Below are 56,086 nucleotides of genomic sequence, written 5' to 3'. Positions count from 1 at the left end.
AGCACGATCGAAGTGAGGATAAGACGGACCAGAGCCAACAGGCTTTCTGGACCGGCGCCACCGAACCATGCTGCCACCGCGCCAGCCGTGCCAAAACCGATGGTCATCGCAAAGGCAAGCGCCGACAAATGGGCGGTGAATTTTCCCAACAGGATTTCTCCGCGCCCGGCGGGATAGGACAAGAGCAGCGATAAGCTGCCCCGATCCACATCGCCTGCGATGGCGTCAAAGGCAATCATCAATGCCAGTAGGGGGGCAAGATAGACCGACAGCGTCGTCATCGAGGCAACCGAGACAGTCAGCATATCAACGCCAAGCGTGCCTGTGGGTGCACTGCCTGCAAAGGTAAGTGCCAGCGCGAATAACACCATGATCAGTGTTGCCATCAGCAGCCAGCGGTTGCGGCGCAGGATCAACATTTCAGTGCGGGTGATGGCGAGGAAGCGGGTCATGGCCTCTTCTCCTGTGCATAGTAGCGATAGAGATCTTCCAGCTTGGGAGGTGTCATTTCCACATCTGCCACCGCATCGCCCAATCTGGCGATCCGGCGCAGGGCCTCCATCTTGTCGTCGACGGTGCAGAGCAACTCAACGGACGCGCCATTGATCCGGCTGCCGCCCAGTTTGGCGGCCAAGGCGTCAGGGTTAGAGCTGGCGCGCACCTTCAGGCGGATTGGCAGACCCGCCAGCGCCGAAAGGTTGTTTAACGTGTCATCGGCCACCATCCGGCCCCCGCGCATGATTGCGATCCGGTCTGTGCGGGCCTCGACCTCAGTCAGGGCATGCGATGCGATCAGGACGGCGGTGCCTTTTGCGGCCAGTTCGTCAATGATGGCGTACAGATCCTGCCGAGAAATCGGGTCCAGTCCGCTCGTCGGCTCGTCCAGCAATGCCACTTTCGGCTGGCCCAGCAGCACTTGCGCCAATCCCAGACGTTGCCGCATCCCCTTGGAGTAGGTCCCGATCCGTCGGTCCAGTGCGTCGCTGAGGCCGACGCGATCCAGCAAACCGGGCACATCGGCCTTGGACCCCGAGAGCTGCGCGAAAAGAGTCAGCTGTTCCCGGCCCGTAAGCGCCGGGTGGAAGGACACCGCCTCGGGCAAGTACGCCGTATCCCGCCGCGCCTGTGCGCTGCCGGGTGTGGCGTCTCCGATTCGAATGGCTCCGCCCTCAATCGGGATCAGGCCAAGGATTGATTTGATCAGTGTCGACTTGCCCGCGCCGTTATGGCCCAGCAGCGCCACGCGCTGACCGGGGGCAAGGGACAGGGTGATATCGTCAAGAACGCGGGTTTTGCCTCGGTCCTTACAGACGTTGTTTATCGTCAGGGCCTTATCCGTCATGAGGCACCTTTTTCATAGCTGAGGGTTCAGGGGCTCGCATCAATGGATTGCTGTCCATCACACCCCCCGGCAATAGTGCCGGGAAGGCTGATTGCGACCAGCGCACCAGCTGCACGGCAGGGGAGCCGAGCAGCAGCTTGGCTGCGGGTTGGGTCCACAGCACATGGTCCATCGAGTCATTGGGGCGATAAGGGGCATCAGCGACGCCGTTGCCATCCACATCATAGGCGGCGAAATCGGACCAGTAATTGCCGCGCCCGTCTTCAGACCACTCGACCCACTTGGTCGAAACGTATTTCACCTGAGTCCGGTTTCCGACAAAGGCGTTGCCGACGATACGGTTACGTTCTGACCCAGCAGTGAAGTGAATGCCGATGCCGCAACCCTCGAACCAGTTGTCGGTGAATTCGTTCTTGTTCGAGTTATACAGGAAGGTGCATTTCTCCTTTGCACCCTTAACGACGTTCCCGGAAATCACGCTCTTGTTGGCGTAGTTCAGCATCACACCATGTTCGCGATCATCAATCGACACATTGCCGGTGACTTTGACATTGGTCGTGAACATCACCGCATAGCCCAGATCATTGCCGATCGAGACGTTATCGCTGACCACCGAGTCGTCGGCATACATGTAGTGCACCGCGAACCGCAGGTCGCGGAACAGGTTTCCAGTAAAGGTGTTCTTCTTGGACGAGTTCACAAAGATCCCATCGCGCCCGTACCGGATATCATTGCCTTCGACCCGCGCACCCGGTGCGTTCCAGACATAGACGCCGTTGCCGCGGTCATTCATCCGCTTGTCCTGACGCCCTTCGATCCGGTTGCCGCGCACGACGCTGTCCTTGGCGCCGTGGATGTCGATGCCATAGAGATTGCCCAGCAACACATTGCCTTCGATCACCGGCGCATGGGCCGTTTTGACCAGCTGAATGCCACTGTCGATCCCATCATGGCTCGAGCCCGAACCAATCACTGTCAGACCGCGTACGGTCACGCCCGGTCCGGTCACGGTGATGACGCTGCCGACGCCTTGTCCGTCAATGGCGGCCTGCCCCTGCCCGTCAATAATGACGGGCCGGTCCAGAACCAATGTCTCAGAGTAGACACCGGGGCTCAGGCGAAGGGTGTCTCCATCCGCCGCCTGCGCCAGTGTTTCATTGATGGCCCCCGCCCGGTTGGGCACATCCCAATCCGCCGCCCAAAGGGGCGAGCCGAGCAGGAGCGGTATGAGCAGGGGCCAACGCATGGGTTATGCTCCCTGCGGCTCGACCAGCATCCGGCCGCGCATTTCCATGTGCAGCGCGTGGCAGAACCACTGGCAATAGAACCAGTGCACGCCCGGACGGTCGGCGGTGAAGGTGACCGAAGCGGTCGCCATCGGTGCCACTTCCATCGCGATGCCGTAGTTGCCCAGGCAGAAGCCGTGGGTCACATCGTCCACGTCATCCAGGTTGGTGATGTAAACCGTCACCTCATCACCCTGTTTGACGGTGAACTTCTCAAGGCTGAAGGTCGGGGCCTGCGAAGTCATGTAGACCCGCACCTTGTTGCCGTCCCGGATTGGTTCTTCGGCGCCGTCTTCCAGATCGATGCCATCGGCCTCAGCCTGTTTGCGGGCGTCCTCCCAGGTGATGTCGTTACGGTCCCAGACGTTGACCGGGTTGACGATGTCAGCGCGCACCATGATCGAGTCATGCGGCTCGGCAAAGGTCGGCCCGTCGTGAACCACCTTCATCTCGTTGGTTGAGATATCGATCAGCTGCTCGTTCTCAGGCTTAAGTGGACCCGTGTTCAAGAACCTGTCTTTCGAGAACTTGTTCATCGAAATCAGCCACTTGCCATCAGCCTCCTTGGTTTCACCCATGGTGGTCGAGTTATGGCCCGGCTGATAATGCACATCGACTTTCGAGATGATCGGGTCAACATCGGCGCCGCCGTAAGCCTCGATTGCCTTGTCGAGGTTCCACTTCACGATCTGACTGTCCAGGAATAGCGTGGTAAACGCGTTGCCCTGGCCGTCATAAGCAGTGTGAAGCGGGCCAAGACCCAGCTGCGGCTCACCCACGATGCAGGACCGTGGATCGGCATCACTTTCGAACAGAGCGTCCAGTTTGGTGACGTCCATGATCGATACGGTCGGCGACAGTTTACCATTGATGCAGACATGCTTGCCGTCAGGCGCAGTGTTGATGCCGTGCGGCGAGTTCGGGATCGGGATGTAACGGGTGTATTTCTTGTTCTGACCCTTACGGCCGTCCAGAACTTTGACGCCTTTCAGTTCCTGATAGTCGCCCGCCTCAATACCCGCTTCGATTTCCGCGAGGTTGAAGACAACAACATGGTCCATCTCGTTCTCGGTCATCTCGGCCAGGTTCATCCCCATTTCCGAGTTGTACGAGGTCGAATAGGCGTATTTGCCCTGATAGTCGCAGTCAGTGTTATCGAGGTTGCCCGACACGATCACCTGCCATGCCACTTCCATGGTGTCGCCGTCCAGCGCGGTGAAGATGTTCACGTATTGCGACGGATCGTCCAGCACAGTGCCGTCATTGACCAATGGAGTTTCATCTTCGCCATTGGCAAAGACATAACCAGTGCGCGGGAATTTCTGCGGACGCAGACCGTGGATCGCCTTGGCGTTCGGGATTTCGGTGATCTTGTCGCATTTCATCACGTCGCAACGTACGCGGGCGACGCGGGTGTTGGCCTTGTCGTTCATGAACAGGTAACGGCCATCATATGTGCCGTCGGTGAACGACATATGCGGGTGGTGCAGGTCACCGTTATCGTAGGTTTTCATGCCGCGCTTGGCGAGGAATTCCTTGGTTTCAGGCAGCAGGCCATCGGTCATGATCTTCAGCGATTCATTGGTCTGACCCCAACCGGTGGCCGAACAGCGGTTGAATACCGGCACCCGCATCAGCTCGCGCATGGACGGGAAGCCCAGAATGCGCAGCTCACCGGTCTGACCCGAGGACCAGAAACCGTAGTATTCGTCCAACTCACCAGGTTCGAGATTGGCATTGGCCGCGGCGCTGGCCTGTTTTGCGGTCATCAGGGTTGATCCCAGACCGGTTCCGGCTAGCACGGCGCCAGTGGCGGTCGCCCCCAGCATACCGCGGCGTGTGACGGTTAGTTTGTTGTCATGTTCCGACATGATCGTTCCTCCTTTTAGGAAACGGTTTTCGGTTTGGCGTTTGGATGGTTCGCCGGTGGTTGTCCGAGTGGGGTCTTGAGATCGACCGACCCTGTCTTGGCCCGCCGTTTCAGTTGGCGGATAACGACGGGACATTTGTCCTCGGACTGGTAGAGCACCTGACAATGCAGGCAGGTGACGCACTCGTTCGGATTGATCTCACCTGTGGGGTGGATCGCCTGAACGGGGCATTCATTGGCACAGGTCTGACAGGGGGTGCCGCAGTCCTTGTAACGGCGTAGCCAGTCGAACATGCGCATGCGGGCCGGGATCGCCAGTGCTCCGCCCAACGGGCAGAGATAGCGGCAGTAGAACCGCTCAACGAACAGGCCGATCCCCAACAGGGTCAGCGCAAAAACCACAAACGGCCAGTCGCGCATGAATTTCAGAATGATCGCGGTCTTGAAAGGCTCGATCTCGGCATACTTCTCGGCCAGCGGGATGGAGACAAAGCTGAGGCCGAAGAGACCCAAGAAGATCATGTATTTCGCGGGCCACAGCCGTTCATTCAGGCCCCAGGGCAGGGTCCATTGCGGCACGCGAAAAGCCCGCGCGATCTTGTTGGTCAGTTCTTGCAGCGCGCCAAACGGGCACAGCCAGCCGCAATAGGCACCGCGTCCCCAGAACAACAGGGCGGCTGCCACGGCGAACCATTGGATGAACACCAGCGGGTCCAGTAGGAAGGCATCCCATGAGAAACCCGTGCGCAAACTGCCCGCCAGCGCCATCAGGTTCACCACGCTCAACTGGGCATTCGCGTACCAGCCGATGAAGAACAGGGTCATTGTCAGATAGCCGATGCGGAACCAGTAAAAGACCCGCGCGTTCATCGTGGCATGGAACTGGAAAAAGAAGGTCGCCGTCAGTATCAGCAGCATGACGCCCAGACCGGCAATCTCGACTGTGCGATCCTTCCAGATACGTTTCCAAAGAGCGGCTTTGGCGGCGGCTTCACCTGTGGCGTCATCCACAACGGTGGGGGCTACGACTGGCAACAGGTACTGCTCAGGCAGTTTGTAGCCCAAATCGAAGGTCAGGAACGTCTTTTCAACCGCACCGACGGCGCGTTGCACCAACAGTTGCAGGCGGAAGGGTTCGGCCGGATCAAACTCTGCCTCAGCGGGGATTTTGAAGATATCCAACTCGGTGAAACTGGGCGCATCGGCGGCCGCAACTCTGCCCAGACGCTCTTGCTGTTTATCAAAGAAGCGTACCGAATTATCACCTTGAATCAGCTGAATACGGTCGAAAATCCCGCCACGTACATAGCCTGACCCCTTGAAGCTATAGGCGCCACGACCCAGCACCAGGATGGCTTGCTCGCCCTCGCCCAGCCACTCGGTCAGGTTTTGATACTCGGCCTCGCCCAGCAGTGACTTGCCGATCGACGGGACCGAAACCAACGCCAGATGCATGTCGATGAAGGTGTCGTCGGGCGCGCCCCGTTCACGGCGCCTGATGGCGCGCTGGTCGCCGGTGGCCTCGAACGCAGCGTTGACCTGACCGACATCCAGTGTCAGGCGTCGGACCGAGCCGTCACCCGAAAGCGTTGTCCAGTCATAAGTGGCGTCTTGTGCCATATCGACTTCGCGCTTTGGCCCGTCGGCCTGCAGCGGTGACAAGCCACCCAACCCCAACGCCCGCGCTACCTTGATGCCGCCACGCACGAGACTGTCGTCGATCACCATGATTGTGACAGTCGCGCCCGAGATAATGTCGAGGTCATGGCCCTCACCGCCTGTTTCAGCCTCAACCCTAAGGTCCAGGCCGGCGTAGCCTTCGGTCAGTTCGACCATGCGTGCGTTCGGAATCCCGATCAGTACGATGGGTTCCGAATGCTTGACCAGCTTAACGCCAGTAAGCACCGCATCATTGTCGATCGCTGCAACGACGTGAATGGGTTTGCCGGAATAGCCTGTGGTGCCCACGAAATCCGAGGTCAGAAAGGCCCAGGCAATCGTTTTGCCCCCTTTCAGGATAGGCGCAACCGGAATGTCTTTTCTGATCGGGCCAAATGCCTTGGCGCCGGGGATCAGGTCCGCGGGCTCAAGTTCTGGCAAAAAGCTGGCAAGGCTGTCGGCATGTGCGCTGATCGCCATCAGGCAGGACAGAAAAAAGGCCAACAGGAAATGGGTTGCGCGACTTACGACCACGGCGCACCTCCGATGATTGGGATGGATGCCATGGACGCGCGCGGGGCGCGTTGGGTTTTAAATTCTGGTGCAGGGGGAGGACCCCGGGTTTCTGGCCACAGCCGGTCAGAGCCATTTAGCTCGAAGGACCTGTTGTTTTGGCAAGATAAGAATTGAACCCTTCCCCGTAGCGTCACTTCCAGCGGCATGGGCAGAGGTGCGGCACCGGTCACGGCGCACAGCGCGCAATCGGCGCATTTGGGGCAAGGTGCGGTCGGGTCTGCATCGCCTTTTTCAAGATCAACCTCGACCCAGACCGCGCCGCCCTCCGAGCAGATCTCAACCCACATGCTTTGCCCGGGACTCGCCAGCGCCGGGCTAAGCAGCTGCAAAAGCAGAAGGATTATACCTGCCACCGCACAAGCTGCGCGGGACGCGCAAACAGCTGAAATGTGCAAAGGATTTTGGGCGGGCATGGAGAATCCAACTCGGTGATCTTTCCCAAGTCCTAAGAGATTCCCGAAAGCAGATACTTGACTTCGGTTAGGCCTTTGGAGAATCCGACCTAGCCGTCTGCTTCGTCCATCAAACTGCGTACCCAGCGCCCTGCAAACCAGCAGGCAGGTACACCCAATGGGATTGACCACAGGATGGCGGTGACAGGCTCAATCACTCCGAATCCGGCGCTGTTGGCGATCAGGCCAGCCAGAAAAAGGTTTATGGCCACGGTCAGCGCAGACGCTGGATACAGCAATATGGCCAGTTTCCACACCGGCCATTTGCCCTCAGTGGCTGGTTCCTTCCGAGAAGGTGATTTTGTTCCAGACATTGTACTTTCCCGAAGGTTTGCGCATCGGCAGACGGCGGACCTCTTCCAGTGTTTTTGCATCATAGATGATCACCGCGCCGTCATCTTCCCAGATCGAAACCAACGCATGGCTTCCGTCCTTGGTGAATTCCACATGGGCCACGGTTTTGCCCGGCGCTGGGCGCAGGGTCCGTACGATCTCAAGGGTTTGCTTGTCGATCACATGCATCACATCCTTGTTGGGCCCAAAGAAAACATCGGCCCAGACATATGGCGAGTTTTCATGGCTGCGCATGAAAAACCCCGGCCCTTCGGTCTTGATCCGCTTGACCGTTTCCCATGTCTCCATGTCGATCACCGAGACGGTGCCATCAGTCAGGTGCGGCGTTGCCATCACAGTTGTATCGCCGCGCCGCCAGGTAATCCCGGAACCCAGATGCGGCATGCCGGGCAGATCCAGGTCAGCCACTTTTTGGCCAATGACCAGATCAATCACCTGACCGCCGTTCCCGTCGCGAGATGCGCCCATGACGTATTCATAAGTCTGGTCGAAAAAGAAATCGTCCAGATAGTCGGGCGTAGTGATCTTGCGTACTGGGAAAGGATTCGGGTTCTTGAACTGCCCTTCGATACGAAAATCGTGTCCCAGCCCGGATTGGGGTGGATTGGCGCCATAGAAGACCTCCCAAATCTCTGGCACATCCTTCAAGGCCAGCACAAAGCTTTCCCGTGGCGGAGCTTGATAAACGGCCGAAACGCGGCTGGGATTACCTTTCCTGCTTTTAATCTCGATCACTTTTGCCACCGAAAGATCCCGGGTGGACAAAAGGGTCAGGCTGTTGGGTAGGTAATTCGCCACCGCCAGCCATTTGCCATCGCCTGACATGGCAATGTTGCGGCTGTTTAGTCCCGCCCGCACGCGACCCACCTGTTGCAACGCCCAGATGTCATATTTCTGGACCCAACCATCGCGGGACATGATGAACACATAACGTCCATCGGGGCTGAACTTTGGGCCGCCATGAACGGCAAAAGGAGTTTCAAATCTGTCCAAAACCTCAAATGTGTCACCGTCCAGAACGCTGACATTGTGGTCTCCGGTTTCCACCACCAACGTGATGTTCATCGGATCACTGGACCAGACGGGCGCATCAATCTCGACATAGTCTGCGTCCAGCGTACGGCTGGCCATGATGTCTGCCTCGGCCCAGTCCGGGGCGGTCTCGAGCGGGGATTTCAGCCAACCTGCCAACTCCTCAATCTGCAGGGCGTTCAGATTATGCGCAAAGGCTGGCATCTGAGTGGCGGTGCGCCCTTCGGCGATCACGGCGGCAACCCGCGGCCCGCGCATGCGTTTTAGCGTTTCGGGTATCAAGGCCGGACCAACACCGCCCAGCCGGGTGTCACCATGGCAGGACGCACAATGTTCGGCATAGTCGGACTGGGCGTCGGCCCATGCGGCGCTGGTCAGCAGAAGCGCGCACAGTGTTCCAAGCGTGCGAGCCCTAAAAGAACTGATGCGCCGGATCATGGCTTTTCCCCCGGAAAGGTGTGACCTGCAGGCGTTTGCCCACTTTATCCACGCCAATTTCATCGTTTGACAGGTAACAGGCCGGGTCCTCGGCCCAGGGATCGCCCGTCAGTTGCAAGGCCCGAATGCGCGTGTTGCCACCGCAAACATCCCTGAGCTGACAAACTCCACAGCGCCCTTTCAGCGGACGTGGGCGAGTGCGCAGCATGGCCAGCATCTTGTCGTCCCCGGTCCACAACTCGGAAAACGGCGTCGTTTTCACATTCCCGACCGTGTAATCTGACCAGTAGGTGTCGGGATGGACCCGACCAAGATTGTCGATATTGGCCACCCCCAACCCGCTGGAGTTCCCGCCCCAGGCCGCCAAATGCGCACGTATATGCGAGGTCTTTTCGGCATCAAAATGCGTCCTGACCCAGTTCAGAAAATATCCGGCGTCGGCATCGTTATTGCCGGTGACGATATCCAGCGGGCGCCCGCCCGAGGCAGCCTCCCACGCACGGTCCAATAACAGATCCAGACCTTTGCGCGTGCGCAGATGCTCGGCATCCTCGCCTCTGTTCTTGTCGCCGCGACCGGCGTAAACCAGATGAGACAGGTAGAATTTGTCGACCCCCTCATCATCACACAACTGCAGGAGATCGGGCAGATGGTGCTGTGTGCCCTCGGTCAAACAGAATCGCAAACCGACCTTGATGCCGCGTTTCTTGCACTCGCGCACGCCGCGCAGGGCATCTGAAAAGGCGCCCTCGACACCTCGGAACCAGTCGTTTGTGGCCCCGATCCCGTCAAGTGATATGCCGACATAGTTAAAGCCGACATCAGCGATCATATCAGCGGTTTCATCGTAAATCCGCGTGCCATTCGTCGACAGCGCCAGCATCGGCACCAACTTGCGCGCCCGGTTGGCGATATCAAAGAAATCGAACCGATCCAGCGGTTCCCCCCCCGAGAGGATCAGGGCCGGGACGCGAAATTGGCCGAGATCCTCAAGGGTTACCATGGCTTGCTCGTGGCTGAGCTCACCCGGGAACGCGACATCCGCCGAAACAGTATAGCAATGGCGGCATTTCAGGTTGCAGCGCCGGGTCAGATTCCAGATGACCACCGGCTTAACCGGGCCGGGGCGGCGCTTGCGCATGGGGGTCGGGGTGACCAGTTGCTGCATGTATTCAGTCAGGCGGAACATGGCGTTTGGCCTTTCGGTTTCAGGCGCAGCCCGGTCTTTTTCAGGATGCGCGTTGAATACAGGATGTCCTTGCCCCGGCAGGCACTGCCCAGAATACCGGCAATCTCGGCCCGTTTTTCTTCGACTTCACCCCTGTCTTTGCCATGGACCATGGCGAACAGGTTGTAAGGCCAGTCGGGCAGGGCACGTGGACGTTCATAGCAATGGGTGACAAAAGGCAGACCGCCAATATGTGCCCCCAAATCAGCGATTTGACTGTCATCGACGTCCCAGACTGTCATGCCGTTCGAAGTCATGCCCAGTTTGTAGTGGTTCGGGGCTGCGGCGATACGACGTATAACGCCGCGCGCCTTAAGTTCTGCGAGGCGATACAGCAGCGCTTGTTCGTCCATCCCAAGGCTTCCAGCAACCCGAGCGTAGGGCGAAGGCACCAGGGGCAATCCGCCCTGCAGAACCTCGATAATCAGTCTGTCTTTTGCGTCGATCATGCCGCCACCCGGAAGCCAATGAAGAATTCCTGCAACTTGGGAAATCTGAGAACTTCGATCCCCGTCTCTTGTTCGATCGCATCGGCGCAGGCCTCAATCCCTTGGGGCGTTTCGGTGGCCAACACGAACCACATGTTCAGCCGGTGCGTACGTTCATAATTATGGGCAACTTCGGGATGCGCATTGACTTTGGTCAGGACGGATTCAAATGCCTCTGTCGGTATGGCCATGGCACATAGGCAAAAAGCCCCGCCCATCGCGGCTGCGTCAAAGAACGGGCCAAAGCGCGTGATGACCCGGTCATCCTTCATCCGTGATAGGCGAACCAACAGATCCTGTTCCGAAATCCCCAGTTCTTGGGCCACCATCGCATAGGGTTGTGAGGTCAGAGGTAAGTCGTCCTGCATTCGGTTCAGGATTGCCCGATCAGTTTCGTCCAGGGTCATGCCGCCGTCTCCTTGGGTTGGATCAGCGCGCCGGTCTGTTTGAAACAGCGCGTCGAAAACAACACCTTGTGCTGCGCGCCAAACAGCTCAGGCAATGCCGCAGCCCCGGCCAGGACGTTTCGCGCTTCGCTGCGCGAGCGGGCGTGGATCATGGAATACAGGCGGTAGGGCCAGATGTTTTCAACGGGTCGACGCTCATAACACAGTGTCACGCCAGGGTATTTTGCCAGCGCAGGCCCGGCACGATCGACCTGATCAGTTGGCATATCCCAGACCACCATCGCATTGGCCGACCAGCCCAGTGCCCGGTGTCTTACGATCACGCCAAGACGCGAGACAATTCCAGCCTCGTGTAAGATCCGGATCCGCGTCATGGCGTCCTCTGGTTTACGGTCCAAAGAGGCGGCCAGTGCTGCGTAAGGTTCGCAAACCAGCGGTAAGCCGGAACTAAGCGCCTGCATCAATGAGCGATCACCCTTTTGCAGAACGGAACAGTCCACCTTGCGCGGTGCCGGTACGTTGCGTTGCTTGCCTGTCATTCGAAAGCCCAAATCAACATTGAACGGCCGAACCAGACGCAAGTCCAAAACCTGCAAACCGGTTTGCAGGCCAATCCGGGCCAGAGTGGCGTCCACATGCGCGCGATCAGGGCCGGTCGCTACAAACCAGAGGTTCCATTTGTCCTCACGTTGATAATTGTGGTTCACACCGGGCTCTGCGTCGATCAGGGCGGCAATGTCCTCCAGATGCTCCTCGGGTGCGGCCACCGCGGCCAGAGTGCTGGCCGTCACCGCGCCCGGAGTGATCGTGGCCCCGACCCGGGTGATCCGGCCGGTCGAACGCATTCGCGCCAGACGGTTCAGCACTTCAGCTTCGTCCAGCCCCAGCGCCTTGGCCACTGGCTGAAACGGGCGGTCGATAATCGGAAATTCGCGCTGAAAATCGTCCAGCAGGCGACGGTCGATCGGGTCAGTGATATGTTGCATGGGTTACAACCCTGTCCTGTGCGCGCGGGCGGTGAAAAAGATACCCGAGGGGCTGTCCGCCGCGATCTCGCGCAGCTTTTCAAAGCTATGCGTGTCGTAGACCACGACCTTGTTGGCGTCGCGGACACTGATCCAGACCTCATGCCCGCGTGCCGTGAACTCCATATGCAGGACGGCAGGGCCCGGAGAGAATTCGTGGATGACCTGTTTGCTGACGCTGTCGATGACCTGAATTGTATCGTTCAATGGATGGGCAAAATTCACCCAGACCTGTCGCCCGTCCGGGCGCGCCATGGCAAAGACCGGCTGACCATGGGTTTGGGTGCGGCCTGTTTCTGTCAAGGTTTCGGCGTCAATCCACAGAACCTCATGGTGGCCGACCGCGGGCAGGACAAATTCGCGATCCGTCAGTGCCCAGCCCTCAAGATGAGGCATCTTGTATACCGGCATCTCTTCCTGTCCGCGCCCATAGCCCGGCAGCACGCGGATCGGTTTTGGATTGTCTGCCCATAGGTCCAGTGCGGTCAGCCCGTCCTCACCAAACAGACCGGTGATATAAGTGCGACCATTGGCGGTGATCAGCGCGTCATAGGGGTTCTTACCCATATCGGTGATCTTTGTGATCTCGGGCGCGCCATTTGCGAAATCAGCAATCCAGGTCTCGCCCGTGTCCCACATGGAAAACACGAACCGACGGCCCGGCGCATCGACAAGACCTATGGTTTTGCTGTCGGTGGGGATGTCGGCAACCAGTTCCAGCGTATCCGCGTCGAACACGCGTACGCCACCCGGCTCATAGTTTGACACCGCAACCAGTTGGCCGTCATCCGAAATCGCGCCGCCAATGGCATTGCCAGCCTGCACGACCCGATTTGCAATCTGACGGGTCACTATATCAACCTTGGTCAGCCCGCCATCGCGGCCAAAAACATAGGCAAAGCGTTCGTCGGGTGAATAGACTAGGGAGGCGTGGGACAGATCGCCCAACCCTTCGATCCGTGCCAATGCGGCCCGGTCCGACTGGTCCACCAATAAGACCGACCCTTTTGCCCGTTCGATCACAAGGCCCAGATCTCCGGTGGCGGTGGGGTCTGCATTGGCAGGTGTCATCATCATTAGGGCAACGATGCCAAGGGCAAGTTGTTTCATTTTGCCTCCTGTTCCAGCAGGTATCGGGCGATCCATTCGGCCTCTTCTTCGCTGATCAGGGGGCGCCAGGGGGGCATAGCCGTGTCGGGGATGCCGTCCAGTATGACCCCCGTCAGGACGTCCGCCTCGTAATGTTCCAGAGTTTCCGGTCGCAGATCAGGACCAAGCCCGCCTTTCAGGGACAATCCGTGGCACGAGCCGCAATCCTGGTGGACCAACCGTTTCAGGGCGGTTGGGTCGATGGCGTCAGCGGCCAGAGCGGAAGTGGCAACCAGAACGACGGCAGTCAGAACAGTATGCGCGGCCCAGCCCGGCTGCTTGCGGTCCATATGCGCCAGGCTACCCATGCGCCCGCTCCAAAATCTCGGTCAGGGCCTGATTGGCATAAAGCGAAACGACCTTTCCGATAATGAATAAGGTAGGAGCCTTCAGATCCGCCTTGCGCGCATCCGCGGCAATCTGGTCCAGTCGGGATACAAGGCGGCGTTCAGAGGCACTGGTGGCCTGCCCAACAGCCAGGACCGGGGTGGATCCGGGTAGGTTCTCGGTCATCAAGCCGATGGCGATCTGGCCGATATTGGCCACGCCCATATAGACGACCAGCGTCGTATCCGGGTCCGCCAGTCGTTTCCAATCCAGATCAAGAACTTTGTCGGACTGCCTGTGCCCGGTGACATATTGAACCGAGGTCGCCAGTCCGCGATGGGTCAGGGGCACGCCGGTCGAACAGGATGCGCCTTGTGCCGCCGTGATGCCCGGTGCGTATTCGACCGTAACACCGTGTGCCATCAGAAAAGCGGCCTCTTCCGAGCCGCGACCAAAGATCATCGGATCCCCGCCTTTCAGCCGGGCCACAACGTGACCTGCGCGTGCGTGTTCCAGCAGGATTTCGTTGATGCGATCCTGAGGAACAGTGTGGCACTTGGGGGCCTTGCCGACGGCGATCAGCCGCGCGCCCTCGGTGTGCATGGCCAGAATTTCATCCGAAACAAGGCGGTCATAGACCACCACGTCCGCCTCCTGCAGCATACGCAGGGCGCGCATGGTGATCAGTTCGGGATCACCAGGGCCGGCACCAATCAGAAAAACCTTACCGCTCATGTGCAAACTCGCTTGTTCTGAATGTCTTCGGAACCCGGTGTTTTGGTCGTTTCCATGCGCGAATATGGGACGTTGCTGGGGGAACCGGGCGTGTCATGGAAACAAGTTGGCGCACAGGTAAACCGACCTCCTTGACTTAAGTTAAGGAGCACGGGAATTGCGCCCGCGCATCTTTCAGCCTGCCGCTTATCAGGGCTCTACGGTGACCATTCCGAACATGTTCTGTGTCTCCCAATGTGGTCCGCACAGGTAATCCTGGGCGCCGGGAACAAGAAATGTCAGATCAACAAATTCCTCGGGGAACAGGCGGTCACTCTCGGCTTTGCTGCCATCTTTCAGCAGGACGCTATGGCTGGTGCGTTTGTCTACGTTCACCCAACGCACTGTGGTCCCCGCTTTGACCGTCAGTTGGGCTGGGCAGAAATTGTATTTGTACATCAGCACAACCTCTGCATCTTCCACATCTGAAGACGGCTGACCGAACAGATCCACGTAGCGGGTTTCTGCCTCAGCGCAGATCTCGGCTATGTCTTCGTCAGCGGCTACTGCAGGTGACGCCAAAGCCAGAAATGCAGGAAGAAGTAGGCGGATCTTCATTGTCCAAGTCTCCATACCTAATACTTTGGGGCCGGTTTACCCGGCCCCATCAGTCATTGCCCGACCACGTTGATATTGGCACTGTCGTCGTCCAACGCGAAGCTTGTGTTCAGCGTTACGTGGTGGAATCGTGCCGCAGCAAAGTCATCGTGGATTGCAAAGCCGACCGTATAGGTCTTGCCCGGTTCCAATGGCACATCACCCGGTGCGCCCGAGTTTAAGGGCCGCGAGAACGTGACGGTCCAAATACCACCCGACAAGTTGGCCGAGGCGGCGATTTCGCCATCATTGACTATGCGCTGTTCCAGAAGATAGCCGTTGCTGGCGCTGCCATCGGCATAGACGCGCATCAGATCCAGATAGGTGCCGTCATCCAGATATTGCGCGATCTGCGCTTCGGCCTGCAATTTGTCCCAGCCACCCAGAGCTTTCCCGCGCCGGCCTTTGACTTCGACCTCGGTGCGGCTTTCGCTGATATATTTGGTCACAGTGTCCTGAGCGGCCAGGCGGCCTGCAACATCGCCATTGGCGACAATCGCATCTGCACCCGGGTCAAACGGCATATAGGTGTTGTCCGCGTGGCACGAGGCCCAGCAGCCCACCTGATCCCCCATTTCGATCCCGGTTCCGGTGATCATCATGGCGACCTTGATCTGGTTGTCCGGGTCCATCTTCCCGCCATCCACAAATGGTGCAGGATTGTGACCTGCATCCGGCCATTGCAGGCGGATATAGAGGTTTTCGGCATCATGGGCCGCCTGAACAGTTGCGTCGATCACACCACGTTTTCCAGGGATCGGGGTTGGTTCCAGCTCGCCGCCTGCGACGATCTTGTTTCCAATCATGTCCAATTCCTTGGCATGACAAGTCGAACATTGGTCGCCACCTTTTGTCAGTGGCCGGGCGCCGCCGTGGAACTTGCCATTCTGAACCCATTCAAACGAAGCCTGACCGGGATAAAACAGCTTCAGATCCGCGCTTGCGATGCTGGTCCAGTCGATATCGCCTCCGATATCGCTGCCACCGCCTGCCGGGGCTGTAGATTCTTCACCGCTTGATTTGGCGCGTTCTTCGGCGACTGCAGCGTCCACAGCGGCTGCGATCTGGGCTTGCACCGCCTCTTGTTGTGCTGTCTTGGCCGATTTTTCGGCTTCGGCCTCAGCCGCCTCCTTGGCTTCTACACGGTCGAGACTGGCCAGGTATTCTGGCGGAATTGCACGGATGAAATCAGGATTCGGGGCTTCAATCTGTTCCAGATATTCATCTGTGGCCCTGTCGCGGATGTTCGAATGCGCAATCCCTTTGTGGCAGTCGATACAGGTCTGGCCTGTCTCCATTGCGTTCAAATGTTGCTGGCGCGCGCGGGGGCGCTGGAACTCGGGCATCATCGATTCAAAGTCGTGGCAGTTGCGGCACTCGCGCGAATCTGTGGCCTTCATCCTTTCCCATTCATTCATCGCCAGATGGATACGCTTAGCTTCGAACTTCTCGGGTGTACTGATCGAGCCAACCACCTTGCCATACAGTTCTTTGGACGCCTTGATCTTGCGGATCATCTTGTGGGTCCAGTCCTTGGGTACGTGACAGTCGGAACAGACCGCCCCGACCCCCGATCGGTTCACATCGTGGATGGTCCCGGTGTATTCTTCATAGACGAAATCGCGCATCTCATGGCACGAGATACAGAACTCTTTGGTGTTGGTTGCTTCCATGGCGGTGTTGAACCCACCCCAAAAGACGATCCCAGCGGCAAAGGCAGCGGCAATACCGGCCACAGGCATTCCCCACAGGAAATACCGACGCCAGATCGGTGGTTTCTTATCTGGATCGGAGGTCATGTCCGGGCTCCGTTTTGGCTGTGTTGACTGGCGCGGCGTGTCAGGCCTGCGCATTCGGCTGATGGATGAAACAAGGACAGGGCGGGCGAGGGGCCCGCCCTGCTCCGAGTTGATCGAAACCCGTCAGGTGACGTGGTTCGACCGGTTGTAGACGTTGAACTTGCCGGTCGGGGCGTACAGTCCTTCGATACGACCGATCTCTTCCAATGTCTTGGCGTCAAAGATCACGATCTGACCGTTGGGTTCTTTTGAATCCGACAGGTTCCACTTGGACACCCAGACCTCGGTTCCATCCGCGTTGAATTCAAAGTGAACAGCGGCGCTGCCTTCGTCTTCGGTGATCTGGATGGTTTTCACGATCTCGCCGGTCTCTTTCGAGATGACCTGCACAGATTGCTGCACTTCCGGTTCCGGGTGTTTGGTCTGGTCAGCCCAGATATAGTCCGATTCCGGATGCGTACGGACGAACAGGCCCGGACCGTCTGTTTCCACTTCGTAGCAGATCTTCCAGGCGTCATCGGGTCGGTTTTCGGGGTCGTTGCCCCAGACCGTCACGGTGCCAACCCCGAGGTGGGTTGTGCCAGCTACCGGTCCGCAATTCGGGTCAATCCAGTTAGCGCCCGGACCGGGATGCGGCAACGCGGCCGTGTCGATCATCGCCTCAAGCTTGTGGGTCTCGGTATCTACAACCACCATCTTGTTCGATGCGTTTGCAGCGATCTGGAAATACCGGCCCGTCGGATCGAAGAACCCGTCATGCAGGAATTTGGCGCTGTCGATCTTGTCGATCCGCAGATTGTCTAGATCAGTATAATCTACTTGCCACAGTTGCCCCAGCTCTTTGACGGCAACGATCCAGGTCGGCTCATTCGGAGTTGTGTAGATAGCGGCCACGCGAGCCTCTTCCACATAGTCCCCGTCCACGTTCACGCCGCGGGTCGATACAACCTTGACCGGCTCCATCGTCTGGGCGTCTACGATTGCAAAGTGCGGCGGCCAATAGCCCCCACCGATGACATATTTACCGTCGCCGGAAACGGCTACGTCGCGCGCGTCATACGCGATCTTGACTTCGGAAACCAACATCTTGTCCGGCGTCTGCCAGAGGTCGATCTTGGTCATCTTGCCGTCGCGGCCCATGGTGTACCAGAAGCGACCGGGCTGTTCCGGCTCTTCCAGCGAATGGTGTTCGGATGCTTTCAGAACGTGCACCGCATAGCCGGTCGGAATATGTGTCAGCACCTCTTTGGTGTCGCCATCGATAACAGCGACTTTGCCGACATCGCGCTCGATAACAACAAAGAAGTTTTCCCAGTTGCGACCATGCATCGGCTCGGTTGGGTAGTCCTCTTCTTCAACATATACCTTGCGGGTCGCCATCATCTGGTCCAGCGACATTTCAGGTGGTTTGGGCGGCTCCATCATGATGTAAGTCGCCATGTCTTTGATTTCCTGCTCGGACATGATGTCCGAGAAGTTGTTCATCCCGCCTTCGGTGCCCCAGGCGATGATCTTCTCAAGCCGCTCTTGCCCAAGCGCAAGTGTGCCGCCTTCGGTCACGGCGCCGTCAGCTGCGGTTTTCTTCCAATGCGGTTCAAGATTCTTGCCAGTGGCGCCTTTACGCAAGACACCGTGGCACCCCGCGCATTGTTCAAAGTAAAGTTGTTTGGACGCTTCAAACGCTTCTTCGTTCAAAGTTGGCTCTTCGGCGAAAGCTGGTGCAGCGACACTGCCCAGCAACATCGCCAAACCGACCCCGAAGACGCGGCCCGTTTTGGTATAGCTGATTCCAAGTGACATGATCACTCTCCATTTGCTGGTGAGGCGGTCCAAGCGTGGGGCATCGCGCAAGGGTGCTCCTTGACGAAAGTCAACACCAGCCGCGCAATTCAGGCGGCGGGCAGGGAAAACGTCAATTTTCCGGCTGGGAAAATCTGTATCTTTGGCACACTTTTTCGACCGGTTTGATTTTTGTTAAGTCGCGCAGCCGGGCGGCTTGCTAGGGCTTGGAAAACACCAAGGAGAGCAGCCATGCCCGCAATCATCACCCGCGTGTTTGGTGAAGGGTTTCGTGTATTCTTTCTGTCCGCCGGCCTCTATGGCCTCTTTGTCGGAGTGGTTTGGGGGCTGTGGCTGACGGTGCCATATGCAGTGCCGGATTATGGCATGGCCCCGCCCATGTGGCACGCGCATGAGATGATCTTCGGCTATGCAACAGCCGCGCTGGGCGGGTTCTTTCTGACCGCAGTGCCAAATTGGACCGGCGCACCAGATGCGCGTGCGCAGTTCATAACGTTGGCCGCCGGATTGTGGTTGGCTGGTCGGATGGCGATGTGGTTTTCGGGGATGCTGCCTGCGGCGCTTGTGGCGGTGGTCGACCTGGCCTTTGTACCGATTCTGGCGGCCAAGATTGCAACCCAGATCATCCGGAGGCCGAAACCTCAGAACATGCTCTTTCTGCTGTTGCTCAGCTTTATCTGGATTGCTGATCTGTTCACGCATCTTGAATGGACCGGGAGGACGGATGACACATTGCATACCGGGCTGCGCACGGGGTTGCTGGCGCTCTGCGCGATGATTGCCATTCTTGGCGGACGGATCACCCCGGCCTTTACCCGAAACGCCATGAGACGCGCGGGCGTTCCCGAGGCGAACTGGCCAATATCTGTGCCAATTCTGGACAAATCAGCGATGGCGGTTGCCCTGACCCTGCCACCAATCGTTCTGGTGCTGGGGTCAGGTGCTGTGGCTGGATCGATGGCGCTGGTTCTAGGGGTGGCGCAGGTTTCGCGCATGGCCCGCTGGCGCGCGGGCTGGGCTGCGCGGAAGCCGATCCTATTGGCACTGTATCTTGGGCTTGCAATGCTGGCGCTGGGACTGATCCTCTGGGGGCTGTCAGTGCTGGGTTTCGGAAACGAGATCGCAGCCCTACACATTCTGGGCATCGGATGCGTCGGCGGCATGACCCTGGCGGTCATGAGCCGCGCCGCGCTTGGCCACAGTGGTCGCGCGCTGGTGGCACCCGGCCCAATGGCGGTGGCCTATGGTCTGATGGCGGTGGCGGCCCTGTCGCGGTGGATTGGGGCAGATCTGAATGCAGGTTACATGGTTGCGATGCTGCTGTCGGACGGGTTGTGGGTCAGCGCCTTTGCGCTTTTCCTGATCGCGATGTGGCCCGCGCTGACGGGTCCCAAAGTGCAACGGTCAGCGTGATTTCATTTCCTTTTGCAAGTCTTGACTTTCGTTAAGGATATACCATGCCCATCCCGTCATTTTGGCCAGACTAGCTAATCTGCGCAAAGGAGAGCGCAATGCGAGAAGTCATGACCAAGAGCATGGCACGCAATATATTCTATGGCGGGTCACTGTTCTTTATCCTCATCTTTCTGGCTCTGTCGGCCCATTCTCACTGGTATATCGTGAACTCTGAGAACGCAGCAAAGCTCGATGAAAGTGTGATCAGGGGCAAGCACGTCTGGGAAAAACACGCCTGCATCAACTGTCATACCATCCTTGGCGAAGGTGCATACTTTGCACCCGAGGTTGGCAATGTGATGACACGTTGGGGCGTGCTGGACGACCCGGAATCGGCCTTTGAAGCCCTCAAAGGCTGGATGGAGGCGCAGCCGACAGACATTCCCGGTCGTCGTCAGATGCCCAATTTCAACCTCAGCGACGAAGACATCCGTGATCTGACCAACTTTTTGATCTGGACGGACAATATCGACGCTCAGGACTGGCCGCCCAACGAGGCGGGCTGAGAAGGGAACGGAGCAATGAAATACGAATCCCAAAAAATCGCCTATGCCTACTTTGCGGTGGCAATGGCCCTATTCGCGATACAGGTTCTGGGCGGCCTTCTGGCCGGCTTTATCTATGTATCACCTAATTTCCTGAGCGAGCTTTTGCCGTTCAACATCGTGCGGATGCTGCACACCAACTCGCTGATCGTGTGGCTGATCCTCGGGTTCTTTGGTGCGGCCTATTTTCTGATCCCGGAAGAGGCCGAGCGTGAGATCCATTCGCCCATGCTGGCCTATCTGCAGCTGATCATTCTGGTGGTCGGTACACTGGGCGTGGTCTTGACCTATACGTTCAACCTGTTTGAAGGCAACTGGCTGCTGGGTAAAGAAGGGCGCGAGTTCCTTGAGCAACCCAAATGGGTCAAGGCCGGCATCGTCGTGGCCGCACTGATCTTCCTGTACAACGTGTCGATGACCGTTCTGAAGGGCAAGAAGACCGCGATCACCAACATCTTGTTGCTGGGTCTTTGGGGTCTGGCGCTGCTGTTCCTGTTTGCCTTCTACAACCCGGGCAACCTGTCCTTGGACAAGCAATACTGGTGGTATGTTGTCCACCTGTGGGTCGAAGGTGTCTGGGAACTGATCATGGCCTCGATCTTGGCCTATCTGATGCTGAAGCTGACCGGGGTAGACCGTGAGGTTGTCGAGAAATGGCTCTATGTCATTGTCGCCGCCGCGTTGTTTTCGGGTATCCTTGGTACAGGTCACCATTACTATTGGATAGGCACACCAGGGTACTGGCAGTGGATCGGCTCGATCTTCTCAAGCCTCGAAGTGATCCCCTTCTTTGCGATGATGGCCTTTGCCTTTGTGATGGTCTGGAAGGGCCGTCGGGACCACCCGAACAAAGCGGCGCTGCTGTGGTCGCTGGGCTGTGCCACATTGGCCTTCTTCGGTGCCGGTGTCTGGGGCTTCCTGCACACGCTGCACGGGGTGAACTACTATACCCACGGTACGCAGATCACTGCGGCTCACGGTCACTTGGCGTTCTATGGTGCGTATGTCTGCCTCAACCTGGCAATCTTCAGCTATGCAATGCCGATCCTGAAGAACCGCGATCCTTATAATCAGGTTCTGAACATGGGCAGCTTCTGGCTGATGTCCAGCGGTATGGTTTTCATGACCTTTGTGCTGACCTTTGCTGGAACAGTGCAGACGCACATGCAGCGGGTGGTCGGAGACTACTTCATGGATGTGCAGGATCAGGTCGCGATCTTCTATTGGATGCGCCTTGGCTCTGGCATCGTCGTGGTCTTGGGTGCGCTGCTGTTCATCTACTCGATCTGGGTTCCCCGGAAAGAGATCATTGAATCCGGCGCGGCCGAAACCCCAGCGGAGTGATGGATATGGATGGCTCCATGAAACTGAGAACGGGGGCGGCTGACGCCCCCTTCTACCTGCCACAGGGTGATGAATGTGACGTGTTCGCTGCTGCCTATACCAACAACCTGCCGGTCCTGCTGAAAGGCCCGACAGGTTGCGGCAAGACCCGGTTTGTGGCGCATATGGCCGCCAGCCTTGGCCGCCCGCTTTACACAGTGGCCTGTCACGATGACCTTGCCGCTGCGGACCTGATCGGGCGCTACCTGCTGAAAGGCGGGGAAACGATCTGGGTCGATGGCCCCCTGACCCGCGCGGTGCGCGAAGGCGCGATCTGCTATCTGGATGAGGTGGTCGAGGCGCGCAAGGACGTGACCGTCGTGCTGCACCCGCTGACTGACGACAGGCGCATCCTGCCGATCGACCGCACCGGTGAGGAGCTTGTGGCCGCGCCTGGTTTCATGCTGGTCGCCTCATATAACCCCGGATATCAGAATATCCTGAAAACCTTGAAACCCTCGACCCGGCAGCGGTTCATCTCACTGGAGTTCGACTTTCCGTCGCCCGAGATGGAGGCAAAGGTCGTCGCTAAAGAAAGCGGGCTGGCGCTGGAACGCTGCAAGCCACTGATCCGCTTGGCAGGTAAACTGCGCGGGCTCAGGGGGCAGGATCTTGAAGAGGGCGTTTCCACCCGTCTGGTCGTCTATGCCGCCACGCTGATCGCGCAGGGCATGTCCACCGACCGCGCGATCCTTGCCGCCATGATAGAACCTCTGACAGATGACGAGGACATCAAACGCGGGCTCCTCGATCTTGTCACGGCTGTCTTTGGGTGAGGCCGGCCGATGGTCAGGATCGATTTTGAGCCATGGGAACCCGAAGAAACGATCGGGAAACTGTGGCACTCCCTTGCCAGCCGTCTCGATGCACCCCAGGTGCATGTTGGAGCCGCGGTCGACCTTTCTGAGGTCGCGGGGCGGCTGGCAGTCCTTTTTCGCGGGCTTGGGGGCAGCCCGGGCGTTGAATTGCGCCCGGTCTCGCCCGAGGTTTCACACCATCGCCTAAGCTGGCGCCGTCGGTTGGGTACCGAAGTTGAACTGATGCCGCGCGCTTCGTTCGATGGCGAAGTGCTGCGCCTCCCGGACCGTCTGGCGGTGTTTCCCGCGCGCGAGGCGAACGGAGCGCTGTATGTTTGGCTGGCCGCCGCAGCGGCCCATGCGGGAACCCGGATCGTCGAAGGTGATCCGTTGCGCGCCGATCTGCACGCGCTGAGCGCTGTACAAACGATGGTTAATGCAACCTTGGACAACGCCCCCGGCTTGCGACCGCTTTACACTGAGCTTTGCAAAGGTGTTCTGCATGACCGCAACAAATTCGGCCTCCCGCCTGTGGAAACAGCGGTTGAAGAACTGATCCGCCATCGGCTGGGCGACCCCGCGCCTTTATCCCCGAAGGCCAGGCAATTCATGTCATTTGACGATGACCTGACTGCCCCACGCGGATATCAACATTTCCGCCCTGTCCCTCTGTGGCCGGAATTACGCGCTGTTGGTTTTTCAGAGCATAACGATGTCGAAAACCCCGATACCGAAGGCCCGCCCGAGGAATCGGGTGAGAAAACCCACCGTGCCCGGCGGCGCAAATCCGACCAGGCTGAACGCAGCGACAGTTTTATCCTTCATAAATTCGAGGCGATCCTCAGCTGGGCCGAGTTTCTGAACATCAACCGTCGCATTGATGACGATGATCCCGACAATGCCAAAAAGGCCGCCGATGATCAGGATGAGATCGGTTTGGGCCAGATTTCCAAGGCGCCACCGACCAAGCTGAAATTGCATCTGGACCTGGCACCCGAGGATGTGAATCGCGAACGTCTGTCGGGCCGTATTCTCTATCCGGAATGGGACGTGCGCACCGGGCAATATCTGCCTGATCACGTCAACGTTCTAACCTCGGACGCCGATAGTCGTGAGGATGCCGCCGAGTTTGGAAAAGACCCCGCCACCGCCCGCCGTATCCGCGCCGTCAAACGCCAGTTCGAAGCGCTGCGCCCGGGCCGCGTGATGACCCGAGGCCATCTGGACGGCGATCAGCTGGATATCGAGGCCGCCGTTCGGGCGCAGGTTGACCGCTGTGCAAACGGTGAAGGTACCGAACGCATCTGGCAACAATCCCGCCCCGAGGCACGCGATCTGGCGGTATCTATCCTGCTGGATGTCAGCCGCTCGACCGAAAGTGCCGTGACTGGCCGCGCCGTGATCGACATCGAACGCGAGGCGCTGGCAGCGCTGGCCTGGGGACTGAACGCCTGTGGTGACGATTTCGCCATTCACGCCTTCAGTTCACTGAAACGACAGCGGGTCTATGTGCAACGCTGCAAACGGTTTGATGAGGTGATGGGCAGCCAGGTTGAACAGCGCATCGCATCGTTACGCCCGGGGCACTATACAAGGCTGGGTGCCGCTATCCGCCATTGCTCGGCCGATCTGGCCACCCAAACGCGTAAGCGCCGGTTGCTACTGGTGATCACCGATGGCAAACCCAATGATCTTGACCACTACGAAGGCCGCCACGGAATCGAAGACACCCACATGGCCGTGCGCGAGGCGCGCCGAGCCGGGCAATCGGTCTTTGGCGTCACCATCGACAAGACAGGTAAAAGCTGGTTCCCGCGGATGTTCGGGCAGGGCGGCTTTGCCGTCATCCCGGACCCGCATCGCCTGACTATGGCGCTGCCGCAAATCTACCGCCAACTGGTTGGCGCATGAGCGAAGCGTCCCTTATCGACGAGTTGCCCGGCGAATTACTGATGTGGGTTCTGATCATTTCGGAACTGCTGGTCTTTGGTGCGGGCCTGATCGCTTTCATGGGCGTGCGCCTGACCGATCCGGCGGGCTTTGCCGAGGCGCAATCGCATCTGCACCGCACCGGAGCCGCGCTGAACACTGCGGTTCTGGTCACCTCTGGCTATCTGGCCGCGCAAGCCTTGCATTGGCGGCAGATTGCGCGTCGGACTGCTGCCCGCCTGGCGCTAATCGCAGCCGCCGCGCTGGGCGTTGTATTCCTGATCATCAAAGGCGTGGAATACGCGGACAAGGCTGCACAAGGAATTACCTACGAGACCCATCCGTTCTTCCTGTTCTACTATCTGCTCACCGGCTTCCACGCGGCACATGTGTTGGCTGGGGTTGTTATCCTGCTGCTGGTCGCCTGGCGGGACAATCCCCGCAACATCGAGGCCGGCGCCCAGTTTTGGCACATGGTCGATCTCGTCTGGATCATGCTGTTCCCCGTGATCTACCTGTTGGGATGACGGGCATGACCCAAACCTCATCGGATCCAAAAAGCTCCCGCTGGATGCTCCCAAACCCGCTCACCCGCGCATGGCTCAGCCTGTTGGTTCTGAGCACCGCTTCGGCCCTGCTGACGATACTCCCCCTGTCCTCACCGGTGTTGAGCGCAGGCATTTTGATCCTGGCCCTGTCCAAAGCCCGCATTATCCTTGCACGATATCTGGACCTGACGCACAGCCCGGCCTGGCTGAGCGGTTTCACCATGGTACTGACCGGATTTGCGATGGTGATCTTCGGCCTCTCACTGTTTTGACATGAAAAAAGCCGCCCTCGTGGGGCGGCAGTTCTCCAAGTGCGGGGACGCCTCAGTTATTGTGCGGCCATCGGCATTCGCGCGATCTGACACCGTTGCCACAGGGCCGATAAGGCACCGACCAGATGGTCGATATCTTCGTTGGTATGAACCGGAGAGGGGGTAATTCTCAGGCGTTCGGTGCCTTTGGGAACGGTCGGATAGTTGATCGGCTGAATATAGATCCCGAATTCTTCCAGCAGCGTATCCGAGATGAATTTGCATTTCACCGGGTCACCTACCATCACCGGGATGATGTGGCTGGGATTGGGCAAATGCGGGATGCCTTCGGTGTCCAGTTTGGCGCGCACCTGCGCAACGCGGGTTTTCTGCAGATCGCGCTCGGTATTGGATTGCTTGAGGTGTCGGATCGAGGCGGCAGCGCCTGCTGCTATTGCGGGTGGCAGGGCGGTGGTAAATATGAACCCGCTGGCAAAGCTGCGGACAAAGTCACACAAGGCAGCGGATGCCGCGATGTAACCGCCAACCACGCCGAAGGCCTTGCCCAGCGTCCCTTCGATGACGGTCAGGCGATCCATCAACCCTTCGCGTTCGGCGATGCCACCACCGCGCGAGCCATAAAGGCCAACGGCGTGGACCTCGTCCAGATAGGTCATCGCACCATATCTATCTGCCAGGTCGCAAATCTCTTTGATCGGAGCGATATCCCCATCCATCGAATAGACAGATTCGAAGGCGATCATCTTGGGCGCATCTGGATCGGCTGCGGCCAGCTTTGCCTCGAGGTCCGCCAGATCATTGTGCTTCCAGATCACTTTTTGTGCCCGCGAATGGCGGATGCCTTCAATCATGGAGGCATGGTTCAAAGCGTCCGAGAATACGATCAGACCTGGGATCTTCGCAGCCAGCGTCCCAAGTGCCGCCCAGTTCGACACATAGCCCGAGGTGAACAGAAGGGCGGCTTCTTTCCCGTGGAGGTCGGCCAGTTCCTGTTCCAGCAAAACGTGGTCATGTGTCGTGCCCGAGATATTGCGTGTGCCCCCTGCGCCCGCGCCGCAACGGTCGAGTGCATCGTGCATTGCCCCGACTACGTCAGGATGCTGGCCCATTCCCAGATAGTCGTTGGAACACCAAATTCGTACGTCGCGCTGTAAAGCGCCGTCCGTCTGGCGTGCATTCGGGAACGCGCCACAGCGGCGCTGTAGATCAATGAAGATGCGGTAGTTGCCTTCGTCGCGCAGATGCTCAAGGCTTTGGCTGAAAAAACGCTCGTAGTCCATCTCGAACACTCCTGGGAATACTGGCTTTCCAGCAAGACTATGTGCCGGGCCCGCTACGCAACATGACAAATGTCAAGCCGCAGAAAGGAAAGGCTGGCTTGGAAGCCGAAGGTTTGGCATAGCCTTAAGAAGACGGACGTACTGATCGGGTACGCAACTAGAAAAGAGGGGAAAGCTTCGTGGCGCATGAGGCACTAAAAGCGATCGCCAAGCAGTCACTATTGCTCAAAAGCTTTCCCGAGCATCATATCGACACGCTGTTAAGCCACGCGATTTGGCGGAAATATGATCGCGGAGAGACGATTTTTCTACAGGAAGAAAAAGCCCAGGCCATTCATGTGGTTCTGTCGGGCTGGGTAAAGCTGTTTCGCATGTCCCCTACCGGTGCCGAAGCAGTTGTCAGCGTTTTCACCCGCGGCGAAAGCTTTGGCGAGGCGGTCGCCTTGCGTAACGTTCCCTATCCGGTTTCGGCCGAGGCAGTTTCGGCCTGTGAGATCATGCACATTCCAAGTCCGGTCCTTTTGTCCCTTATGCGAGAGGACCCGGAAATTGGGGTGTCAATTCTGGCAGCTACCTTTACCCATCTGCATTCTCTGGTCGCCCAGCTTGAGCAGCTTAAGGCCCAGACCGGCGCACAGCGGGTGGCAGAATTTCTTCTGACTCTCTGCGAAGCCGAGATGGGGGACTGTGTTGTCGAGCTGCCCTATGACAAGATGTTGATTGCCGGGCGCCTGGGCATGAAGCCCGAAAGCCTGAGCCGCGCCTTTTCCCGGCTAAAGCCGTTTGGCGTTAAAATTGACCGGACACATGCCCTGCTCTCGGACATTCAAGTACTGCGAGACTATGCAGAAAGTGACCCCTCCGAAAAGTGACCAAATTTATTGGCCGGTGCTTTGCCGGGTGCGCCAAAGAGCCCCGAGAACGTGCTTCTTTATTCAGGCTAGGACATGCGCATCGATCCCGTGAACACGATTCCCTGTTTCCGGATAAGGGCCTTGTGCAACGTCAGGTAATCCAGAACTCCAAAACAAGCTGGTATTGGTGCTTGCTGGGTCCACGCAGCTGAGGTGATATGCCGTCAAGTTCCAGTCGGCATCTTCCGTCTGTTCTTAGGGTCGAAATCGAATGGGAAACTCTAACCTTTAGGGGCTTCTACGATGTCAAAAATCCGTTCAACGACTATCTATTCGGAACCGGCATTCTGACAGCGCTGATTACCGCTTTCCTGCCGATAGTCATTTTTTTTGCGGCTTCGGCTGAGGAAGATTGTCTCAACATCTTTGCCCACATGCGGGATGTTTTGCTTACGGTTCTAGAGTTGACCGAAGCTGAGCGGCTGCCTGAAACCAACACCTTATCCAGCATAGTTTTGGCGGATCCAAATTTGCAGCACGCGATGATAAGCATGTGAGCGCCGAATACGAACAGCATGGTGCAAAGGCTTATATCCAGGGACCCGTGTTTACCACCGGGTCAGCGCATCTTCGTCTTCGTCCTTGGCCGAAACCCACTCCGCACCAGCGGTGGTGATTTCTTTCTTCCAGAAGGGGGCGCGGGATTTTAGGTAGTCCATCAGATATTCGGCCGCCTCGAACGCATCCTTACGATGCGGTGCGGCAGTGGCCACCATCATGATCCGATCCCCCGGAGCGAGCCTGCCATGCCGATGGATCACCAGCACATTGCCCAGCGACCAGCGGTCCATTGCTTCTTGCGCAATCTGGGTCAAGGCCCGTTCCGTCATGCCCGGATAATGCTCAATCTCCATCACGTCCAAATCGCCCGTGGCCAGATCACGCACAACACCGGTAAAGGTCACGATTGCGCCATTTGCAGCATCGCCCGCCGCAAAGTCATTTGCCTCGGTAGCTAGGTCAAACGGGTCTTCCTGCACCACGATGCGCATGACCTCAGCCACCTGTCATTGGTGGGAAAAAGGCAACCTCACGAACGCCCGCCAACGGGGCGTCAAAATCCGACAATTCCTGATCCAGCGCAACACGTAAGGCCGACAGATCCGCAAAGGCCGCTGCATAGCGATCCTCGCGCGCGCTAAGTTCTGCGACCAGATCGGATACGGTGGCCGCCTCGGTTTCAACCCGTTCTTTCGGCAGGCCGATCCGTTCGCGGACCCATGCGAAATACAGCACATCCATCCCTTAGTTCTCCTTCAGGTGTGGCATGGCTTTACGTAGGTAGTCATAGCCGGTGATCAATGTCAGCGCTGCTGCGATCCACAGCAGCCACAGGCCGATCCGACTGGACCAGAACATCCCTTCAAGATGCCAGCGCAGGCCGTTCAGGTCGTCTTCCTGCCCGGTCAGAATCTGGTCGATCAGCGTTGGGTCCATGCCGAAGCTGGCCATCACAAAGTAATGCTCGAAGATGCCCTGTGAAAACAAGACGGCTATCGCCACCATCTGGGCCGTGGTTTTCCATTTGGCAAGTTTGGTAACTTTCAGCGTCCCAGCCGTATCACCCAGATATTCGCGCAGGCCTGACACAAAGACCTCTCGGAACAGGATCACAGTGGCAGGCAGGACCAGCCACGGCGTCCAGTGTTCGGCCGAATACCCGACCAAGATCATCAGCGCGATCACCACCATCGCCTTATCGGCAATCGGGTCCAGCATGGCGCCAATTTTTGTTTCCTGCTTCCACGCTCGTGCCAGATAGCCATCGAACCAGTCGGTTAAGGCGGCTGTCAGAAACAGGATCAACGCGAACCAGTCGGCATAGGGCCGGGTGAAATACAAAAACATCACGGCCAGCCCCGGGGCTGCCAGCAGACGCAGGACGGTCAGAATATTGGGCAGGTTCCACTTCATGCAGCGGACCCTACATCGCTAAAATCCAACAGAAAAGATAGACAGTCAAAAAACCGTACTTGTCCCCTGAACTTGGTCAAAGCGCCGCAGGCAGCGCGTGGTGCGTCCATGCCCCTTGGAGTTTGTTCTATTTGCGGTCAGGTTCACCGCACGTATCCGGGACAGAAGGCACCTCATGACAGCTCATATACAAACCGATGCCCGGTCAAATCTGACCGGCAGCCTGTGGATGATCGCCGCAATGGCGGGGTTTGCGCTGGAAGACGCGCTGTTGAAAGCGGCTTCGGGTGCCGTACCGATCTGGCAGGTGATGGTTCTGTTCGGGGTGGGTGGGGCCCTGGTCTTTGCGGCGGTTGCACTGGCGCGCGGCACGCAACTGTTTCAGCCGGATGTCCTGTCGCGCCCGATGAAAGTGCGCGTGCTCTTCGAGGTATTCGGACGGTTATTCTATGTCTTAGCCATTGTGCTGACGCCTTTGTCCTCAGCTACTGTGATTTTGCAGGCGACTCCGTTGGTCGTGGTCGCTGGCGCTGCGCTGATCTTTGGCGAAACAGTTGGCTGGCGACGGTGGAGCGCGATTCTGATCGGTCTGATTGGCGTTGTAGTCATCCTGCAACCGACCGGAGACAGCTTTTCGGCGCTGTCCATTCTGGCGGTGCTGGGCATGTTGGGCTTTGCCGGTCGCGATCTGGCCAGCCGCGCAGCCCCGGCGACACTGGGGACTGAGGTTTTGGGCTTTTACGGCTTCCTCAGCATCATCGTTGCCGGTTTGGCCTATCGCCTGTGGGAGGACGTGCCAATCGTCCCGCTCGATCTGTACAACGGTCTGTTTCTGACCGGTGCGGTGCTTATGGGTGTGATGGCCTATGCCTCGCTTATGAAGGCGATGCGGATCGGAGAGGTCTCGGCCGTGACGCCGTTCCGCTATACGCGTCTGCTGTTCGGTATCGGTCTGGGCGTGTTCCTGTTCGGCGAGCAACTAGACCAGACCATGTGGATCGGCAGCGCGCTGATTGTGGCCTCGGGGCTGTACATCCTGTGGCGCGGGCGGCGGGCCTAGCCCTTGTCGTGGAAGAAATCATAGACCTTTTGCGCCAAGCCGGCCGAAATCCCTTCGACCGCTTTCAGATCGGCCAGGTTGGCCCGGCCAACTGCTTTGGCGCTGCCGAAATGAGCCAACAGGGCTCGTTTGCGCGCGGCCCCTACGCCGGGGATTTCATCCAGCGGTGTGGCCCCCACGGCCTTGGCACGCTTGGCTCGATGGGTGCCGATGGCAAACCGGTGGGCCTCGTCTCTTAGGCGCTGAATGAAATAGAGCACCGGGTCGTTGCGTTTCAGCGCAAAGGGCCTTTGGCCAGTGCGGTGAAATTCTTCCTTACCATGGTCGCGGTCAACGCCTTTGGCGACACCTATCATGGGAATCTCTTCGACCCCGTGCTGCGCCATAATCTCATGGACGGCGCTCACTTGCCCGGCGCCACCGTCAATCAACAGCAGATCGGGCCACATTCCCTTGTCACGGTCGGGGTCTTCTTTTTGCAGGCGGGTAAAGCGGCGGGTCAGCACCTCTTTCATCATGCCAAAGTCGTCACCGGGGGTCAGGTCATCTCCACGAATGTTGAACTTGCGATAGGCATTTTTCATGAAACCTTCGGGGCCGGCCACGATCATGCCGCCCACGGCATTTGTTCCTTGAATATGGGAGTTGTCGTAGACTTCGATCCGGTTTGGCGGGGCATCCAGATCAAATGCCTCGGCGATCCCGCGCAACAGTTTGGCCTGCGTGGCACTTTCCGACATCCGCCGGGCCAGGGATTCACGCGCGTTGCGTATGGCCCCTCCGACAAGTTCTTGTTTCTCACCACGCTGGGGCACAAGGATTTCTACCTTGCGACCGGCTTTTTCGGTCAGCGCCTCTTGCATCAGATCGGCGTTTTCAATGGCATCTGACAGGATCAACTGACGGGGTGGTTCCTTGTTGTCATAGAACTGACCCAGAAACGCCTCCATCACCTCGGCGGCTGACACATCTGCCCCGACGCGGGGATAGAAGTCCTTGTTGCCCCAGTTCTGGTTGGCGCGGATGAAGAACACCTGAACGCAAGCCTGCCCACCGTCCATATACAGGCCGATCACATCCGCCTCGGCCACACCGCGCGGGTTAATGCCTTGCGAGGTCTGCACCTGCGTCAGCGCCCGGATGCGATCGCGCAGGCCAGCGGCGCGTTCAAACTCCATCGCCTCAGACGCGGCCATCATCTGTTCGGCCAGTTCCTCTTGCACTTTGGTCGACCGGCCTGACAGGAATCGTTCCGCATCCTTGACGCTTTCACGGTAGTCCTGATCCGAGATCAACCCGACACAAGGCCCAGAACACCGCTTGATCTGATAGAGCAGGCAGGGACGGGTGCGGCTTTCGAACATCGAGTCAGAACAGTTGCGCAGCAGGAAGGCCTTTTGCAGCTGGTTCAGGGTTCGGTTCACGGCACCCGCGCTGGCGAAGGGGCCGAAATACGCGCCCTTTTCCTTTTTTGCTCCCCGATGCTTTTTGATCTGTGGAAAGACATGGTCCTTTGCCACCAGAATATTGGGAAAGCTTTTGTCGTCGCGCAGCAGCACGTTGTATTTCGGTTTGAGCTGCTTGATCAGGTTCTGTTCAAGCAGCAGCGCCTCGGTCTCGGTCCGGGTCGTCAGGAACATCATCGAGGCCGTGGCCGCAATCATCCGCTCGATCCGGCCAGAGTGTCCCGGTCTTGTATAGTTCGACACCCGTGCCTTCAGATTGCGCGCCTTGCCGACGTAAAGAACCCGGCTGTCCGCATCCAGCATCCTGTACACGCCAGGTGAACTGTCGAGCGTTTTCGCATATCGCTGGATGCAGGCGTATCCTGTCGACTGGGCCGTCGAATGGGCGTCATTCTGAGAGCTGTTGGTGTCGTCTTGAGAGGTCATGGCCAAAATATGTGATTCTTTGACCATGGCTGCAATCTTGAGCGCTTCAGATCAAGGGAAAACAAATCCACGTATTCTGTGGATAACTGTGCAGATAACTTTTGTGGGGCTTGAATTTTCCCTTGTTTCATTAAGGATTCCTTGATTTGCTTAAAAAATAGGCACATATGTAATCTATTGAATTTAAACAGTAAAAATTTCTACACATGGCAAGTGTATGAAAAAAAAGACATTTTTGTAACGGATTGATAACAGAAATGAGAGCGGTGCAAAACTTCCAGCACCAAACGTTATTCCACGCCCAGAACATCCGGTGTCTGCCACCCCAAATGCTGTCCGCCATCCACGCAGAGAATCTGGCCGGTGACCGCATGAGCATCCAGGAAGTACCCAAGTGCAGCGGTGATGTCAGAGGGGTTTGACCCACGTTCCAGAATGGTGTTGGCGCGCTGTGCTTTGAAGTGATCTTCGGATTGCCTGTGACCCTGCATCGTCGGTCCCGGTCCGATGGCATTGACGCGGATCGCCGGGGTTAGCGCCTGAGCTGCAGTACGGGTCAACGCCCATAGCCCCATTTTGGCGACGGTGTAGGACATGAATTCGGGCGTCAGTTTGCGGACCCGCATGTCGACCATATTTACAATCAGGCCCGTTGCCAGCGGCTCTCCTGCATCATCGGTTTCAGGTTCCAGACCCTGTTCAGCCATCGCCTGAGTCAGAACGAATGGCGCCCGCAGGTTGCTGTTCATGTGGCGATCCCAGCTTTGCCGGGTGGCCGTGTGGATGTTGTCGTATTCAAATATCGAAGCGTTGTTGACCAGGCAGGTAATGGGTCCGCCCAGTGCCTCGGATGCGCGTGGCAGCAGGGCAGCCACGCCTGCTTCTTCTAACAGGTCGGCCTGCAAAGCCACCGCATTGCGGCCCAGGGCCCTGATTTCAGCGACAACCTTAGATGCCTCTTGTTCAGAGGAAGCGTAATGGACCGCCACGTCGTAGCCACGCCCGGCCAGATAAAGGGCCATTGCCCTACCAAGGCGAATTCCGGCACCGGTAACTAGGGCTCGGGTCATGCGGCCTCTCTTTGTGTCACACCAACAAGGAAATAACGTAAACCGCGTAAAGGCTTGTCAACAGAATTCCCCATCCGCGGGTGATATCCCGTTTGAAAAATACAAAGGGGACCAAAAGGAGTGATGCGCCCAGCATGACCCAAAGATCAAATCGCAGGAATTCTGGATCAACAGGAATGCGCCCAAACAGGGTTGCAATGCCGACGATGGCCAACAGATTGAACATGTTGGACCCGATAACATTGCCCAAGGCGACATCGGCTTGTCGGCGCAGTGCTGCCATAATTGTGGTCGCCAGTTCCGGCAGGGAAGTTCCCACCGCTATAAGTGTCAGTCCGATTACAGTCTCGCTGACGCCGTAAGTGCGGGCAATGATTGTAGCGTTGTCGACCAGAAGATGTGCGCCCATAGGCAGGCCTATCAGTCCGAGCACCAGGTAGACTGAAATCTTCCAATAGGGCATGTCTGGATCGGCTTCTTCCAGGCCATCAAAATCGTCATCCTCGGCGCAAGCTTTGCCGCAGGCCTTGCGATGGGCATGGGCTTCTCGGAAGGCGGTCCATAGAACAAAGCTGAGAGCAGCCAGCAAAATCGCGCCGCTGAACAGGTTGAACACGCCGCAGAAGGCAAGGCCGATGAACAGAACGGTTGCCAGCAACATGAACACATAGTTCTTGCGGCTGTCACATTCGCTGGTGTGCAGCGTGGCAAGCAGCGCAGGCAGGCCCAGCACCAGCAGGATATTGGCCGTGTTCGACCCCACAACGTTACCCAGGGCGATGCCCGGTGCGTTTTCCTTAATTGCACTGATTGCAATCAGAAGTTCTGGCGCCGAGGTGCCGAATGCCACGATCGTCAAACTAACGATCAACGCCGGTACTCCAATCCGCAGGCTGAGGTTCACGGCACCGCGTACCAGCGCATCCCCCGCCAGCAACAGGATCAACAAACCGAGACCGGATAACAGCCATGCCGTCATGCGCGGCCTCCTTTTTCGCAGGCACAGGGACCTTTACCGATCCTGAACCGATGACAGCGCGGGCATCTTGCGGATTGCAGTTTTTTCTGCCCCGGGAACCGCAGTTTGCCGAACATTGCCAGGACGCCCATGGCAATCAAAAAGAGGGTCACGATCTTGATAATCACGCTACAAACCGAAACGTGCGTATGCGGCACGCTCCTCAAGTCCGGCAACCGCGTCCTGTGCCAAGGAGGCGCCGAACCGTGACCAGAATGGCTTGCGCAGCCCGTAACGGCGGAATTTTACTTTTTCGCCAAACCGGTCCTGCATTTTGGGTTTGAGATGAGCGATGCCGTCGATCAGGCCAAGTTCATGCGCGCGGCGTGCCAGCCAGACTTCGCCAGTGAACAGATCAGCACCCGTTTCAAGCTTTGCCCCGCGTCGTGCTTTGACATGAGCAGTGAAGTTCTCGTGGATATCGCGTAGCAGGCCTTCAAGCCTTGCGACATCTTCAGGTTTTTCCGGGGCAAAGGGATCCAACATGGATTTCGAATGGCCCGCCGTGTGCACTCGCCGTTCGAAACCCTGCCTCTCAAGGAAAAGATGTGCGCCGAACCCCGAAGAGATCACGCCAATCGAACCCAGTACCGAACTGTCATCGGCGTAAATCTCATCAGCTGCCGCTGCCAACCAATAGCCACCCGAAGCTGCCACATCCTCGACAAATGCGAAGACGGGAACATCCAGTTCTTTCGACAGACGCTGAATGCGCGCACCGATCAATGAACTTTGGACCGGGGATCCGCCGGGCGAGTTGACCTCAAGCGCGACGGCGGCAGGTTTGCCTTTGCGAAATGCTTTTTCGAGAACCGGCGCCAGAGTTGTGTCAGACATCGACCCGCGCCCGGACATGCCGATTGCACCCGATAAGCGCACGACCGAAACGGTTGGCTGTTTTTTGAGAAACGGCAGGCTGACCTTCATGGGTGCCGATGTAGAGTGCGCCCACGCGGTAAACAAGGGAGCGGCTGACCGTTATCGGTCGCGTGGACGTATTTACTGAAGGTGATGGGCAAAAATGCAACGCCGTCCACGGCCTAACTCCGGATGCGCCAGCCAGTTTTGAAGATCCATCCGATGATGCCCAGACACACGCCGGTAAACGCCAGTATGGCCAAAAGGCTGAACATGATCGGCACATCGGCCAGACCGTAAAACGACCAGCGAAAGCCCGAGATCAGATAGACGACCGGGTTGAACAGGGTGATGGTCTGCCACAGCGGGGGCAGCATCGAAATCGAATAAAAGGTACCGCCCAGAAAGATCAGCGGTGTCACCACGAGTTGCGGAACCAAAGACATCTGCTCGAAATTGCTGGCCCAGATGCCGATGATGAAGCCCAGCAAGGAAAAGCTGAGGCAGGTCAGGACTAGAAATGTCACCATGGCAAGCGGGTGTTCAATACGCAAATCCACAAAGAATGCAGAGGTCACAAGGATCACGACACCCACAAACAGCGACTTTGTCGCCGCCGCTCCGACATAGCCGATGACGATCTCGATGAAATTCACCGGCGCCGAAAGAAGCTCATATATCGTTCCCAGAAACTTTGGGAAATAGATCCCGAATGAGGCGTTCGAGATCGACAGCGTCACAACAGATAACATGACCAGCCCCGGTACGATGAATGCGCCATAGGATACGCCTTCGACCTCTTGTATGCGGCTGCCAATCGCCGTGCCAAAGACAACGAAATACAGCGATGTCGACAGGACCGGAGATATGAAGCTTTGCGCAAGGGTGCGGAAGAACCGGGCCATTTCGAACCGGTAGATGGCAGTAATGGCGGACCAGTTCATGTGGCTTCTCCCGACACCATATTGACAAAGATCTCTTCAAGGCTGGACTGACGCGTTTGTACATCGCGTAAAATCAGCCCGGCCTCGGCCACATCGTTCAACAGGGTGGTGATGCCAGTGCGGTCGGCATTTGTGTCGTAGGTATAAACCAGCGCGTCACCCTTGCCATTCAGTTTGAGATTGTGTGCGGCCAGACTGTCGGGGACGGTTTGAATGGGCTGGGTCAGCATGACTTCGATCTGCTTCTTTCCCATCTGCGCCATCAAAGTGTCTTTGTCCTGAACCAGTAGCAGTTCACCCTTGTCGATGACGCCGACACGGTCGGCAATGGCCTCGGCCTCTTCGATATAGTGGGTGGTTAGAATGATGGTGACACCGGCCTGCTTCAACTCGGCCACGATTTCCCACATGTCTTTGCGCAGTTCGACATCAACACCTGCGGTCGGCTCGTCCAGAAACAGAACACGCGGCTCGTGTGCCAGCGCTTTTGCGATCAGAACCCGACGTTTCATACCGCCCGATAGTTCTTTGATCGCGTTTTTGCGTTTTTCCCACAAAGACAATTTGCGCAGAATTTCTTCGATACGTGCGTTGTTCTGCCCAAGCCCGAACAGCCCGCGCGACAATCGCACAGTGTTCCAGACCTTTTCAAAGGGTTCGAGCGCGATCTCCTGCGGAACCAAACCGATCATCCGGCGTGCTGCGCGAAAATCAGTCTGGATATCGTGGCCGCCGACGGTCACGCTTCCTGAGGTTGGCGTCGTTATTCCACACACCGTCGAAATCAGCGTGGTCTTGCCTGCACCGTTGGGACCCAGCAGAGCCAGGATTTCTCCCTGCTCGATGTCCAGAGACACGCCCTTTAGCGCCTCAAAACCTCCGGCATAGGACTTTCGCAAATCCCTGATGGACAGAATTGTTGTCATGCGCCTCCCCCGTTCTGGCGGCGACACTACCCTGCGAGTTAGCCACAGAACAGGCCCAATTCACACATTTTGCTCAGCTTTCCAATTGGCCTTTCCAGTCCGGGCTTGCATTTCCTGGCTGGCCCCGAAACCCTGCGCGGGCAGGAGGACTGGTATGTTAAGTGGAATTCGGATCATCGAAATCGAGGGCTTGGGCCCCGGTCCCTTTGCCGCCATGCTGTTGGCCGATCTCGGTGCAGATGTGATCACCGTCCACCGCACGGGGCAGGCCGCGACTCCGGGCATGCCCGAACAGTCAGTTCTGGATCGGGGTAAGCGCTCGATCAGCCTGAACCTCAAAGACCCGGCCGATCTGGATGTGGCCCGGCGCCTGATCGCCACGGCTGATGCACTGATCGAAGGGTTTCGACCCGGTGTGATGGAAAAGCTGGGCCTTGGCCCTGATATCTGTCGCGATCTGAACCCAAAGCTGATTTATGGCCGTATGACGGGTTGGGGACAGGACGGCCCCTTGTCCAAGAATGCCGGGCACGATCTGAACTATATCGCACTGTCCGGGGCGCTTTGGTATGCGTCGCAACCGGACCAACCGCCGCAAACCCCGGCCACTTTGGTGGGTGATATCGGTGGCGGTGCCATGTATCTGGTCGCGGGCATTCTGGCCGGATTGCTGAATGCGGCACGCACAGGAAAGGGCACGGTCGTGGACGCCGCTATTTATGACGGCTCGGCCCATATGATGAACCTGCTGATGAGCCTGCGCCAAACCGGAAACCTGTCAGATACTCGCGGACACAGCCTTCTGGACGGTCCCCATTGGAGCCGAACCTATGCCTGCTCTGATGGTGGATTTGTGGCGGTGCAGTGCCTGGAGCCGAAATTCTATGCCGAGTTCCTGCAGATATTGGACCTGTCTGGCGATCCCGAATTTCGGCAGCAATATGATGCTTCCACCTGGCCCGCGCTGACCCGGCGGCTGGCTGAAATCTTTGCTGGCAAACCACGTGATCATTGGGCGGCGCTGTTTGCAGCAAGTGACGCCTGTGTTGCACCGGTGCTCAACCCGTCCGAAGCGCAGAACCATGCCATGAACACAGCACGCCAGATCTGGCTTGCCCCCGACGGTATGCTACAGGCCGCCGCCGCGCCGCGGTTTTCCGAGCGGGAGTGGAAGCCCAGACCCAGCCCGCGCCGCGGAGATCATACACAAGACATACTGGCCGAGCTGGACGCCCGACCCAAAGCCTAGCGGTTGCGCACTGCGTCGATCATACGCTGAACGTTGTCGGGATCGGCATCGGGCGTGATGCCATGACCCAGATTGAAGATATGCGGCCCTTTGGAGAATGCATCGACAATCCGCCGGGTCTCGTCCACCAGCGCTTGACCGCCGGTCACCATATGCGACGACGCCAGATTGCCCTGTACGCAACCATCCACCTGGACATGCTCGGCGCCCCATTCCGGCGAGACCGAATTGTCCAGCGCGACGCAATCAACCCCCGTGGTTTTGGCGAACCCGATATAGCCATCTCCGGCCTCTCGCGGGAATCCGATCACCGGGATGCCGGGGTGACGTTCCTTGATGGCCTGGGTGATTACGCGGCACGGCTCGACCGCATATTTGCGGAACGCCTCACCCTTCAGCGATCCGGCCCAGCTGTCGAATATCTTGACTACCTCGGCGCCTGCCTCGATCTGGGCTGAAAGATATTCGATCGTGGCCAGCGTGATCCGGTCCAGCAGCGCTTCGAACAGCGCAGTATTCCCCTCGCGCAGCGCATGGGCGGGGCCTTGATCCGGGGTGCCGCGTCCGGCGATCATGTAGGTCGCCACTGTCCACGGCGCGCCAGCAAAACCGATCAAGGTTGTCTCGGACGGCAACTCCTGTGACAGGATGCGCACTGTCTCATAGACTGGCGAGAGTGTTTCGTGGATATCCTCGACCGATTTCAGCGCATCAAACTCGGATTGCTGCGTGATGGTCGACAAACGCGGGCCTTCACCGGTGACAAACCAAAGGTCCGCACCCAGCGCCTGTGGTACCAGCAGGATATCCGCAAACAGGATAGCTGCATCGAACCCATAGCGACGGATCGGCTGCAATGTGACCTCGGCCGCAAGCTCGGGATTGTAGCACAGAGACAGGAAATCCCCGGCCTGCGCGCGCGTTGCACGATATTCTGGCAGATACCGTCCGGCCTGGCGCATCATCCAGATCGGAGGCACATCCTGCACCTGTCCTGCCAATGCCCGCAGCAGTTTCTTTGTTTCGGCCATCTGTGCCCCCAATCGTCTGGTTTGTGGCAACGGGTCTTCCTTCGGCGGCAATTTGTCAAGCTCTGCCCCCATTGTCAGGGCAATGTGACGCGACTAAAGCTGTGTCCATGACATTGACCCTGCCTTCACCCGCCTCACCGCTGAAAATCGGCACCCGTGGTTCGCCCCTGGCGCTGGCGCAAGCCTATGAAACCCGGCAGCGGTTAGGCACAGCCTTTGATCTGCCCGAAGATGCATTCGAAATCGTGGTGATCAAGACCACCGGCGACAATCGCGCGATGATCGACGCTGACCGCCCGCTGAAAGAGATCGGCAACAAAGGCCTGTTCACCAAGGAAATCGAAGAAGCGATGCTGCGAGGTGATATCGACATCGCTGTGCATTCGACCAAGGACATGCCGGTCGAACAGCCCGCGGGTCTTGTGTTGGACACGTTCCTGCCGCGCGAAGATGTGCGCGACGCTTTTATTTCGCCCAGCCTGAACTCTATTCATGACCTGCCCAATGGCGCGGTGGTTGGCACCTCGTCTTTGCGCCGCCGGGCTCAGCTGTTGAACCGGCGCCCTGACCTGAATGTGGTCGAGTTCCGTGGCAACGTGCAAACGCGCCTGAAGAAACTGACCGATGGTGTAGCGGATTGCACGTTTCTGGCGATGGCAGGTATCCGGCGCCTGAATATGGACGACGTTCCCGCAACTGCTATCTCGCCCGAGGATATGCTGCCCGCTATTGCACAAGGTACAATCGGTATCGAACGCCGCAGTGACGATCCCCGTGCTGCAGGGATGTTGGAGGCAATTCATCATAGCGAAACCGGGTATCGACTTTTGGCCGAGCGCGCCTTGCTGGCCGCGCTTGACGGGTCCTGCGAGACTCCGATTGCCGGGCTGGCTGATATCAGCGGTGGCATTCTGCGCCTGCGCGGAGAAGTCCTGCGCCCGGACGGGTCTGATTCTATCGCCGAAGACGCCACTGGCGTGATTGGTGATGGTGCAGAAATGGCGCGCGCAATGGCCGAAAAACTACTGACAAAGGCCGGCCCCGGGTTCTTTGATTGGAAGAATTGAAGATAAATTTATTTAATGTGAACTAGTTCACTGTCGCGCTCTCAAAGATCAGGCATTAAGGATGCACACCGATTGAGAAATCGGGTTGGTCTCGAAGAAGTCGAAAGTTTTTGTTAGTCTGTCCATTTTTAAGTGGTTTTCGAGGGGGCGAGACCAAACCCCGACATTCAGTCAGTAAGGGCCGCTGTCTCATTAAGACGGCGGCCCGTTTACTTTTGGGTGTCTCAAATAGCCGCGACGTCTTGAACCGCTTGCACAATCGCAGCCCGCTGGTGAAGCGATGTCAGTACATATAATTGCCTGTCTTCAAGACTGGATGCGCGGGGCAGTGGAATGATCCTCGTGCCAAAGGGCTAGAAAATCCGTCGCATTTTCTTATCCGGTGTAAAGTGCAAGCGTTGATAGTACCTGTAAGAGGCGTAGAGTGCTTCAGCGCACCGCTTCATTGTGACGATTACCGGAGACCAAGATGGCCGAGACTTTCGACGAAGATCTGTTCCTCAGAGGGCTGGAGCAACGCAAAAGCACCCTGGGCGCGGAATATGTTGAGAAAAACCTGGCCGCCGCCGACGATTTTACCCGGCCGTTTCAAGAGGCAATGACCGCTTGGTGCTGGGGTTTCGGCTGGGGCGACGATGTGATCGACGCCAAGACCCGGTCAATGATGAACCTGTCCATGATCGGCGCCCTGGGCAAGATGCACGAATGGGAACTCCACTGTCGCGGCGCCATCAGCAACGGCGTCAGCAAAGAAGAAATCCGGGCCATTATTCACGTGATCGGCATCTATTGTGGCGTGCCGCAGGCGCTGGAATGCTTTCGTGTCGCGCGCAAGGTTCTGGACGAGGCAGAGACAACCTCTGAGACATGATCATGAATTGAGCTGTGCCCAAGCTGCATCAAGCTGAGTGGATTTTCGGGCTCGGTTTGGCAGGTGGCTGAAACACACAACGGCGCCCCATATTTGCGGGTGTCGCAAGTTGCCGATTCCTCTGGTTCTCTTAGTCCGCGTTGTTTATCCGGCCGCGTAATTCTTCGGCCTCCTGCCGCGCGGCGCGCAACCCGTCCATGGCAGCGCCCAGTTCCGCCTCGGTCTGGGTGAGCTGATTGGTTAGCTCGGCCTCGCGCTGTTGCAGATAGGTGATGGCCTGATCGCGGGTTTCTTCGGCCTCATGCAATTCCTGGCTCATGCGATCCAGATCGGCGACGTCGCTTTGGCGAACACGAGACAGACGATGGGCCAGCCAGTTGGCGAACCAACCCATGCAGAAGGCTGCGAACAGGATGATGGCGGTGGCAATGATGAATTCGATTCTGTTCACTTACTGATCCCCTGCGCCGGTATCTGCGGCGTCTTCTGACGTCTCTGTCTCGGCCTCCAGCGCCTCAAGCCCAGTCTCGGAATTGGCAATGGGTTCAGGCCGGATCAGGCGAAATTCAATGCGACGGTTTTCTTCTCGGCCTGCCTCGGTATCGTTGTCTGCGATCGGTTGCGTTTCACCATATCCCACGGCCGAGTAGCTTGACGTTGGGATGCGGCGTCCGCGCAACTCATTCAGGATCGACTGAGCCCGCGCCTGGCTGAGTTGCTGGTTCATCTCTTCGCGGCCCTGACTATCTGTATGGCCCTGAATTTCAATCCGGATGGGGCCGCATTCGCGCAGAATCTCGGCGATCTGATTGACGGTATCGCGTGAATCCGCGGCAACCGTGGCCGATCCCGGTTCGAATGCGATTTTGCTGCTGGCCTGAACCTCAGCAAGCTGGTCTTCGCACAGCTCTGGGTCGGGCAGGCTGTCTGCGGGTTTCGGCGGCTCTTGATAGGTGATCGAAAGGGTGAAACCTTTGGCATCCCCAAGCTTTTCCGACAGCAATCCGGCGATACGGGCTTTGGCGTCCGGGTCGTAGCTGACCCCGCTGAGAGAAACGTCGTCAGGGGTAACAGTCAGAGCGCCGTTATGCAGCAGAGACAACGCTTCCAGCCCCGCCAGAACACGCACCGGCCAGTCTGCGGGTAAGTCGGAGGCGATGCGGGTGGCGGTATAAACCTGTTCCGATCCAAATGCCGCGCGGGCAAAACTGTCGGCCATGTCGCGCGATGTCTCATTGCTCAGACGACCGCGCATTTGGACCAGCCCTTCGGGGCTGCGCGTGGTCGAGAACTCGGGGGGGCCGGTGGATTCGGCGGTTTCGGGTTCGGGCAGGACGGCGTGCAGGGCGAAAACCTCGGGCAGCGCATTTTCCAGCTCGCCCACCACACGGTCAAAGACCTCAGCCTCTGTTCCTTGCGCCGCCACCAGCGTGATATCCGCATCCGAAATCGTGACCGAACCCTGACCAATCTTGGACAGGGCGCGAATGCTGAGCGTTGCCGCTTCGGGCCAACGGGGTGAGGGCACGCCCAAACCGATTGTACAGTTAAACGGACCAGCAAGGCCTGCTTCTTTGGCAGCAGCGACGATGGCATCCCGCGCTTTTTCATTCTGGGCCGAGCAGGCATCGAACTGGCCGCCGTTGGCATCAATCAGGTAGCGCAGTGTAAAGGGGGTGATTACGGGGCGCGGAGCCGAGATCGACAACCCGATTCGCAAACTGGGAGGTGCAGCGCGGGTCAGGCTCTGTTCCAGTCGTTCTTTTTCCCGCAGGCTGTCTGCAATGGCGGTGATTTTCACCAAACCGGGGCTGGCCGATATTTTGGCACGCGGCAGGCGGGTCAACGCTTCGAGCGCATAGTTCAACGCGTCGTCCCAGCCTTCGGGTATAGGGTAATCCGCCGTTTCCATCAGGTCCGAAACGGTGTCGCCGTCCATCCGGCGCAACCTTTCGATCAGCTCGCTGCGGTCTTGGCTTGCGGGTATCAGACCAATAATCGAAATACCGCTGTCGTTTCGCAAAATTTCAGCGGAAAAGCGCGGTGCTGCCAGTTGCCGGGTGGGGGCGACCTGCATGTCGTCAATAACGCGTGAGGTATCAACCTCGGTCCCGGCTGCGGTCAGCGCATTGAACCGCGTTGCTTCGTCAATGGCTATGCCGGTCAGGACAACGCGCAGGCCATCGGATTCGACTTCGGCCCAGTCATGCCCTTTTAGGTCAAGCGCACGCCGCACGGCGAGTTCCGACGCTTCTTCAACTTTGGTTACCGCATATCCTGCGGCCACAAGCGATAGGCTGGCCGAAACGAGGAATATCAGGGAGGCAGCTAGGAAATAGGGCAGGCGCATGTGCGGGCAGACGACTCCTGAAGTTATTGAGCAGGACTCTTACAGAGGCCCGCGCCGAGGTGCAATCAGAGCAACCCAGCAATGCAAAGGAAGATCAGCGGAATAAGGCCGGTATCCCGGTTGGCCCGGAAAAGCTGCAGCAATTTGGCGTTGTCTTCGGTGTCCAGCCCGCGCAGTTGCCACGTCATATGCCACCCCATTGCCCAAGGTCCCGCCAGTGCAACGAACATGGCTGTAATCGGCTCCTGCCCTGTCATGGCGTCGATAATGGCCAGCGCCATCAGGGATACGGTTGCGGCCAGAAAATACTTCAACCACCGCGCGGTATCTGCGCCGAACAGGCGGGCGGTGGATTTGATACCGATCAGCTCGTCATCTTCGGCGTCCTGATGCGCATAGATCGTATCATAGAACAGCGTCCAGGCGATGCCACCCAGGTACAGAGTGATCGCCGGCCCGCCGACCGTTCCGGTATGCGCGGCCCAGGTCAGCAGGATGCCCCAGTTGAAGGCCAGTCCCAGAAATACCTGTGGCCACCAGGTGAACCTTTTGGCGAAGGGGTAGACAGCGACGGGCAACAGGGACAGCACGCCCATGGCGATGGCGGCCTGGTTGAAACTCAGCAGAACCAACAATGCCAGCAGGCTTTGCAGCACCATCCAGATCGCGGCCTGCCGAACACTGACCTGCCCAGAAGGGATCGGGCGCGACCGGGTCCGTTCCACTTTTGCATCAAAGTCGCGGTCCGAAATGTCATTCCAAGTGCAGCCCGCGCCGCGCATCAAAAAGGCACCGATGGCACAACCGATGGCGATCCAGAGGTCCTCCCACCGCGGGGTGCCGTCGCTGAGGATGGCCAGCGTCAGTCCCCACCAGCAGGGGATCAGCAGCAGCCATGTGCCGATAGGCCGATCAGCCCGGCTCAGCCGCAGGTAAGGGCGCGAGAATTCCGGCGCATAGGTGTCGACCCAGTTGCCGCTGACCGCATCAGCGACCTGACCGTCTGGTGTTGGCGCATTGCCTTGCATATGTAAGGTCTCATGAGTGCAAAGATCAGACTGTATGTAGAGCACCCTTTGGGTCCGGGGCAATCGGTAGAATTGACGCGCGAGCAGGCACATTACCTGTTCGGTGTCATGCGCCTGGCTGTGGGGGGGCAGGTTGCCTTGTTTAACGGACAGGACGGAGAATGGCAGGCCGAAGTGGCCGAAGCGGGAAAGCGTGGCGGTGTACTGACCTGTGTCGAACAGACCAAACCGCTGCAACGGCCACCTGACCTGTGGTTCCTGTTCGCCCCGATCAAAAAGGCACGCACCGATTTCATCGTTGAAAAGGCGGCGGAAATGGGTGCGGCGCGGATCATGCCGGTGCAGACAGAATTCACCAATTCCGAACGTATCCGTCAGGACCGCTTGCAAGCCCACGCGGTCGAGGCCGCCGAGCAATGCGGCGGTACCTTCGTGCCCGAGGTCGCCGATCTGCAGCGGCTGGACCGAGTTCTGGATGGCTGGCCCGAGGGGCGTCAACTGATGTTTTGTAACGAGGCCGAGGTCGGCTCGGCCCTGCGCCTGGCGGCGCATGAAAAGGGGTTGCCATGGGCGATCCTTATCGGACCCGAGGGCGGCTTTTCCCAACGTGAACGTGCCCGGCTGACCGCCTTACCCTATGCCCATGTCGTCAGTCTTGGCCCGCGTATCCTGCGCGCGGATACTGCAGCCGTTGCGGCTCTGACCATGTGGCAGCAGGCGCTGGGGGACTGGTCATGATTTGGCGTCTCGCGCAGGAGGCGGATGTACCGAAGATCGACCAGTTTCTAATGCGCCACATTCAGACGTCGATGTTCCCCTTGGCCAATCTGCGTGATTTTGGATTGCGGGGCACGGACCGACGTGCCGTTAATATCTGGGTGTTGGGCGACGATCCCCGTGCGGCGTTCTCCATCACGAATGAGGGCATGGTTTTACCGCAATGTCCCGATTGCACAGATGAAGAACTGGCCGCTGCGATTGATCTGATCCGGGGGCGTGCCTTGTTCGGAATGGCGGCTGAGGCAACACAGGCCCGCCGGATCATGCGTCTTGCGGGGTGGGAGGATCGGCCGGCAACGCTGAACAGCGATGAACCGGGTTTCACGCTGGATTTGGAACAGCTTACTATTCCGGATGTTACAAGCGCAGAATTGGTGCCTTTGGGTGCGTTTGATCGTGAAATCGTCGAAAGGTGGCGCTCTGACTACCTGATCGAAGCAATGGAATTCAATTCGTCACGAGCGCAAAAACAGGCTGGCTTGGATTGCGACGCCTATACCGCACGTGATTCTCATCGTGTGTTGCTGGTCGACGATCAGCCTGTCGCCATGACTGGTTTTAACGCGCGCTTGCAAGAAGTCGTGCAGATTGGTGGGGTCTTTACACCTCGTGAAATGCGCGGCCGTGGATATGCGCGTCTGGCCGTCGCGCTGCATCTGGAGGAGGCGCGCCGTACGGGTGCGAAACGCGCGGTTTTGTTTGCGGCTTCCGATTCCGCTGCGCGTGCTTATATCGGTATCGGTTTTCAATCCGCGGGGCAGTACTCGCTCATCCTGTTCATAAACCCAGAGGATACCGCATGAGTTTCATCCGACCCGAAGCGAAACTGGCCCTGTGGCGCTGGCGCGAAGTGCTGGTTGCCGGTGTCATTCTGTTGGTTGGCCTCAGCTGGATCAGCGGCCCGGGTGGGTTGCTGGGCTGGTTGGGCTGGGTTTTGGTGGCGGTGTCGGTTGCACTGGCCGTGATCGGGGTTCAGCGCGCCAGGTTTCGCACCGGCGTCGGTGGCCCCGGAGTTGTGACCATCGACGAAGGCCAGATATGCTATTTTGGCCCGCTGGACGGTGGCATGGTAGCGACGCGGGAAATCGAACGGTTGGCGTTGGATCCATCCTCGAATCCGGCGCATTGGGTGTTGGAACAGCCTGGCCAGCCGACGCTTCACATTCCTGTGAATGCCGAAGGGGCCGAAGCGCTGTTTGACGTGTTCTCGGCGCTGCCGGGGTTGAAAACAGAACATATGTTGTCGGAATTGAACGGTGGGGCCGTACATCCCGTAGTAATTTGGGAGCGTCAGTCGATGCGCCCTGCGCATATGCGGTTGCATTGACACCGCCCTCGTTTGCGACCACGACTGACCAACAAGACAGACACATCAGGATCGGAGCACGGTTCATGTCCATCCCCCAGTCCGGCGGCGGACCGATCGAACGCCACGAGCAACTTGCCGAATATCTGGAAGCGGGCTGCAAGCCCAAAGCCGATTGGCGTATCGGAACCGAACATGAAAAGTTCGGCTATTGTAAAGACTCACTGAAACCGCTGCCATTCGAAGGCACGCGGTCGATTGTGGCGGTGCTTGAAGGGCTGCGCGACCGGCACGGCTGGGCCGAGGTGCGCGAAGCGGGCCACCTGATCGGCCTGGAAAAAGACGGCGCCAATGTCAGCCTTGAACCGGGCGGTGCACTAGAGCTGTCGGGCGCGCCGTTGGAGACGATCCACGAGACCTGCGACGAGGTGAACACCCACCTGCGCGAGGTTAAGGATATCGCTGATGAAATCGGCGTGGGCTTTATAGGTCTGGGCGCGGCCCCGATCTGGACCCATGAGCAGATGCCTCTGATGCCCAAAGGCCGTTATCGGCTGATGAACGATTACATGGAAAAAGTAGGCTCCATGGGCCGCGCCATGATGCGGCGCACTTGCACGGTTCAGGTCAATATCGACTTTGGGTCCGAGGCAGACATGGTGCAGAAACTGCGCGTGGCGCTGGCTTTGCAGCCTGTGGCGACTGCGCTGTTCGCCAATTCGCCCTTCTTTGAGGGCAAGCCCAACGGCCAGAAAAGCTGGCGCAGCCATATCTGGCGGCACCTGGACGATGCGCGCACCGGCATGCTGCCCTTCGTGTTCGAAGAGGGCTTTGGGTTCGAGCGCTACGTGCAATACGCGTTGGATGTGCCGATGTACTTTGTCTATCGCGATGGCCAGTATATCAACGCGCTGGGCATGTCCTTCCGCGATTTCCTGCAGGGCAAACTGCCCGCGCTGCCGGGTGAAACACCTACCCTGTCCGATTGGGCCGATCACCTGACCACCGCCTTCCCCGAGGCGCGGATCAAGAAATTCATGGAGATGCGCGGCGCAGATGGTGGCCCGTGGCGGCGTCTGTGTGCGCTGCCTGCCTTCTGGGTTGGCCTGACCTATGATCAGGGCGCGCTGGATGCGGCCTGGGATCTGGTCAAGGGCTGGGATGCTGAAACGCGCGAGGAACTGCGCGTTCAGGCAGCCGTCAATGGCCTGCAGGCGCGGGTTGGCGACATCAACATGCATGATCTTGCCCGCGAAGTGGTTGCGATCTCGGAAAGTGGTCTCAAGGCCCGGGCCTATCCCGGCGCAGGCGGTCTGGTTCCCGATGAGACGCATTTCCTGAACGCGCTGAAGGAAAGCCTCGATACCGGCAAGGTTCCGGCGGATGAGTTGCTGGAACACTACAATGGTGACTGGAACGGCGATCTGACCCGAATTTATCCCGAATACAGCTATTGACCCACCGGGTCCCGCTTGCATTCGCGGGGCGGGGCCGATAGCAGGTTGGCGACCAAATTCAGAGGGCGTCATGGACGATCTTAAGGCAAAATATCTGGGGCAGATCGCCGAGGCGGGCGATGAGAACGCGCTTGAGGCGATCCGCGTCGCCGCCGTGGGCAAAAAAGGTGAAGTTGCGCTGAAGATGCGCGAGCTGGGCAAGATGACCCCCGAGGAACGTCAGGTCGCAGGCCCCGCGCTGAACGCCCTGAAGGATGAGATCAACTCGGCCCTAGCCGCCAAGAAAGCCGGTCTTGCCGATGCCGCGCTGGACGAACGTCTACGGACCGAATGGCTGGACGTTACCCTGCCGACCCGCGCGCGCCGCCAAGGCTCGATCCACCCGGTCAGCCAGGCGACCGAGGAGCTGACCGCGATCTTTGCCGAACTGGGTTTCTCGGTGGCCGAAGGGCCGCGGATTGAGACCGATTGGCACAATTTCGACGCGCTAAACATCCCCGGCCACCACCCCGCGCGGGCCGAGATGGACACGTTCTATATGCACCGTGCCGAGGGCGACGAGCGCCCGCCGCATGTGCTGCGCACCCATACTTCGCCGGTCCAGATCCGCTCAATGGAGCTGCAGGGTGCGCCGATCCGCATCATTTGTCCGGGCGGCGTTTATCGCGCTGACTATGATCAGACCCACACGCCGATGTTCCATCAGGTCGAAGGTCTTGCCATCGACAAGGACATCTCGATGGCGAACCTGAAATGGGTTCTGGAAGAGTTCGTGAAAGCGTTCTTCGAGGTCGACGATGTCGAACTTCGTTTCCGCGCCTCGCACTTCCCCTTTACCGAACCGTCGGCAGAGGTCGATATCCGCTGTTCCTGGGATAACGGTCAGCTCAAGATCGGCGAGGGCGACGACTGGATGGAGATTCTGGGCTCGGGCATGGTCCACCCCAAGGTGATCGCCGCCGGTGGAATTGATCCGGACGTCTATCAGGGCTTTGCGTTCGGGATTGGGATCGACCGTCTGGCGATGTTGAAATACGGCATTCCGGATTTGCGGGCGTTCTTTGATAGCGATCTTCGGTGGTTGCGGCACTACGGGTTTGCAGCGCTGGATATGCCGAACCTGCATGGTGGTTTGTCTCGGTGATTGAAACAGGCTCGGCAGGTTTTGTCATCGACCAAGCCGTCGCGTTTTTTGGCATAGCTGTTGCCGCGGTTTCCTATCTGCTCAAGCAATGGTGGGAAGAGGCAAAACGTATCTCCTTGCGTAGAGAAGACGTGTATCTTCGCTTTGGTGAAAAAATAGGGCGATTAGAGGCTGCACTCACCCTGGGAGATGACGAGCAAATTCAGGCTTCATTCTCAGATTTATCGTCGATGGTTCTTGAGTTTCAGATATTCGCTTCCGCCATAGTAAACAAAAGTGCAGGCCTCTATATGGGTAACGCGGCGGCTTTGATTGCCGGAGCGGCCAGCGCACCGGACGGTGAGCCGATCTCCATCGCCGCACTTTCCGAAAGCCGGACAAGACTCATAGAAGTCATGCACCATGATGTGACTTGGCTAGGTAAACCGCGACCATTTAAGCGCCGGAAAGTGCGAGAAGACTAAAACGGTCGGGAGATCTCGTTTGAAAATCCGGCGCGGAGCAAAGGCCGATAGGCCGCCGCGCTATCGCCAGACCGCCCACACGGGCTGGCGATTTGTCTCCGTCAGTGCAGCGCTCGAACAGCGCACGGATTTGGCCAGCATAAACTTCCCTCCACAGCCCAAGGATCGCCACCCCGCGGTCTGGCGATAGCGCGGCTTGTTTCAGCCTCCCACGGGGTTGTGACGTGACTTCGTGCACGGGGCGGGTAGGCTCCGAGTTATGTTTCGGATTCTGACCTGCCTGTTTCTTCTTCTCCCGCTCCAAGCTGCAGCAAATGGTTGCCATGGCGACGCGGCCTGCCCGCTCGGTGACCGCTCATACCATGTGCTGGAACCGGACGGCTGGGACGGCGAAAGCCCTCTGCCGGTATTGCTGCACTTCCACGGCTGGGCGCGGCAGGGGGATGTGGTGGTCAACCACGAAAGGATCGCAGGGGCCACCAAACTGCGCGGCGTGCTGCTGGTGGCCCCGAACGGGCGCGGCAAAAGCTGGGATTTCTGGACGTCCGACACTGATGACGTCCCCTTTGCGGATCGGGTGCTAGAGGATGTCGCGGCGCGCTATCCCATCGACCCGGATCGCATCTATGTCTCGGGCTATTCCTATGGCGGCGCGATGGCGTGGCGCTATGTCTGTCAGTCCGGCGATGACGTTGCGGCCCTGCTGGCTGTCGCTGGCAGCATTCGCCAGACCGAGGACTGCCCGCAGGCCCCGCGTCAGGTGCGCCATGTGCATGGGCTGGACGACACGGTGATGGATTTCCCCGTGGGTCCGGGCGGGGACACGACCTATCCGGTGGCGTTGTGGAAAGCGAAGTTCGACTGCAACGGTGCAACCCCGCGTGGCGATTGGAGCGTGAAGCCTTTCCTGACCCTCAGCCGTGTGGAATGGACCGATTGCGCGCAGGGGCAGGTTACGTTGGACACGCATCCGGGCGGGCATTTCATCCCGCATGGCTGGATCGGCTGGCAGTTGGATGAGCTGGCCGGGCGCACACCAGCCTATCCCTGACCCGTTTGACAGCCCCCTACATCCGGGGTCATCTGCGCAGGCCATCTGACCAAGGAGCCTTGCCCGATGAAACCCCTGCTGGTGACCGCCGCGATCCTGACCGCAACCTCTGCCCTGGCGCGCGACGCCTATCCGCCTGTTGATGTGTTGGTGCAAACGGACAAGTCGGTGATCGGAGAGCCGCTGGAATACCCGGAGGGCTCACCGCAGATCACCATGGCCATCATTACCATGCAGCCGGGTCAAGTGACCGGTAGTCACCGACATAATGCTCCGCTGGTGGCCTATGTGCTGGAAGGGGAAATCACTGTCGATTACGGCGCGGCGGGGACAAAGACCTACAAAACCGGTGATGCCTTTGTCGAAGCGTTCCGATCCCCGCATGTTGGGGAGAATACGGGCGAAAGCATCGCGCGGATTTTGGCGGTGTTTGCCGGATCGGATAGCGTCGCCAACACAGTTGCCGAACAGTAGGTGATCATGTGGCACACGGCCTCTTTCCCCTTGTCTGAATATCCGTTACACGCGGGCTGACCCAAGATTATGCGGAATACGACCGATGAAATTCACCCTTTCCTGGCTCAAGGATCACCTGGACACTGACGCGTCGGTCGATGAGATCGCCGAAACGCTGACCGATCTGGGGCTCGAAGTCGAAGAGATCGTCAATCCGGCGGACCGATTGGCGGGCTTTACGCTGGGAAAAGTGACCCATGCCGAACAGCACCCTGATGCCGACAAGCTGCGGGTCTGTACGGTTGCGACGGATGAGGGAGATCTGCAGATCATCTGCGGCGCGCCCAATGCGCGCGAAGGTATCACTGTCGTGGTATGCAAACCGGGCATGTATATTCCGGGCCTGGACATCACCATCAGCGTCGGCAAGATCCGCGGTGTCGAGAGCTTTGGCATGATGGCCTCGGAGCGCGAGCTGGAGCTGTCGGAAGAGCATGACGGCATCATCGAGCTGCCCTCGGGTGAGGTCGGCGATCAGTTCGTTGACTGGCTGGCCGAGAATGATCCCGCAAAGGTCGATCCGATGATCGAGATTGCGATCACCCCGAACCGCCCCGATGCGTTGGGCGTCGCCGGGATCGCGCGCGATCTGGCGGCACGCGGGGTCGGCACGCTGAAAGAGCGCGACTATGTGCCGGTGCCGGGCGATTTCGTCAGCCCGATCAAGGTGACGATTGATGATGACACGCTGGACGGAGCACCGCATTTCACCGGACGTCTGATCAAAGATGTCAAGAACGGCCCCAGCCCGCAGTGGCTGCAGGATCAGTTGAAGGCGATCGGTCTGCGTCCGATCTCGGCCTTGGTGGATATCACCAACTATATGACCTTCGACCAAAACCGTCCGCTGCATGTCTTTGATGCGGACAAGGTTCAGGGCAACCTGCGCGTACATAGGGCCAAGGGCGGCGAAAAGCTGGTGGCGTTGGACGAAAAGGAATACACGCTGCAACCGGGCATGATGGTGATTTCGGACGACAACGGCCCGGAATCCATTGCAGGAATCATGGGCGGCGAAGAAACCGGCTGTACCGAGGATACCGTGAACGTCTTCCTCGAAAGCGCGTTCTGGGATCATGTGCAAATTGCACTGACAGGCCGGGCGTTGAAAATCAACTCGGATGCGCGGTACCGATTCGAGCGCGGCGTCGACCCGGAATACACGCTGGAAGGATTGGAACATGCAACGCAGATGATCCTGGATATCTGCGGTGGCGAGGTCTCTAAAGTAGTTGAGGCAGGCAAAGCACCAAACCATGCGCGATCCTACAAGTTGGACTCGGCCCGGGTGCAATCGCTGGTCGGGATGGTCATTCCCGAAAGCGAGCAGCGCCAGACCCTGACCCGTCTGGGTTTCCGCCTTGAAGGCGAGATGGCCCATGTCCCCAGCTGGCGCCCCGATGTCATGGGCGAGGCTGATCTGGTGGAAGAGGTCGCACGAATTGCCTCCCTGACCAAGCTTCAGGGCAAGCCGCTGCCGAGGGTCACTGATGGCATTCCGAAACCGGTTATGACTCCCACTCAGCGCCGCCAGTCGATGGCGCGCCGCACCTGTGCCGCATTGGGTTATAACGAATGCGTCAGCTATACATTCATTGATCAGACTTCCGCGGCGCTGTTTGGCGGTGGCGATGAAGCGACGCAACTGGAAAACCCGATTTCGTCCGAGATGAGCCATATGCGCCCCGATCTGCTGCCGGGGCTGTTGCAAGCGGCGGCCCGCAATCAGGCGCGCGGCTATACGGATGTGGCGCTGTTTGAAGTTGGCCCAGTTTTTCACGACGGCGAGCCAGGCGATCAGAAAATCCAGATTACCGGCCTGCTGGTCGGTCGCGACGGCCCCAAGGATGTGCATAGCGCCACACGCCCGGCGGATGTGTTCGACGCCAAGGCAGATGCCGAGGCCGTTTTGGCCGCCATCGGCGCACCCGCCAAGGTTCAGATCCTACGCGAGGGCGACGCCTGGTGGCATCCGGGCCGACACGGCAAAATTTGTCTGGGTCCGAAAAAGGTACTGGGCGTTTTCGGCGAGTTGCATCCGCGTGTGTTGCAGGCGATGGACATCAAGGGCCCGGCGGTGGCTTTCACTATCTGGCCGGATGAGGTGCCTCTTCCGCGTAAATCCGGGGCGACCCGCGCGGCGCTGGAGCTGCGCGATCTGCAGGCGGTCGAGCGTGACTTTGCCTTTGTCGTCGACGAAAGCGTCGAGGCACTGACGCTGGTGAATGCCGCTGCCGGTGCCGACAAGGCGCTGATCGAAGATGTGCGCGTCTTTGATGAGTTTATTGGCGGCAGCCTGGGTGAGGGCAAGAAATCTCTGGCCATCACCGTTCGGCTGCAGCCGACAGATGCGACGCTGAAGGAAAAAGATATCGAAGCGGTGGCTGAAAAGATCATCGCCAAGGTGTCCAAGGCAACAGGCGGCGTTCTGCGCGGCTAACGCCATCGTAATCCAAATGCAAAGCGCGCCCTTCGGCGCGCTTTTCTCGTTTCTCAGACGCCTGTGTTGCCGTGCTGCAACGTCCCTGCGTCCTGAAAATCCAGGGGTTGAGTGGAATCACCCCCTGGCCGTAAGTCCAGCCCCCTGATGCAATCACAATCCGGAGTCGGCCCAATGCCAGATCCCAGCCTCGCAAAAGCAATGCCCAAACCCTGATTGCCCGCCAACTGACCGGCGGGCCTGTTTCCCGTTGGAGAGTTGTCATGAAACGCCAAGACATCTCGATGATCCGGCAGATTCTGCCGGAAGAGATGCCATTCTACTATTATACCGACCGGCAAAGCCCCTGGTTGCTGTGCCAGTCGATGGAGGCCGAAATGTCGGTTTCGGATTTAAAGCAATCGGGGCTGTCCCGTTTGCTGGCGCGTCCTTTGCTGAAACCCATGATCGCGCGGTGCGGCGGGGTTTTGCGGCGGCACGATGTGCTGGCCGTGGCCCATGCGGATCGCGCCGTGCGTCTGGCGGGGCTAAGCCCTGCGGCGTTCCATGGTTTAGAAGCGGTCTATCAGTCCGAATGGCTGGATTTCTGCCTGAGCTTTGAGCGCTGGTCTGGTGAACAAACCACGCGCAAGGCGCATAACCTTGTGGTGCAGTTGGGCTTCCCGACCGAGCATGCCGAGCTGTTGTGGAAATTCGAACAACGCGCGGCGGTGGGTGCGTTCCAAAGCTCTTGGCACCCGGTACGCACGCATGGCCGTCCGACTCTGGCCTGGTGCCGCTTGGATATAGATTTAACAAGTGGCTATTGTCTGATTGAAGAAATTCAGTCCGACTGGTTGCGCTTTGTCGGCCATGCCCGGCGTCGACTGCAATGTCGGGCGCCCCGGTCGCGTGAGTTGCGTTTGACGCGTGAATACGAGCAGGCGCTGCAGCAGAAATACGCGAAAATATGGGCCGAGGTCATGATGTTGGCAGTGTTGGTGCTGCTGCGCGACGAATTCGCCATTCGCGAAGTATGGATGCACCAGCCAGAACCGGGCGCGCAGCTGAAAGGGATCACCTGGGGACGGTTGCCGCCTCGGTCGATCTATACCCGTTTGCCCCGCAGTTTCGGGTTCGAGCCAACATCCGAGATGCCGGGGTTTCTGGGAAGCAAGCAGCGCAGCGCGGCCCGTAAGGCAGTTCCCAACGGGCAGCCGGTGTTTTGGCGGCTGGCTTTCTGAGCCCCCCCTTGGGTCAGGTCCATTTTGTCTTTAGGGTCGCCAATAAAATCAAAGGAGAAATCAATGGGCCTGAACGTCTACCTGTCCGGAGAGATACACACCGACTGGCGCGAGCTGATCATTGACGGGGCGAAAGGGTTGGACATTTCGTTCAACAGCCCTGTCACGGTTCACGAAGCCAGCGACGATTGCGGCGTTGCAATTTTGGGGTCCGAGCCAAACAAGTATTGGCATGACCACAAGGGTGCGATGGTCAATGCGATCCGAACCCGCAAGGGCATTTCAGACGCGGATGTCGTGGTCGTCCGCTTTGGCGATCAATACAAGCAATGGAACGCAGCCTTTGACGCGGGATATGCGGCGGCTTTGGGCAAGTCGATCATCGTAGTGCACGGGCCAGATCATCAGCACGCGTTGAAAGAGGTTGATGCAGCCGCCCTGGCTGTTGCTGAACATCCCTCGCAGGTGGTGGATGTGCTGCGGTATGTTCTGACGGGTAAGCTTCCAAGCTAAATGGATGGGGTGAGGTATTACCTCACCCCACACGTGTTAACCTGGGGAAGGAATCTGCAGCCCGCGCTGAACGGCGGGACGCGCAAGAAACCGATCAAGATAAGGTTGGAGATTTGCGTACTCATCCCAGCCAACAATGTCTCGGGCACCATAAAAATCCAACCCGCGCAGCCAGGGGACGATTGCAA

General features: G+C 58.4%; 56 protein-coding genes (2 of these 56 cut by a window edge). 24 read left to right on the top strand and 32 right to left on the bottom strand.

The window, feature by feature from the left end; all coding sequences use genetic code 11:
- The 17 genes from AC2FH2_RS06790 to AC2FH2_RS06710 form a co-directional block, all read right to left on the bottom strand.
- Positions 1-452, bottom strand: the 5' portion of a protein-coding gene (locus AC2FH2_RS06790) for an ABC transporter permease (RefSeq protein ID WP_271948643.1). The gene continues 370 nt to the left of window position 1, outside the view; only the first 452 of its 822 coding nucleotides appear in the window; the start codon lies at positions 450-452; its stop codon lies beyond the left edge, outside the window.
- Positions 449-1,342, bottom strand: coding sequence for an ABC transporter ATP-binding protein (locus AC2FH2_RS06785; RefSeq protein ID WP_496823191.1), 894 nt, complete (start codon positions 1,340-1,342; stop codon positions 449-451). Before AC2FH2_RS06785 ends, AC2FH2_RS06790 begins: the two co-directional genes overlap by 4 nt.
- On the bottom strand, positions 1,332-2,588 hold the full coding sequence (locus AC2FH2_RS06780) for a nitrous oxide reductase family maturation protein NosD (RefSeq protein WP_496712346.1): 1,257 nt from the start codon (positions 2,586-2,588) through the stop codon (positions 1,332-1,334). Before AC2FH2_RS06780 ends, AC2FH2_RS06785 begins: the two co-directional genes overlap by 11 nt.
- 3 nt (positions 2,589-2,591) lie before the next feature.
- Entirely contained in the window at positions 2,592-4,499 is a 1,908-nt protein-coding gene (gene nosZ, locus AC2FH2_RS06775) for a TAT-dependent nitrous-oxide reductase (RefSeq protein WP_281972625.1), read from the bottom strand.
- A gap of 14 nt (positions 4,500-4,513) precedes the next feature.
- Positions 4,514-6,637, bottom strand: a complete 2,124-nt coding sequence (locus AC2FH2_RS06770; RefSeq protein ID WP_496823199.1) for a 4Fe-4S binding protein — start codon at positions 6,635-6,637, stop codon at positions 4,514-4,516.
- Between the two features lie 598 nt (positions 6,638-7,235).
- Entirely contained in the window at positions 7,236-7,397 is a 162-nt protein-coding gene (locus AC2FH2_RS06765; RefSeq protein ID WP_334223305.1) for a hypothetical protein, read from the bottom strand.
- Positions 7,398-7,455: 58 nt separating this feature from the next.
- Complete coding sequence (locus tag AC2FH2_RS06760; RefSeq protein WP_496823190.1) at positions 7,456-9,009, bottom strand: cytochrome D1 domain-containing protein; 1,554 nt, start codon at positions 9,007-9,009, stop codon at positions 7,456-7,458.
- The gene (gene nirJ / locus AC2FH2_RS06755) at positions 8,984-10,198 is read right to left on the bottom strand and encodes a heme d1 biosynthesis radical SAM protein NirJ (protein ID WP_496823189.1); all 1,215 of its coding nucleotides are present in this window, start codon (positions 10,196-10,198) and stop codon (positions 8,984-8,986) included. Before nirJ ends, AC2FH2_RS06760 begins: the two co-directional genes overlap by 26 nt.
- Positions 10,186-10,686, bottom strand: a complete 501-nt coding sequence (gene ahbB / locus AC2FH2_RS06750; RefSeq protein WP_496823188.1) for a siroheme decarboxylase subunit beta — start codon at positions 10,684-10,686, stop codon at positions 10,186-10,188. Before ahbB (AC2FH2_RS06750) ends, nirJ begins: the two co-directional genes overlap by 13 nt.
- The gene (locus tag AC2FH2_RS06745; RefSeq protein WP_142635234.1) at positions 10,683-11,132 is read right to left on the bottom strand and encodes an Lrp/AsnC family transcriptional regulator; all 450 of its coding nucleotides are present in this window, start codon (positions 11,130-11,132) and stop codon (positions 10,683-10,685) included. Before AC2FH2_RS06745 ends, ahbB (AC2FH2_RS06750) begins: the two co-directional genes overlap by 4 nt.
- The gene (gene ahbB, locus AC2FH2_RS06740) at positions 11,129-12,118 is read right to left on the bottom strand and encodes a siroheme decarboxylase subunit beta (RefSeq protein WP_142635236.1); all 990 of its coding nucleotides are present in this window, start codon (positions 12,116-12,118) and stop codon (positions 11,129-11,131) included. Before ahbB (AC2FH2_RS06740) ends, AC2FH2_RS06745 begins: the two co-directional genes overlap by 4 nt.
- 3 nt (positions 12,119-12,121) lie before the next feature.
- Entirely contained in the window at positions 12,122-13,267 is a 1,146-nt protein-coding gene (locus AC2FH2_RS06735) for a cytochrome D1 domain-containing protein (RefSeq protein ID WP_142635237.1), read from the bottom strand.
- Complete coding sequence (locus AC2FH2_RS06730) at positions 13,264-13,614, bottom strand: c-type cytochrome (RefSeq protein ID WP_271948625.1); 351 nt, start codon at positions 13,612-13,614, stop codon at positions 13,264-13,266. The genes AC2FH2_RS06735 and AC2FH2_RS06730 overlap by 4 nt, the downstream gene beginning before the upstream one ends.
- Positions 13,607-14,368 (bottom strand): uroporphyrinogen-III C-methyltransferase, encoded by a 762-nt coding sequence (cobA, locus tag AC2FH2_RS06725; protein ID WP_271948622.1) that lies wholly within the window; start codon positions 14,366-14,368, stop codon positions 13,607-13,609. The genes AC2FH2_RS06730 and cobA overlap by 8 nt, the downstream gene beginning before the upstream one ends.
- 189 nt (positions 14,369-14,557) lie before the next feature.
- Positions 14,558-14,965 (bottom strand): cupredoxin domain-containing protein, encoded by a 408-nt coding sequence (locus AC2FH2_RS06720; protein ID WP_496823187.1) that lies wholly within the window; start codon positions 14,963-14,965, stop codon positions 14,558-14,560.
- Positions 14,966-15,018: 53 nt separating this feature from the next.
- Positions 15,019-16,803: a NapC/NirT family cytochrome c gene (locus AC2FH2_RS06715; RefSeq protein ID WP_496691872.1), complete on the bottom strand. Its 1,785-nt coding sequence runs from the start codon at positions 16,801-16,803 to the stop codon at positions 15,019-15,021.
- 123 nt (positions 16,804-16,926) lie between these two features.
- Positions 16,927-18,603: a cytochrome D1 domain-containing protein gene (locus AC2FH2_RS06710; protein WP_271948614.1), complete on the bottom strand. Its 1,677-nt coding sequence runs from the start codon at positions 18,601-18,603 to the stop codon at positions 16,927-16,929.
- Positions 18,604-18,834: 231 nt separating this feature from the next.
- On the opposite strand from AC2FH2_RS06710, the gene AC2FH2_RS06705 reads away from it, so the two are divergent.
- The 7 genes from AC2FH2_RS06705 to AC2FH2_RS06675 all read left to right on the top strand — a co-directional run bounded on the left by AC2FH2_RS06705 (position 18,835) and on the right by AC2FH2_RS06675 (position 25,532).
- Positions 18,835-20,016: an NnrS family protein gene (locus AC2FH2_RS06705; RefSeq protein WP_496823186.1), complete on the top strand. Its 1,182-nt coding sequence runs from the start codon at positions 18,835-18,837 to the stop codon at positions 20,014-20,016.
- Positions 20,017-20,114: 98 nt separating this feature from the next.
- Positions 20,115-20,564, top strand: coding sequence for a c-type cytochrome (locus tag AC2FH2_RS06700; protein WP_142635251.1), 450 nt, complete (start codon positions 20,115-20,117; stop codon positions 20,562-20,564).
- A gap of 15 nt (positions 20,565-20,579) precedes the next feature.
- Complete coding sequence (locus AC2FH2_RS06695; protein ID WP_142635253.1) at positions 20,580-21,947, top strand: cbb3-type cytochrome c oxidase subunit I; 1,368 nt, start codon at positions 20,580-20,582, stop codon at positions 21,945-21,947.
- Positions 21,948-21,952: 5 nt separating this feature from the next.
- On the top strand, positions 21,953-22,762 hold the full coding sequence (locus tag AC2FH2_RS06690; RefSeq protein ID WP_416383916.1) for a CbbQ/NirQ/NorQ/GpvN family protein: 810 nt from the start codon (positions 21,953-21,955) through the stop codon (positions 22,760-22,762).
- A gap of 9 nt (positions 22,763-22,771) precedes the next feature.
- Positions 22,772-24,694, top strand: coding sequence for a nitric oxide reductase activation protein NorD (locus AC2FH2_RS06685; protein ID WP_496823185.1), 1,923 nt, complete (start codon positions 22,772-22,774; stop codon positions 24,692-24,694).
- Positions 24,691-25,239, top strand: coding sequence for a cytochrome c oxidase subunit 3 (locus AC2FH2_RS06680; RefSeq protein WP_496706118.1), 549 nt, complete (start codon positions 24,691-24,693; stop codon positions 25,237-25,239). Before AC2FH2_RS06685 ends, AC2FH2_RS06680 begins: the two co-directional genes overlap by 4 nt.
- Positions 25,240-25,244: 5 nt before the next feature.
- Positions 25,245-25,532, top strand: a complete 288-nt coding sequence (locus tag AC2FH2_RS06675; protein ID WP_496693527.1) for a cytochrome C oxidase subunit IV family protein — start codon at positions 25,245-25,247, stop codon at positions 25,530-25,532.
- A gap of 56 nt (positions 25,533-25,588) precedes the next feature.
- On the opposite strand, the gene hemA is transcribed toward AC2FH2_RS06675, so the two are convergent.
- A complete protein-coding gene (gene hemA / locus AC2FH2_RS06670) occupies positions 25,589-26,812 on the bottom strand; it encodes a 5-aminolevulinate synthase (RefSeq protein WP_496823184.1) in 1,224 nt (407 codons plus the stop codon).
- Positions 26,813-26,991: 179 nt separating this feature from the next.
- On the opposite strand from hemA, the gene AC2FH2_RS06665 reads away from it, so the two are divergent.
- Together AC2FH2_RS06665 and AC2FH2_RS06660 are read left to right on the top strand one after the other, a co-directional pair.
- On the top strand, positions 26,992-27,684 hold the full coding sequence (locus AC2FH2_RS06665; protein ID WP_142635263.1) for a Crp/Fnr family transcriptional regulator: 693 nt from the start codon (positions 26,992-26,994) through the stop codon (positions 27,682-27,684).
- A 200-nt stretch (positions 27,685-27,884) separates the two neighbouring features.
- Positions 27,885-28,223 carry a hypothetical protein gene (locus AC2FH2_RS06660; protein WP_282027225.1) on the top strand — a complete coding sequence of 113 codons (339 nt, stop codon included), beginning with the start codon at positions 27,885-27,887 and terminating at the stop codon, positions 28,221-28,223.
- A gap of 51 nt (positions 28,224-28,274) precedes the next feature.
- Here AC2FH2_RS06660 and AC2FH2_RS06655 read toward each other — a convergent pair whose 3' ends face one another.
- The 3 genes from AC2FH2_RS06655 to pgsA are packed head-to-tail and all read right to left on the bottom strand — an operon-like array spanning position 28,275 to position 29,640.
- A complete protein-coding gene (locus AC2FH2_RS06655) occupies positions 28,275-28,718 on the bottom strand; it encodes a molybdenum cofactor biosynthesis protein MoaE (RefSeq protein ID WP_496823198.1) in 444 nt (147 codons plus the stop codon).
- Between the two features lie 4 nt (positions 28,719-28,722).
- Positions 28,723-28,968: a molybdopterin converting factor subunit 1 gene (moaD, locus tag AC2FH2_RS06650; protein ID WP_142635267.1), complete on the bottom strand. Its 246-nt coding sequence runs from the start codon at positions 28,966-28,968 to the stop codon at positions 28,723-28,725.
- A gap of 3 nt (positions 28,969-28,971) precedes the next feature.
- Positions 28,972-29,640 carry a CDP-diacylglycerol--glycerol-3-phosphate 3-phosphatidyltransferase gene (gene pgsA, locus AC2FH2_RS06645; protein ID WP_142635269.1) on the bottom strand — a complete coding sequence of 223 codons (669 nt, stop codon included), beginning with the start codon at positions 29,638-29,640 and terminating at the stop codon, positions 28,972-28,974.
- 175 nt (positions 29,641-29,815) lie between these two features.
- Between pgsA and AC2FH2_RS06640 the strand changes: the two genes are divergently transcribed.
- The gene (locus tag AC2FH2_RS06640; RefSeq protein ID WP_281995276.1) at positions 29,816-30,700 is read left to right on the top strand and encodes a DMT family transporter; all 885 of its coding nucleotides are present in this window, start codon (positions 29,816-29,818) and stop codon (positions 30,698-30,700) included.
- Here the strand turns inward: AC2FH2_RS06640 and uvrC are convergent.
- The 6 genes from uvrC to AC2FH2_RS06610 form a co-directional block, all read right to left on the bottom strand.
- Positions 30,697-32,592: an excinuclease ABC subunit UvrC gene (gene uvrC, locus AC2FH2_RS06635; RefSeq protein WP_496823183.1), complete on the bottom strand. Its 1,896-nt coding sequence runs from the start codon at positions 32,590-32,592 to the stop codon at positions 30,697-30,699. The two genes, AC2FH2_RS06640 and uvrC, sit on opposite strands and share 4 nt — an antisense overlap.
- 290 nt (positions 32,593-32,882) lie before the next feature.
- The gene (locus AC2FH2_RS06630; RefSeq protein WP_496823182.1) at positions 32,883-33,662 is read right to left on the bottom strand and encodes an SDR family oxidoreductase; all 780 of its coding nucleotides are present in this window, start codon (positions 33,660-33,662) and stop codon (positions 32,883-32,885) included.
- A 16-nt stretch (positions 33,663-33,678) separates the two neighbouring features.
- Positions 33,679-34,641, bottom strand: a complete 963-nt coding sequence (locus AC2FH2_RS06625; protein ID WP_271948590.1) for a calcium/sodium antiporter — start codon at positions 34,639-34,641, stop codon at positions 33,679-33,681.
- Between the two features lie 168 nt (positions 34,642-34,809).
- The gene (locus AC2FH2_RS06620) at positions 34,810-35,607 is read right to left on the bottom strand and encodes a S49 family peptidase (protein WP_496823181.1); all 798 of its coding nucleotides are present in this window, start codon (positions 35,605-35,607) and stop codon (positions 34,810-34,812) included.
- Positions 35,608-35,720: 113 nt separating this feature from the next.
- Positions 35,721-36,482 carry an ABC transporter permease gene (locus AC2FH2_RS06615; protein ID WP_271948588.1) on the bottom strand — a complete coding sequence of 254 codons (762 nt, stop codon included), beginning with the start codon at positions 36,480-36,482 and terminating at the stop codon, positions 35,721-35,723.
- Positions 36,479-37,408, bottom strand: a complete 930-nt coding sequence (locus AC2FH2_RS06610) for an ABC transporter ATP-binding protein (RefSeq protein ID WP_142635285.1) — start codon at positions 37,406-37,408, stop codon at positions 36,479-36,481. The genes AC2FH2_RS06615 and AC2FH2_RS06610 overlap by 4 nt, the downstream gene beginning before the upstream one ends.
- A 154-nt stretch (positions 37,409-37,562) precedes the next feature.
- On the opposite strand from AC2FH2_RS06610, the gene AC2FH2_RS06605 reads away from it, so the two are divergent.
- Positions 37,563-38,657 (top strand): CaiB/BaiF CoA transferase family protein, encoded by a 1,095-nt coding sequence (locus AC2FH2_RS06605; RefSeq protein ID WP_496823180.1) that lies wholly within the window; start codon positions 37,563-37,565, stop codon positions 38,655-38,657.
- Here AC2FH2_RS06605 and hemE read toward each other — a convergent pair.
- Positions 38,654-39,688, bottom strand: coding sequence for a uroporphyrinogen decarboxylase (gene hemE, locus AC2FH2_RS06600; protein ID WP_271948582.1), 1,035 nt, complete (start codon positions 39,686-39,688; stop codon positions 38,654-38,656). The two genes, AC2FH2_RS06605 and hemE, sit on opposite strands and share 4 nt — an antisense overlap.
- A gap of 107 nt (positions 39,689-39,795) precedes the next feature.
- Between hemE and hemC the strand changes: the two genes are divergently transcribed.
- Together hemC and AC2FH2_RS06590 are read left to right on the top strand one after the other, a co-directional pair.
- Complete coding sequence (hemC, locus tag AC2FH2_RS06595) at positions 39,796-40,755, top strand: hydroxymethylbilane synthase (RefSeq protein WP_271948580.1); 960 nt, start codon at positions 39,796-39,798, stop codon at positions 40,753-40,755.
- 469 nt (positions 40,756-41,224) lie between these two features.
- Positions 41,225-41,626 carry a carboxymuconolactone decarboxylase family protein gene (locus AC2FH2_RS06590; protein ID WP_142635290.1) on the top strand — a complete coding sequence of 134 codons (402 nt, stop codon included), beginning with the start codon at positions 41,225-41,227 and terminating at the stop codon, positions 41,624-41,626.
- A gap of 130 nt (positions 41,627-41,756) precedes the next feature.
- Here AC2FH2_RS06590 and AC2FH2_RS06585 read toward each other — a convergent pair whose 3' ends face one another.
- The 3 genes from AC2FH2_RS06585 to ubiA form a co-directional block, all read right to left on the bottom strand.
- Positions 41,757-42,077, bottom strand: coding sequence for a hypothetical protein (locus AC2FH2_RS06585; RefSeq protein ID WP_142635291.1), 321 nt, complete (start codon positions 42,075-42,077; stop codon positions 41,757-41,759).
- Positions 42,078-43,976: an OmpA family protein gene (locus AC2FH2_RS06580; RefSeq protein ID WP_496823179.1), complete on the bottom strand. Its 1,899-nt coding sequence runs from the start codon at positions 43,974-43,976 to the stop codon at positions 42,078-42,080.
- Between the two features lie 65 nt (positions 43,977-44,041).
- Positions 44,042-45,004: a 4-hydroxybenzoate octaprenyltransferase gene (gene ubiA, locus AC2FH2_RS06575; protein ID WP_496823178.1), complete on the bottom strand. Its 963-nt coding sequence runs from the start codon at positions 45,002-45,004 to the stop codon at positions 44,042-44,044.
- Between the two features lie 12 nt (positions 45,005-45,016).
- Between ubiA and AC2FH2_RS06570 the strand changes: the two genes are divergently transcribed.
- The 11 genes from AC2FH2_RS06570 (at position 45,017) to AC2FH2_RS06520 (ending at position 55,898) form a co-directional block, all read left to right on the top strand.
- A complete protein-coding gene (locus AC2FH2_RS06570) occupies positions 45,017-45,742 on the top strand; it encodes a 16S rRNA (uracil(1498)-N(3))-methyltransferase (protein WP_271948572.1) in 726 nt (241 codons plus the stop codon).
- Positions 45,739-46,587: a GNAT family N-acetyltransferase gene (locus AC2FH2_RS06565; RefSeq protein WP_496823177.1), complete on the top strand. Its 849-nt coding sequence runs from the start codon at positions 45,739-45,741 to the stop codon at positions 46,585-46,587. The genes AC2FH2_RS06570 and AC2FH2_RS06565 overlap by 4 nt, the downstream gene beginning before the upstream one ends.
- A complete protein-coding gene (locus AC2FH2_RS06560; RefSeq protein ID WP_496712310.1) occupies positions 46,584-47,111 on the top strand; it encodes a hypothetical protein in 528 nt (175 codons plus the stop codon). The genes AC2FH2_RS06565 and AC2FH2_RS06560 overlap by 4 nt, the downstream gene beginning before the upstream one ends.
- A gap of 65 nt (positions 47,112-47,176) precedes the next feature.
- Positions 47,177-48,547: a glutamate--cysteine ligase gene (locus tag AC2FH2_RS06555; protein WP_496696530.1), complete on the top strand. Its 1,371-nt coding sequence runs from the start codon at positions 47,177-47,179 to the stop codon at positions 48,545-48,547.
- Between the two features lie 70 nt (positions 48,548-48,617).
- Positions 48,618-49,691 (top strand): phenylalanine--tRNA ligase subunit alpha, encoded by a 1,074-nt coding sequence (gene pheS / locus AC2FH2_RS06550; protein WP_281995269.1) that lies wholly within the window; start codon positions 48,618-48,620, stop codon positions 49,689-49,691.
- The gene (locus tag AC2FH2_RS06545) at positions 49,688-50,155 is read left to right on the top strand and encodes a hypothetical protein (protein WP_496785848.1); all 468 of its coding nucleotides are present in this window, start codon (positions 49,688-49,690) and stop codon (positions 50,153-50,155) included. The genes pheS and AC2FH2_RS06545 overlap by 4 nt, the downstream gene beginning before the upstream one ends.
- Before the next feature lie 259 nt (positions 50,156-50,414).
- Positions 50,415-51,206, top strand: coding sequence for a CE1 family esterase (locus AC2FH2_RS06540; RefSeq protein ID WP_496792843.1), 792 nt, complete (start codon positions 50,415-50,417; stop codon positions 51,204-51,206).
- A gap of 66 nt (positions 51,207-51,272) precedes the next feature.
- A complete protein-coding gene (locus tag AC2FH2_RS06535; RefSeq protein ID WP_496823176.1) occupies positions 51,273-51,680 on the top strand; it encodes a cupin domain-containing protein in 408 nt (135 codons plus the stop codon).
- A gap of 85 nt (positions 51,681-51,765) precedes the next feature.
- Positions 51,766-54,162, top strand: coding sequence for a phenylalanine--tRNA ligase subunit beta (gene pheT / locus AC2FH2_RS06530; protein WP_496823175.1), 2,397 nt, complete (start codon positions 51,766-51,768; stop codon positions 54,160-54,162).
- 263 nt (positions 54,163-54,425) lie between these two features.
- Entirely contained in the window at positions 54,426-55,385 is a 960-nt protein-coding gene (locus tag AC2FH2_RS06525) for a hypothetical protein (protein WP_496823174.1), read from the top strand.
- A gap of 63 nt (positions 55,386-55,448) precedes the next feature.
- The gene (locus AC2FH2_RS06520) at positions 55,449-55,898 is read left to right on the top strand and encodes a YtoQ family protein (RefSeq protein WP_496823173.1); all 450 of its coding nucleotides are present in this window, start codon (positions 55,449-55,451) and stop codon (positions 55,896-55,898) included.
- Between the two features lie 36 nt (positions 55,899-55,934).
- Here AC2FH2_RS06520 and AC2FH2_RS06515 read toward each other — a convergent pair whose 3' ends face one another.
- Positions 55,935-56,086 carry the 3' end of a glutathione S-transferase family protein gene (locus tag AC2FH2_RS06515; protein ID WP_142635316.1) on the bottom strand. 547 nt of this gene lie beyond the right edge of the window, so only the last 152 of its 699 coding nucleotides appear in the window; the start codon falls outside the window, past its right edge — the gene reads right to left on this strand; its stop codon occupies positions 55,935-55,937.

It is taken from the genome of Ruegeria sp. YTSA105 (assembly GCF_059610225.1).
The sequence above is the reverse complement of the archived record's forward strand: the minus strand, read 5'-3'. Positions and strand labels throughout refer to the sequence as shown.

What these genes read in the sequence shown, in the direction of transcription:
- AC2FH2_RS06540 (WP_496792843.1), top strand. Translation starts at nt 50,415, where the DNA reads ATGTTTCGGATTCTGACCTGCCTGTTTCTTCTTCTCCCGCTCCAAGCT.
- AC2FH2_RS06700 (WP_142635251.1), top strand. Translation starts at nt 20,115, where the DNA reads ATGCGAGAAGTCATGACCAAGAGCATGGCACGCAATATATTCTATGGC.
- AC2FH2_RS06690 (WP_416383916.1), top strand. Translation starts at nt 21,953, where the DNA reads ATGGATGGCTCCATGAAACTGAGAACGGGGGCGGCTGACGCCCCCTTC.
- nirJ (WP_496823189.1), bottom strand. Translation starts at nt 10,198, where the DNA reads ATGTTCCGCCTGACTGAATACATGCAGCAACTGGTCACCCCGACCCCC.
- AC2FH2_RS06605 (WP_496823180.1), top strand. Translation starts at nt 37,563, where the DNA reads ATGTTAAGTGGAATTCGGATCATCGAAATCGAGGGCTTGGGCCCCGGT.
- moaD (WP_142635267.1), bottom strand. Translation starts at nt 28,968, where the DNA reads ATGGATGTGCTGTATTTCGCATGGGTCCGCGAACGGATCGGCCTGCCG.
- AC2FH2_RS06640 (WP_281995276.1), top strand. Translation starts at nt 29,816, where the DNA reads ATGACAGCTCATATACAAACCGATGCCCGGTCAAATCTGACCGGCAGC.
- ahbB (WP_142635236.1), bottom strand. Translation starts at nt 12,118, where the DNA reads ATGCAACATATCACTGACCCGATCGACCGTCGCCTGCTGGACGATTTT.
- AC2FH2_RS06760 (WP_496823190.1), bottom strand. Translation starts at nt 9,009, where the DNA reads ATGATCCGGCGCATCAGTTCTTTTAGGGCTCGCACGCTTGGAACACTG.
- AC2FH2_RS06730 (WP_271948625.1), bottom strand. Translation starts at nt 13,614, where the DNA reads ATGGGTAGCCTGGCGCATATGGACCGCAAGCAGCCGGGCTGGGCCGCG.
- AC2FH2_RS06535 (WP_496823176.1), top strand. Translation starts at nt 51,273, where the DNA reads ATGAAACCCCTGCTGGTGACCGCCGCGATCCTGACCGCAACCTCTGCC.
- AC2FH2_RS06615 (WP_271948588.1), bottom strand. Translation starts at nt 36,482, where the DNA reads ATGAACTGGTCCGCCATTACTGCCATCTACCGGTTCGAAATGGCCCGG.
- AC2FH2_RS06660 (WP_282027225.1), top strand. Translation starts at nt 27,885, where the DNA reads ATGCCGTCAAGTTCCAGTCGGCATCTTCCGTCTGTTCTTAGGGTCGAA.
- AC2FH2_RS06610 (WP_142635285.1), bottom strand. Translation starts at nt 37,408, where the DNA reads ATGACAACAATTCTGTCCATCAGGGATTTGCGAAAGTCCTATGCCGGA.
- AC2FH2_RS06705 (WP_496823186.1), top strand. Translation starts at nt 18,835, where the DNA reads ATGCCCGCAATCATCACCCGCGTGTTTGGTGAAGGGTTTCGTGTATTC.
- pheS (WP_281995269.1), top strand. Translation starts at nt 48,618, where the DNA reads ATGGACGATCTTAAGGCAAAATATCTGGGGCAGATCGCCGAGGCGGGC.
- pheT (WP_496823175.1), top strand. Translation starts at nt 51,766, where the DNA reads ATGAAATTCACCCTTTCCTGGCTCAAGGATCACCTGGACACTGACGCG.
- hemE (WP_271948582.1), bottom strand. Translation starts at nt 39,688, where the DNA reads ATGGCCGAAACAAAGAAACTGCTGCGGGCATTGGCAGGACAGGTGCAG.
- hemA (WP_496823184.1), bottom strand. Translation starts at nt 26,812, where the DNA reads ATGGACTACGAGCGTTTTTTCAGCCAAAGCCTTGAGCATCTGCGCGAC.
- AC2FH2_RS06590 (WP_142635290.1), top strand. Translation starts at nt 41,225, where the DNA reads ATGGCCGAGACTTTCGACGAAGATCTGTTCCTCAGAGGGCTGGAGCAA.
- AC2FH2_RS06570 (WP_271948572.1), top strand. Translation starts at nt 45,017, where the DNA reads ATGAGTGCAAAGATCAGACTGTATGTAGAGCACCCTTTGGGTCCGGGG.
- AC2FH2_RS06520 (WP_496823173.1), top strand. Translation starts at nt 55,449, where the DNA reads ATGGGCCTGAACGTCTACCTGTCCGGAGAGATACACACCGACTGGCGC.
- uvrC (WP_496823183.1), bottom strand. Translation starts at nt 32,592, where the DNA reads ATGACCTCTCAAGACGACACCAACAGCTCTCAGAATGACGCCCATTCG.
- ahbB (WP_496823188.1), bottom strand. Translation starts at nt 10,686, where the DNA reads ATGATCGACGCAAAAGACAGACTGATTATCGAGGTTCTGCAGGGCGGA.
- AC2FH2_RS06745 (WP_142635234.1), bottom strand. Translation starts at nt 11,132, where the DNA reads ATGACCCTGGACGAAACTGATCGGGCAATCCTGAACCGAATGCAGGAC.
- AC2FH2_RS06680 (WP_496706118.1), top strand. Translation starts at nt 24,691, where the DNA reads ATGAGCGAAGCGTCCCTTATCGACGAGTTGCCCGGCGAATTACTGATG.
- AC2FH2_RS06620 (WP_496823181.1), bottom strand. Translation starts at nt 35,607, where the DNA reads ATGAAGGTCAGCCTGCCGTTTCTCAAAAAACAGCCAACCGTTTCGGTC.
- AC2FH2_RS06630 (WP_496823182.1), bottom strand. Translation starts at nt 33,662, where the DNA reads ATGACCCGAGCCCTAGTTACCGGTGCCGGAATTCGCCTTGGTAGGGCA.
- ubiA (WP_496823178.1), bottom strand. Translation starts at nt 45,004, where the DNA reads ATGCAAGGCAATGCGCCAACACCAGACGGTCAGGTCGCTGATGCGGTC.
- pgsA (WP_142635269.1), bottom strand. Translation starts at nt 29,640, where the DNA reads ATGAAGTGGAACCTGCCCAATATTCTGACCGTCCTGCGTCTGCTGGCA.
- nosZ (WP_281972625.1), bottom strand. Translation starts at nt 4,499, where the DNA reads ATGTCGGAACATGACAACAAACTAACCGTCACACGCCGCGGTATGCTG.
- AC2FH2_RS06715 (WP_496691872.1), bottom strand. Translation starts at nt 16,803, where the DNA reads ATGACCTCCGATCCAGATAAGAAACCACCGATCTGGCGTCGGTATTTC.
- AC2FH2_RS06785 (WP_496823191.1), bottom strand. Translation starts at nt 1,342, where the DNA reads ATGACGGATAAGGCCCTGACGATAAACAACGTCTGTAAGGACCGAGGC.
- hemC (WP_271948580.1), top strand. Translation starts at nt 39,796, where the DNA reads ATGACATTGACCCTGCCTTCACCCGCCTCACCGCTGAAAATCGGCACC.
- AC2FH2_RS06565 (WP_496823177.1), top strand. Translation starts at nt 45,739, where the DNA reads ATGATTTGGCGTCTCGCGCAGGAGGCGGATGTACCGAAGATCGACCAG.
- AC2FH2_RS06675 (WP_496693527.1), top strand. Translation starts at nt 25,245, where the DNA reads ATGACCCAAACCTCATCGGATCCAAAAAGCTCCCGCTGGATGCTCCCA.
- AC2FH2_RS06685 (WP_496823185.1), top strand. Translation starts at nt 22,772, where the DNA reads ATGGTCAGGATCGATTTTGAGCCATGGGAACCCGAAGAAACGATCGGG.
- AC2FH2_RS06735 (WP_142635237.1), bottom strand. Translation starts at nt 13,267, where the DNA reads ATGAAACAACTTGCCCTTGGCATCGTTGCCCTAATGATGATGACACCT.
- AC2FH2_RS06720 (WP_496823187.1), bottom strand. Translation starts at nt 14,965, where the DNA reads ATGAAGATCCGCCTACTTCTTCCTGCATTTCTGGCTTTGGCGTCACCT.
- AC2FH2_RS06625 (WP_271948590.1), bottom strand. Translation starts at nt 34,641, where the DNA reads ATGACGGCATGGCTGTTATCCGGTCTCGGTTTGTTGATCCTGTTGCTG.
- AC2FH2_RS06555 (WP_496696530.1), top strand. Translation starts at nt 47,177, where the DNA reads ATGTCCATCCCCCAGTCCGGCGGCGGACCGATCGAACGCCACGAGCAA.
- AC2FH2_RS06780 (WP_496712346.1), bottom strand. Translation starts at nt 2,588, where the DNA reads ATGCGTTGGCCCCTGCTCATACCGCTCCTGCTCGGCTCGCCCCTTTGG.
- AC2FH2_RS06770 (WP_496823199.1), bottom strand. Translation starts at nt 6,637, where the DNA reads ATGGCGATCAGCGCACATGCCGACAGCCTTGCCAGCTTTTTGCCAGAA.
- AC2FH2_RS06560 (WP_496712310.1), top strand. Translation starts at nt 46,584, where the DNA reads ATGAGTTTCATCCGACCCGAAGCGAAACTGGCCCTGTGGCGCTGGCGC.
- AC2FH2_RS06710 (WP_271948614.1), bottom strand. Translation starts at nt 18,603, where the DNA reads ATGTCACTTGGAATCAGCTATACCAAAACGGGCCGCGTCTTCGGGGTC.
- cobA (WP_271948622.1), bottom strand. Translation starts at nt 14,368, where the DNA reads ATGAGCGGTAAGGTTTTTCTGATTGGTGCCGGCCCTGGTGATCCCGAA.
- AC2FH2_RS06580 (WP_496823179.1), bottom strand. Translation starts at nt 43,976, where the DNA reads ATGCGCCTGCCCTATTTCCTAGCTGCCTCCCTGATATTCCTCGTTTCG.
- AC2FH2_RS06525 (WP_496823174.1), top strand. Translation starts at nt 54,426, where the DNA reads ATGAAACGCCAAGACATCTCGATGATCCGGCAGATTCTGCCGGAAGAG.
- AC2FH2_RS06655 (WP_496823198.1), bottom strand. Translation starts at nt 28,718, where the DNA reads ATGCGCATCGTGGTGCAGGAAGACCCGTTTGACCTAGCTACCGAGGCA.
- AC2FH2_RS06695 (WP_142635253.1), top strand. Translation starts at nt 20,580, where the DNA reads ATGAAATACGAATCCCAAAAAATCGCCTATGCCTACTTTGCGGTGGCA.